Genomic DNA, 57,671 nt, shown 5'->3' with positions numbered 1-57,671 from the left:
TTCGCTATCCTTCTCGCTATCAACAGATTCCTCCGAATTTAAGCCAGAAGTTTTTAAAGTATTTGCGATAGTATCCATTAAAGTAAAAATATTTTTGTTATGCTCTGCAGAAACAGGGATTCCTTCACCAAAGCCAAGAGAGTAGATCTCTGGTTTCATCTCAAGCTCGTATTTTTCAAAATTCTCTGCCTTATTAATAACTAAGATAACTTTCGAATTGGTCTTTCTTAAGTAGTCAGCAATGTGATAGTCTTCTGAGGTAAGTCCAATCTTTCCATCGATTACAAATATTACCAAAGATACGTCTTTTAAACTTTCAAAAATTATTTTTTTCTGCCTTTCTTCTATGTTGTCTTCCGGTTGTTCGAATATTCCACAAGTATCTACCAATGTAAAAGATATATCGTCCCATTGGATTGTGGAGGAAACGTTATCCCGCGTTACACCAGGCATATCGTGAACTATTGATTTTCTTTCACCAATCATTCTGTTAAATAATGTTGATTTTCCCACATTGGGTTTTCCAATTATGAGAACCGTCGGTTTTTCCAAGTTATTCCACCTCTTGTTTTTTACTGAAGCATTTTACTCTTCATTCATTTCATTAATTACTTGTAGCGCCTCTTCTTTTTCTCTTTCTTCTTCTAGATGTGTTACACTTATAATCATGTTCCCTCTTTTAAATTCATTTTCAAGTCCAATCTCTAAAACTTTTGCTTCTATTTGATCACCGATACTATATGTTTCCTCGAGACTTTTTGAATTTGTGGAAGCCTTGCTTGCGGGTAGATAAGCCTCTACTTCGTAACCATCAATGAGGACTATTGCTCCTTTATCTAAAAAACGAATTATTTTTCCTTTAACAGTATCACCTGGTTTTATCTCTTTTGAAGCCTTTTTCCAAGGATTTTCTTTTGTTTCTCTAACTGATAGTCTCATCCTTTTGTTATCCTTGTCTATTTTTATTATTTTTACTTTAATCTTTTGTTTTTCATTAAGCACTGTTGAAATATCGTCGACAAAATCCCATGAAAGTTCTGAAACATGTAAAAATCCAGTGATTCCTTCATCTATTTTTATAATCGCCCCATTATCGAGAACCTTTTCGACGGTTCCTGTAACAATGTTTCCTTCATAGTATTTTTCTTCTATGTTTTCCCATGGATCTCCTGAAACTTGTTTGTAGCTTAGATTAATCTTTTTATTCTCTTTGTCTATATTCAATATTTTGACTTGAACATCGTCCCCAACATTTACTAAGTCACTTATCCTACCTTTCCTGCCCCAGAATATTTCTGTTTCATGGACCAAACCTTCTAAACCTTCGTCTATCTTGACAGTAAAACCAAAAGGTAATATCTTAGTTACAGTACCTTGAACAATACTTCCTATAGGATATTTTTCATCCACTGTTTTCCAGGGATTTTCTTTCAAGCGTTTAAGAGATAGTGAAATTCTTTTTTTCTCTCTGTCCAATTTTATTATCAGCGCTTTAACTTTTTGACCCACCTTTAGATAATCTTTTATAGAGATCTTTTCGTCCCAGCTAACCTCACTTGCTGGTATGAGACCATTCAAATGATCATTCAATCTTACAAAGGCACCAAAGTTTTTTATATCCTCTACCACACCGTCAATTACCATTCCTTCCTCGTATTCATTGAAAGTTTGACTAATTTTTTCTTCTGCGTAATCTTTTATCGATACGACTATGTTTTTTCCATTTTTAGAAATCACTTTAGCCATTTTTTCTCCTTGAGGTAAATCATCTTTAGGGCTTAATAAAGATAACGAACCAGGAAGAAAAGCACCGATAAGTCCTTCAATCAATACGCTGTAGCCTTTCTTGAGCCTGTTTTTAAAAATAATAGGATAATTTTCTCCTTCGTTTATTTTATTCATAGTTTCATTCCAAACGGCCCTTTTTTCGGAGGCAAAGTTTAAACCTTCTGCATCATTTGTTTTTGTTATTTCTACTAGTATCTTTTGATCTACTTGATATTCTTGGAGAGGTTTTATGAGTTCTACTTGACTTACAAACACATCTCCTGTGGCACCTTCTAAAGCAACCCATATACCATCGCTATTTATTTCAAATACCTTTCCTTCTATTATTTTTCCTTTTTTTACCTCGTTTATCTCTTGTTCGTTCAAAAGTTTTTCAAATGTTTTTTCCTCCATCATGAAAAATCCTCCTTCTCTTGGCTTAGATACTCCAACACTTTATTTAATTCTGATGTTGGTGTGGATGAACCAGTAACTATTCCTATTTTGTCTTGTGGAGAGATAGTTATTTCTTTAAGTTCTTCACCAGATTCAATATGGTATGTCCTTTTACAATATTTTTTTGAAATACGGTATAGTTTTTGAGTATTTGAACTGTTTTTTCCGCCTAGAACTAGCATCAATGTGCTTTTTTGAGAAAGTTCTAGTGTCTCTTTTTCCCTTAGGATAGTTTCAGAACATATAGTATCTCTTATCAACACCTCCGTAAAAGAATTAATAGTTAAAATACTGGTTATAAAATTTTTGTACTCTTCTTCGCCCATGGTTGTTTGAGATACTATCAATACTTTTTTTTGAGGTATTGTCACTGGAGAAAGTGTTATTAGCAATTTACTCTCATCTACATTCCCTTTTAGCCCAAGTATCTCAGGATGGTCAGGTTTTCCATACACGACTACAAAAAATCCTTCTTTTTGCTTGTTACCTACGTATTTTACTAAATTTGTAACTATTGGGCAAGTCATGTCTATAACTTTAGAGAATCGTTCTTCTAAAAGATCTTTCTCAGCCTTTGAAATACCATGGGCTCTGATGATTACCGTTTCGTTTATGGAATCCTCGGGTATCTCATCCAATCCTTTTATAGTTATTGCACCTGATTTGTTTAACTCTTCTATTACCTTTTTATTGTGTACTAACTCACCATAAATATAAATCTTATTTTTGTTAACTAAGGAATTTTTAACTTCATTGTACGCTTTTTGAACGCCTGAGCAAAAACCAGTTCTTTTTGCTACATTAATTTCCATAAATACCTCTCTCTTCGATAATTTTTAATATTTTTTGAAGGACTTCTTCTATGGACAGATTAGTAGTATCTATAATTATTGCATCTTGAGCTGGTTTTAATGGAGCTATAGAACGATTTGAATCGTTGTAATCCCTATTTTTTATTTCTTCCAATATTTCAGTAAAAGAAATATTGGGTTTTTTCCCCTTTTCTTCACTCCATCTTCTTTTAGCTCTTTCTTCTATAGAGGCGGTTAGATATATTTTAATATCACTATCGGGCAGAACTACGGTTCCTATATCTCTTCCATCAACCACTATACTGTCTTTTTCGGCAATCTTTTTAATTATCTCATTAACTTTTTCTCTAATAATATTATTACGAGAGTATAGAGAAGCTAAATCACCGATTTTTGAGTCTTTAATGGAGATAGTAACATCTTTTTCGTCTAAAAAATAACGGTTGTTTTTTATTTCAATGTTAAGTTTTTCTAAAATATTTTCTATATTTTTTGAATCTTGTGGGTCCACTTTTTGTTCGTTTAGGTAATAACCAATGATTCTGTACAAAGCCCCACTATTTAGATAATTTATTTTTAGTATTTCTGCTAGTTTTTGTGCAATTGTAGATTTGCCTGATCCTGCCGGCCCATCTATTGCAATCTTTATTTTTTTAGCTTTTTGAGTCATTTTTCATCTCACTCTCGTTTGATTTTTTCAAAGCGAGGTGTAATTCTTCCAATTGTTTCTCACTAACTTCTGATGGAGCATTGGTCATAGGATCTGTTCCAGAAGCTGTTTTTGGGAATGCAATGACCTCTTTTATTGAATCTTCTCCTACCAGTATGCTTACCAATCTATCCATTCCGATTGCTATGCCTCCGTGAGGTGGAGCACCGTATTTGAAAGCCTCTAATAAGAATCCAAATTTCTCTTGTGCCTCTTCTTTGCTCAAACCTAAAATATCGAATACCTTTTGTTGTATATCTTGTTTGTGTATCCTTATGCTGCCACTTGCAATCTCATAACCGTTTATTACAAGATCGTAAGATTGAGATTTGATTTTTAAAGGGTCTGTATTATCATATTTAGCTAAATCATCTAAATTGGGCATAGTAAAGGGGTGATGTTCGGCTACTATTCTCTGTTCTTCTTCATTCCAAGAAAACATTGGAAAATCAGTGACCCAAATTATGCTGAACCCGGATTCTTTTTCAAATTCTTCTTTGATCATTTTTATTCTCAATTGTCCTAAAATCTTATCTATTTTGTCTGCTTCTTCCAAAATAGCTAATAAAACGTCACCTTCTTTCATTATACCACGTTCTACTAAGATATTAATCTCTTTGGCTGCGGCTTTTTTTATATTTGATCTTATTTCTTTGTCATTAGCTATCCAAATTAAACCGGTACTGCCTTGTTCTTTAGCAAACTCTGTAAGATCATCGAATTTTTTTCTTGAAAAATTGTTAGACCTTTCAGGGACAATAAATCCTTTTAATATTAGGCCTTTATCTATCCCGTTTTTTATAAAATTAGTCTCTGTATTTTGAAAATATGCTGTTAGATCAATAAATTCCATACCATACCGTATATCAGGTTTATCTGAACCGTATTTTTTTATTACTTCATCATAGGCGTATTTTTGAAACGGAATCTCTAATTCTTTGTAATTTATAGATTTTTCGAATATTTCTTTAATTAATTTTTCCGTTAGTTCAAATATATCCTCTTTTTCAACGAAAGATTGCTCTATGTCAATTTGTGTGAATTCGGGTTGCCTATCCGCCCTAAAATCTTCATCTCTGAAACAGCGAGCTATTTGAAAATATTTATCAAAACCTGATACCATCAGTAGTTGTTTGAAAAGCTGTGGAGATTGAGGTAAGGCGTAAAAATTGCCTGGTTTTAATCTAGAAGGAACCAAAAAATCTCTTGCCCCTTCTGGTGTTGATTTTGTTAAGTAAGGGGTCTCAATTTCCAGAAAGCCTTCAGCACTTAGCGTATCTCTAGTGATTTTCATAACTTTGTGTCTAATTATTAAGTTCCTTTGCATTCGTTCTTTTCTAAGGTCTAAATATCTATATTTTAACCTTAAATTTTCCGAAATATCCTCTTCTATGTTGACGTATATTGGTGGTGTTTCAGATTCAGAAAGGATTTCTAAATTTGTTGCAAGTATTTCAATACCCCCAGTTGGCATATTTGGGTTTCTGTCTTTTTCAGGACGCGCCCTAACTTTTCCTTGGATAGAAACAACATATTCGTTTTTTAATTTTAAGGCTTTTTGATAAAGCGTATTGTTATCACTAGAATCGAAAACCGCTTGAGTTTTACCGTATCTATCTCTTATCAGAACAAAAATAATTCCACCTAAATCACGAATCCTATCTATCCATCCGTTTAAAATAACGATCTTATCTATATCGTCTTCGTTTAATTCTCCACAAGTGTGAGTTCTTTTTTGAAACAAAAATAACACCTCCAATATTTTTTCATCTTATTTTACCATTTTTTGTGGTAAAATAAAATCGATAACAGCAAAAAACTTAAAATTCCAAAATTCAGGAGGTGTGTGTAGTGAAAAAGGTAGGTATTGTGTTTCTGTTTTTATTTTTGGCTTTGGGATTATTTTCGCAGTCTTTTAAAGATGTTCCCATCAATCATTGGGCATATGATGCAGTTGAAAGGCTTTCTGGTATTGGCATTATTGAAGGATACCCCGATGGTACTTTTAAAGGATTAGAAAACATGAACAGGTATCAACTGACTGTTGCTTTGTCCAGAACGATTGATTACGTAGAACAAAGTATGATTGAGCCTTTAGCCCAAAATTTGGCGAATTTGGAAAGGACTGTAAGTAGTTTATCTGTTCCGCAAGGAGTTTCTTCAGCGGAATTACAGCAACTTCAAACAAAATTAAACTCTCTTACAAGTGATCTTTCTACTCTTCAGGGTTCCGTTTCGAGGTTGGATAGTTCTGTCAAGGAACTTCAGAATTCTTATGAGTTGCTTGGTTATGCCACCACGAAGATAGACGAATTAGAGAGAAAGGTCAACGCCATATCAGTGCCCGCGGTAAGCGAAACTGACATCAGAAACTTAAATACCAGAGTTACCAATCTGGAAAACACCGTTGGAAGTCTGAATAGTAATTATCAGAATCTTTCTCAAACAGTATCTAATTCCAATCAAGAAATACAGTCGTTAAAAAATTCAGTAGCTAGTATTCAAAACTCTTTTTCTAGTGTAAACCAAGATTTGGACAGATTGAATGCTTTAACGGCTAACTTGAATTCGAAGATAGATTCTAAAGTTGATAAAACTGAGTTTACTTCGTTAAAAAACACTACTGACGAATTAAGTGTTCAATTAAGTAATAATACCCAATCTGTTTCTGAATTGTCCCAAAACTTACAAGCCGTTCAAAGTAGTGTTGATCAGCTCTCTCAAGAGGTCACTGATGTAAAACAAATAGCTGAAGGTGCCGGTGGAGGAGTAAACTTCTTAGATATCATTATCTCAGTGGTAATTTCTGCAGGTTTATCCTTTGCTATAATGAACTTGCTATAAAAAAATATCGCTGGTTTTTTCGACCAGCGATATTTTTATTTAATGTTCCTTTTTAAGACTATAATTTCTAATTTATCAGAAGCATCTTCGGCCCTGTCTGCTATATCTCCTATCTGTAGAAAAAGATCTTTCAACTGCAATTTTTCCGATAATTCAAGGCTATCTATTTCAAACAATCTTCGTATTAAATCCTTCTCTAAGATATCTTCTTCATGTTCCTGTAATTCAACTTTTTGAATATACTCACTACTTTTTTCTATATTTTCGAATACGTTTTCTATAGACTTTTTCAAGGATTTATAAGTTTTCTTTACCAATCGACTTTGTTCTAAAAAATCTGGTTTAAAATTCTCGGGTATTTTTGGTTTTTGAAAAATTAAGATTTCTGAAACCGTTTGTGTTTTATTCATAACCTTATCAACCGCTTCTATTAATTCTAAAAGTTCTCCTCTAAAATTTGGCAAAAAAGCTCCTTGATACATTTCGCTTTCCGTTTTTCTTCTTAAAGAATCAGCTTCGCTTTCTATATTAGATATTTGTTTTGATAAATCAACAGATTTTTCCATATCGTTTGTTACATACAATTCTACTAATTCTGTGAGTAAGTTTACCCCTTCTTCTACTTTTTCTAAATGTTTAGAAAAAAGTTTTATTACTTTCTCTTCCTTTTTTCCAAAAAAAAGCTTCATTATGTACCCCCTCACATACCTTTAGAATTAATAAAACTGTTTTTTGTGTTCTTTTGCTATACAGCCCATCCTAGAGTTTACGCATTTATTTCCTCTTTTAATACTCTTGCACATCTTGGACAAACGCCCGGAAAGTCAGGGTCATTGTCCGTATTAGGATCTACTTTCCAACATCTTTCGCATTTTTCCCCTTCTGCTTTGGTAACTTTAATTGTTGCGTATCGACCTTCAAATCCTTCATCTACATTACCAAATTCAAATTGAGATACTATAAATAGATCAGCAATCCAGTTGTTATCGTATTGAGATAGAATTTGCTTTAATGTATCATCTTTTAGGTTGAGGATAATTTTAGCATCCAGAGAGTTTCCTAAAAATTTTTCTTTTCTTTTCTCTTCAAGGGCTTTTAAAACATCCTCTCTCAAAGCAAAAATTTTATTCCACTTTTCTTCTAATTCTTCGCTAAGGTAATTCTCTTTATATTCAGGCCATAGTTCAGCGAATATGGTTTCATATTTGTTTGAGTAATTGAGATGCTCGTAAACTTCTTCCGCAGTAAAAGGCAATATGGGTGAAATCATCTTATTTAAAGCTATAGCGGTTTCATATAAAACTGTTTGAGCGGATCTCCTGAGTTTAGATTTTTTTCCTTCTACGTATATTCTATCTTTTATTATATCCAAGTAAGTAGAACTCATATCTATTGTACAAAAATTGTTTATAAGATAGTGTACTTTGTAAAATTCGTAGTTGTCATAAGCTTTGGTGACATTTTTTATCAAATTATGTAACTTCATCAATGCCCATTGGTCTATTTCTAACATTTCTTCATAAGCCACAGAATCTTCATCAGGGTCAAAATCATTTATATTGCCCAGCAAAAATCTTATAGTATTTCTAAGTTTGCGGTAGGTTTCAACCTGTTGTTCCAAAATATTGTAAGATATTTTAATATCCATTCTGTAATCTGCTGATGCAACCCATAACCTTAATATGTCTGCTCCATATTTGTTGATAATGTCTTTTGGGTTGACTACATTTCCCAAGGATTTAGACATCTTCTTTCCTTCTTCGTCTTTTATAAAACCATGAGTCAAAACGGATTCATAAGGGGCAATTCCGTGTTTTGCAACAGATAAGAATATAGAACTTTGGAACCACCCTCGATGTTGATCGCTTCCTTCAAGATATAAATCTACAGGGAATTTTTTTAATTCTTCACGTGAATTTGCAACTGCTTCGAAAGATGATCCAGAATCGATCCAAACGTCTAAAATATCTTCTTCCTTTTTGAACTCTGAACCACCACATTTAGGGCACCTGTAATCATTTGGTAGAAGTTCTTTCGCTTCTTTTTCAAACCACGCATTACTCCCTTCTTTTTCTATAATTTCTATAACGTGGTCTATAATTTTGGTATCCAAAATTGTTTCTCCACAATTCTCACATTTAATAGCTGGTATTGGGATTCCCCAGGCACGCTGTCTTGAAATTACCCAGTCAGGTCTCTCTCTCACCATAGAGGATATTCTATTTTCTCCCCACTTGGTATCCAATTTACTTTTTTTATTTCTTCCAACACCTTTTCACGGTAGTTGTTTTTTTCAAGATCTATAAACCATTGAGGAGTGGCTCTAAAGATAACAGGATTTTTACAACGCCAACAATGTGGATAGGAATGAGTTATCTTTCCTGATTGAACGAGAAAACCGTTTTCTTTTAGATCTTTGATAATTTCTTTGTTCGCTTCCCAAATTTTCATCTCTTTATACTTTCCAGCTTCGTCGGTGAAATATCCCCGACTATCTACTGGAGATATTACTGGAAGGTTGTACTTTGTACCTGTTATATAATCTTCCATACCGTGTCCTGGAGCAGTGTGAACACATCCGGTACCTTCTTCCAAAGTTACATAATCTGCAAGTACTAAAAGGCTTTCTCTGTCAACAAAAGGATGTCTAGCTTTTTTCCCTTCTAATGTAGATCCTTTAAAGGTATCGATTATTTTGTAATTATCTATTCCTGATTCTTTCATAGTTTTATCAACTAATTCCTTAGCCATTATCCAATATTCGTTTCCAACTTGAACTTTTGCGTAATCAAAATTAGGGTGAACAGCAATAGCTACGTTCGCTGGTAAAGTCCACGGTGTTGTCGTCCAAATGATCACGTATGCATTGTTTTCTCCAACTAGAGGGAACTTTACATAAATTGAATCTGATGTATGATCATGGTATTCAACTTCAGCTTCTGCTAAAGCTGTTTGACATTCTGTACACCAATATATAGGTTTTGTTCCTCGATAAATATTGCCAGCTTCAACTATAGAACGAAGAATTTCTAGAACTTTGGCTTCATATTCGGGATTCAAAGTTAAATATGGTTTATCCCAAAAACCTATTACCCCCAACCTTTTAAAGCTTTCTCGTTGAATGTCTACGTATTTCATAGCGTAATCTTCACAAAGTTTTCTTATTTCTAACTTACTCAAGGTGTGTGCCTTTTCTCCAAGCTTGGTAGTAACATTATGTTCAATTGGAAGACCGTGCGTATCCCAGCCAGGGACATAAGGAGCATCAAAACCTCTCAATGTTTTGTATTTTAAAACTATGTCTTTTAAAACCTTATTAAGGGCAGTCCCCATATGAATGTCTCCATTCGCATACGGTGGACCATCATGTAAAACAAACTTTTTTTCCCCGATTCTTTTGTTTCTGAGATAGTAAGAAATATTTAAATCATCCCATTTTTGAAGAATTTGAGGCTCCTTTTCTTTTAGATTTGCCTTCATCTTGAATGATGTCTTTGGAAGATTGATTGTGTCTTTGTAATCCAAAACCCGCACCTCCGATAAAATATTATTGAATTTTTAAAAGAGTTTCGATTGTATCTTTTATTTCTGTTAAATCCATTGATTTTACAACATAAGCATCTGCAGCCCAGGATGCCATCTCGCTTTTATAATGTGAGTAGGCTGTGAGAAATATTATTTTTTTGTTTGGATACCTTTTTCTGATTTCACTTGCGAGTTCTAAGCCATTTACATCAGGCATTTCGATATCAGTGCATATGATATCTATATCTTGATCATTTTCTAAGGTTTCCAGTGCATCTTTTGCATTGCTTACCGCAATAACTTCATAACCAGATTCTTCCAATTCTTCTTTTATTAAAGTTCTTATGTTCTCTTCATCATCCACTATTAGTACTTTAGACAACTTAACCCCTCCTAGAAAGTTTTATCTTTTCCCTCACACCGCCCAGATGGGTGGGTGAGGGCTTCGCCCTGTAACCTTTTAAAAATTTAAATTTAATTTTTGAAAATTACCCTATTTTTAAAGTGTCCATGTAAGTAATATCGAATCCGATTTAGCACCCCTTTGCCCCGCCCCCACAATTGGCCCTTAGCGTCTAAATTATACAATAATTTAGTTGTTACCTGTTGGAATTTCAAATCTGAAAGAGGTTCCATTATTGTCAGATTTTACCAAATAAATTTTACCTTTGTGTTCTTCTTCTATTATTTTTTTACAAATAGCTAAACCCAATCCTGTCCCATTGCTTTTTGTAGTAAGAAAAGGTGTGAATAATTTTTCTTTAATTTCCTGGGGAATAGAGGGTCCATCGTTGGTTATTTCAAAAAAAACTTTATTTTCATCGGTAAATCCAACTTTTATTTCAATTTTCCCATTGTTGTATACATTTTCTAAGGCGTTTTTTATTAAATTCATCAATACCTGTTTTATTTTATCTTTGTCTGCTTTTATTACGATCTCTTCTTTTAACCAATCAGTATTCACCATAACGTGTTTTTGTTGTATAAAATCTTCGTACATCAATATTATTCCACGTATGATTTCTATCAAATCGACTTCTTCAATCTGGTTAATTTTACCTCCTCTAGAATATTCTAAGATCTCATTTACTATATGTTCGAGCCTTGAAAGTTCTTCTTTAATAATTTGGGTATATTTTTGAATATCATCCATTTCGTTCATTTTAGCTATTCTGTTTAAAAATCCGCCGATAACCGTAATAGGATTTCTCACTTCATGAGCTATTCTAGCGGTCATTTCTCCCATGGCAGCAAGTCTTTCTCGCTTTTCCATTTCTTTTTGAAGGTTGTACAGCTCGGTTACATCATCAAAAACAATTATAACGCCTTCTATCACTCCTAATTCTTCGTTTCTCAAAGGAGATAGCTGAATATCAAAAATTTTCTTGGTATCGGAAAGTTTTACTTCATAATTCTTTAATTTGATATTATTTCTGGTTTCATAAATGTCTTTAATTTTTTCGATTATTTCTTCCCCGATTAGTTCTGTTATATCTTGGATAGCAGTTCCTATCATGGTCTCTCTTGGTCTGGAGAAAAAATTTTCTGCCATTCTGTTCCATTCGTTTATTTTTCCATTTCTATCAACCACAACTACGGCAACAGCCAGGTTTTGTAATATATTATCTTTGAATCTTCTGTAGTAATCCATCAAATCTTTTTGTTCTTCTAATCTTAATGTTTTTTCCTTTAATTCTTGATAATTTTCTATCATTTCCAAAGCTAATCCCATATTATCTTTAAATAATTTTACAATTTCAGTTTCAATGTTGGTGATGGGTTTTTTGTTTATTTTGTTATCAACTATTACTACTCCTTTAGTTTCTGTCATTCCAGTAACTGGGAAAATAAGAAACTCATTAATTTTAACTATATCGTATATATCCTCTAAATCTTCCCATTTAATTTCCAACATTTGAGGAACGATATGTAAAACCTGTTTTTTTTCAACGACTCGTTCTAAAATAGGATGCCCTTTATATGCTAAAACTTTATTTTGTAAACTGAGGATTAGTTTATTATTGGTGGGTATTTTTATGGCCTCCTCTTTTAGGTACTGAACGACGTTTCCGTATTTTAAAGCCCTAATGTTTGCGTCTTTCCAGATTTCGGTAGCGTCTTCTTCTGTATCAGGACCAACCCATATTTTTGGAACAAGGAATCCCCGAACCTTGTCCTTTTCTAAATAAAGAGCTCTGTTGAACTTGAGACCTCTCCCAGAAGTTAAGCCTAAAAGCATTATTTTTATTGCCAAATTTTTATCGTAAACAGATCTCACAGCTTGGGATATCTTATCCAATGCATTTAGCATATCTAAGTGTTCTTTTTGTTTTTCAATAAGCTGTTCATAATTCATTTTCAATTCAGTCAATTTACTGACTTCATTTTGAAGTTTGTTGTATAAATTTATTCTATGAATAGAAAAAGCTAATCTTTTGGCGGTGTCCGAAAAAACGTGGAAATCTGCATCATCAAAATTTTTGTAAGTTCTAAATGAGTATTCTGCTTCTCTGTTATAAACACTTAAAACGCCATAAACTTCATCATTTTGTTCTATAACAGAATAAATAGAAGATTTGAGATCTATATTAAAAGGAATAAAATAATTTTGAAAGTTTTCTCGTCCCACTAGCATATAACTCGATCTTTCTTTTATTGCTTTACCTTCGAGGGTATTTTCTATAGGGATAGTTCTAGTTATGATTGTGCTTTCATCTATTCCTAAAAAGTATTTGATTTCGAGAGTATCACCTTGAAGTTTCCAGAATGCTATGCTTTCTGCATGTAGAGAATCTTTTAGGAGTTTTAATACATTATTGACTATTATATCTTTTTCGGTAATTTCTTCTATAATGTCGGTGAGCTTTTCCATTAAAATTACCTTGTCTTGCAAATCCCTAATTCTCAATTTTTCTATAATCAAATTAATCAATACGGAATAATAAAAAAAATGTTGGTCGAAAGTATTTTTATCAATTTGATTGTCAAATAATCCGACGGCGCCAATTAAGCCTTCTTCGGAAAATATCGGATACAAAAATAACTCTCTTATATCGTTTGCAGTAGAACTTACTTGTGAAATATCATCTTTTAGATTCACAGGTACGATCTCATTTGAAAAAATTTTGTTTTTTAGATCTTCGTCTCCGCGTAGGTATATTTTAATATTTTCAAACTTATCTATTGTAGAAGCTAAAGCTTTAAAAACCTCTCTGCTTGATTGATAAATAAACATAATGTTGTCTTTCTCCATTGATTCTTTCAATTGGGAAGATACTTCTTTAAAAGTTGATTTTAATACATTTTGAGGTTTATCATTGTATATAATATTTAAAATTTTGCTTACCATATGCTCCACACTCCGATATTTTGTCTTTTTCATTCTAATTATAACACTAAATTGCTTAAAAATGGGATAAAAAATACTGTAAATTCACCAATTGAATGAAATTTTCTAATGACAAGTTGGATATATTGGGCGGTTTTATAAAAGAAAATGAATTAAAACAGAAATTTAAAAATTTTTCTTGACATTTTACATTGAAAAGGATATAATGAAAATAGAATTAGCAAATAAAAGTAACGAGTGATAAAATACTTTATTACGTAGAAAAAAACTCCCTGAAAGGGATCTATGGATGGAGGTGACTTAATGAGATTCAATCCGAATGATTTTACTGAAAAATCTTTAAAAGCATTTCAAGAAGCTCAAAATGTTCTAGGTTATTCAGGAGGTAATATTCTCAAACCTGAGCATTTGTTGTTAGCAATTTTAAATGTTGAAGATGAAAATGTGGGGAAAATTTTTCAAGGTACCAATACTAATTCTATAAAAAGCAAACTTGAAGAAGCTTTATCCGAAGAAATGGGAGTTTATTACTCAATGTCCTATGGTAGTGCACAAGGTATTTACCTATCAACTAGTTTAGCAAATGCTTTACAAATAGCTAAATCAGAATCCGACAGGATGGGTTTTAAAAAAATTCCTTTACTAGCCTTATTGTTAGGGATTTTAAAGGAAGGTACATCTTACGCTTCCAAACTTCTGTCTGCTTATACTACGGAAGCTTTAATTAGAGAACGGCTACAAGAGATGTTAGAAAACGGAGACGAAGAAATAGAATCAGGTATGGGAGATCCTTTGAAAAAATTTACTGTTGATTTAACCAAAGAGGCAAAGAAAGGAAAGCTTACGCCTGTGATAGGAAGAGAAAAAGAAATAAATAGAATGATTGAAATATTATCAAGAAAGTCTAAAAATAATCCAGTATTAGTTGGCGACGCTGGAGTTGGGAAAACAGCCGTAGTAGAAGGTTTAGCGCAGTTGATAGTAGATGAAAATCCTCCTTCTTATTTGAAAAATAAGAAAATTTTACAATTAGACATGGCCGCCTTGTTGGCAGGTTCTAAATTTAGAGGTGAATTTGAAGAAAGGCTTAAATCAGTTATCGATACTGTAAAAGAAAAGAGCGACGAAATTATTCTTTTTATCGATGAACTTCACAATATAATAGGGGCTGGAGTGGCTGAAGGAAATGCAATGGATGCCGCAAATATTTTGAAGCCAGCTTTAGCTAGAGGTGAAATAAAGGTTATTGGAGCAACAACCTATGAAGAATATAAAAAATACATTGAAAAGGACAAAGCATTAGCGAGAAGGTTTCAACCGGTGTATGTACAAGAGCCTACCCCTGAGCAGGCTATTGAAATACTTAAGGGTATAAAAGAAACTTACGAAAAACATCATAAGGTCGAAATATTGAATGAAGCTTTAATCGCAGCAGTTAATCTTTCTCATAGATATATTAACGACAGATTCTTACCCGATAAAGCCATAGATTTGATAGATGAAGCTTGTGCCAGAGTGAAGTTGAGAAACTCAGCCAAACCAGAGAAAATTAGAGAATTGGAAAAGAAATTGTCAAAATTAGAAGAAGAGATTAATAAACTAACTTTAGAGGAAAAATATGAAGAAGCCTCCAAAAAAAAGGCAGAGTATTTTGACCTTCAAAAGGAATTAGAACAAGCACAAAAAGCTGCTAAACGAGTACAAAGCGAAATAAGCAATGTAGTAGATGAAGACATAATAGCCTCTTTGGTACAAGAATGGACTGGAATCCCTGTTACACGAATGGTTGAAGATGAAAAGAAAAAACTTGCCAACCTTGAAAACGAAATACACAAAAGACTCGTTGACCAAGATGAAGCGGTTAACACTGTTGCAGATCATATTAAAAAGGCCAGAGCGGGATTGAAAGATCCTAAGAAACCAGTTGGTTCATTCTTGTTCCTTGGTCCAACTGGAGTAGGAAAGACTGAACTAGCAAAAACATTAGCCGAGATATTATTTGGTACTGAAGACGCACTCGTGAGAATAGATATGAGTGAATACATGGAAAAATTCAACGTTTCTAGGTTAGTAGGTGCAGCACCAGGTTACGTAGGTTTCGAACAAGGTGGACAACTAACAGAAATGATCAGAAGGCGACCCTATTCCGTTGTATTATTCGATGAAGTTGAAAAAGCTCATCCCGATGTATTCAACATATTGTTACAGATCTTAGACGATGGTAGGTTAACAGATTCTCAAGGTAGGACCGTCAATTTCAGTAATACCATCATAATACTAACTTCCAACTTAGGTTCAGAGTTACTAAATAAAACCAAGAAAAGTGTTGGTTTTGTTGGAGAAACAGAAGAAGAATCTTATGAAAACACAAAAAATGAAATTATGAGCCAGGTAAAAATGGCCTTTAGACCCGAATTTATTAACAGGCTGGACGATATTATAGTATTCAAACCTTTGAGTATCTCTCAGATAAAGAGAATAGTCGATATAATGATTTCAAGGTTAGAAGGAAGGTTGAAAGAAAAGCATATCAGCATTCAAATAACTGAAGCAGCGAAGGACGTTATAGCAAAAGAAGGATTTGATCCAGTTTATGGGGCTAGACCGTTGAGAAGAGTCATAGAAAGAAAAATAGAGTCTCCTTTGGCAACTATGATCATTGAAGATACTATAAAAGAAGGAGATACGGTTATAGTTGACTCAAAAGATGGTGAAAATTTAGAAATAAGAAAATCTGGAGGAGAATTATTAAAAAAGCGGGATTAACATCCCGCTTTTTATTCTTCAAGTAATTCAAAGTCTTCTTTAGCTGCACCACAAACTGGGCAAGTCCAATCATCGGGCAAATCTTCAAAAGAGGTTCCTGGTTCTATATCGTTATCAGGATCTCCTGCTTCTGGATCGTAAATATATCCACAAATCATACACCTGTATTTTTTCATTTTTTATCAGCTCCTATTTAGTATTTTCAAAAATCATCCTACAGAAACTTTTTTAGTGTTTTCCCAAAGTCCATGAATATTGCAATGAGAGAGGGCGATCAACGTTCCTGATTTGGTTAACTTAATTTTTGCTTTTACGTGAGGTTCCCCCACCACAGGTCCAAAAATATATCTGCCAACATGTACGGTATTTGGATCATCATCATATTGTATAAAAAGATCTATCCATTCAATATGGTGTTCTACTGTGTTCGGATGTTTAATCTCTTTACCTATCTGTACATCAACTTCAAACTCTTCGTTAGGTTCAACTTTGTCTGGACAATCGATTGTAGGGACATGTTTTTCATTTTTGAAATCATTAATCTTAATTACATCACCTAACACAAAGAATCATCTCCTTTCTTAAAAAATCTAGTTAGAATTCTACAAATTTGCTTCTCGGAGCTCCGCAAACAGGACATTTTTCTGGTGCTTCTCCTTCTACAGTATAACCACAGACATCACATATGAAGATTTTACCAACTTCAACATCTTTACCCTGGTCTGCAACCTTTTTTGCGTTCTTGTACCACTCTGCGTGTATTTTCTCTGCTTCCAAAGCAAAATAGGTGGTTCTTACCGCTTCATTTTCTTCTTGAAAGTTAGCTGCATTGTTGTACACTGGATACATTTCTTCAATTTCAAAGGTTTCTCCATCTATACATTGTTGGAGGTTATCTTGAGTTGATCCAATATAACCCAAGGCTCTGTAATGATTCCTTGCATGAACAAACTCAGCATGTGCAATAGCTTTCCACATTCTTGCAAGGTTTTTTAACCCTTTTTCTTCCGCTTCAGTAGAGAAAATCAAATACTTCATATGTGCCTTGGATTCACCACAAAATGCATCCTCCAAAAACTGTCTTGTCATTTCTCTTTCTACCAAAGTTATCTACCCCCTTATTTAAACTTATTATCGTCTTTCAAAATTCTCAAATGTTTTAAAGGCACATTCTAAAGTAAAGTATAACATGAAAGTTTTAAAAAAAGATTAAAAAAATAACATAATTTTGAAATAAAAGATCAATTCTTATTGGATAAGCTTTCTTTAAGTGAAGAAATAAATCTATCCACCTCTTTTATGTTCTGTAGGATTTCTTTTATATTATTTACAAACGTTTTGACGGAGCTAGATATTTCTTCAGCGGTAGCCGAACCTTCTTCGGATATAGCTAGTAAGTTTTGGGTGTTTTTAGTTAAATCTTCTAGTTTGACCCCTTCACTGCTTAATTCGTTTAATATTTCGTGTATCTCTTTAGAGATATTTTTTATATTAGTAGCAGATTCTTTATTATTTAGAGAGCTAATTCTTAGATTGTTAGCTCCTTCTCTCATTGCCTTAAACTCTTTTTCCACAGTTTCTGTTAATAGCTGAATACCTGAAGATATTCTACTAAGTATATTATCAATCTGTGAAGCGGCTATTTTGCTTTCCTCTGCTAATTTTCTTATTTCATCAGCTACCACCGCAAATCCTCTGCCAGCTTCTCCTGCTCTTGAAGCTTCAATTGCCGCGTTTAAGGCTAACAAATTAGTTTGATCAGCAATACCCTTTACCGTGTCAACAACCTTAAGAATTTCTTTAGTATCCTCTTCTAACTTATCACTTTCTTTCACTAAATTATTGAATCTTTCGCTCATATTTTCTATTTCTTTTGAGGATGCTTCTACTTTTGAAGAGGAATCATTGATTCTTTTGACAGCATTTTCCAAAGAGTCTACCATCTGATCTTCTCTAGATATGATACTTTGTATTGTATTTACATTTACTTCAACTACATTTGATATTGATTCGGCATCTTGAGCGATCTGTTCCGAACTTATAGCCACCTGTTCAACTAGTTCTCCTATTGAGTCACTTATTTCCTTCATTTCTTCAGCTCTTTCGCCAACTTTTTCAGTAAAGGTTTCTATTTCTTCTATATCTCCAGTTAATTGAATAAAAATACCATTAAAATTGCTTCTCAAATTATCAATTTCTAAAGAATGCTTTTCAAGCATTTTTTCTCCCTTTAAAAGTACGGGTTTATCATATTCGAGGTTATTTAAATTTTGCAACCCTTCTGAAGAAGAAGAAAATAACCTTTTGAAATAATTACCCATCGAAAGAATAAACGCTCCAGATAAGATACCTGTAATTAAAAATGTATACCAATGGTTTCCTAAAATCCAAGTAAAAAGCCAAGATAATAAAAAGACAATGATTATTGTATAAAAAGTTAGAGAAGTGAAAAACATTTTCATTAATGATAAGCTCATAGCTGTGAAAAACCTTGCCTTCTTGATTTTTGCGTATGGTTTCTCGCTTTTTAATTTTATTTTTAGAAAACTTCCCTGATCAGTGTTTCCTTGATCAATAATCTCATATTCAATTTTTTCACCAAAAACCTCGGCGGAACCTTCCAACAATCCTAAGAAATAGTATCTCATATCTCTGAAAGAACGATAGGTAATGTAGGCTGAGTTGCTATCTATGATTTCAAATTCAATGGCGGGAGGTTTGGCTCCTTTTATTCTCCTTGTCAACGATTTATGAACGTCATTCATGGTTGATAAAAATGACAGAAGTCCCTTTTTTCTGAAAAAATTAGGGTAATATTTTTTGAACGTATAAATGTTTTTTTTCCCTAATTCTTTCATGAGCTCTTCTTTTGATTTATTAGTTGTTTTACTCATTAAATCAAGAAGTTTAAAAACTTTTGAATCTTCCAAATCTTCGAAAGGAGAGAAGTGTTTATCTTTTGGAATTCCTATTTCGGTTAAAAGCTGATTAACATAATCTTCTCCATATGTATTTTTCCAAGTTTCCATCCAAGTTTCTACGATCATTCCCTTCATCAAATTCCCTCCTAAGTGTAGTAGTTATAGCAACTTTAAGAATTCTAAACCAAGCTTTAGCAGCCCGAACAATAAAAAATCTTTATCTTTTTGTCCTTAAATTATACCATATTTTTTCTGGTTATTTAATTATTAAAAATACAGGGCAAATAATTTGTATATTTAGAAAATGCCTAAATAGACTAATTGATTGGTTAATAAGTTTGAGAAAGCTTATTTATTGCACGAAAGGCCTTTGAAATCTGCAAAATTGTGATATAATAATTAAAATGATATAAAAATCTCTTTTTCCAAAGGAGGTACGCAAAAAGGATGGCTAAGAATAATGTTGAAGATTTAGAGAATAGAATAAAACTATTAGAAGAACAAAATAAAGAAAATAGGGAAACTTTGGACGACCTGCTTTTTCAAAATTCAAAGATGAAAGAAAAATTAAATAAAATATGGCGTAATCTGAAGATCATGTTTTGGTTATTTTTTGGTTTAGTTGCATGTTTAATATTAATTTTTACCACTACCCCACCCGTGGTAATCGGTTTATGGATCATCTTTGGAGCTATTTTATTTACTGTATTAATTTTTTATTATTACTTTAAATTTGCTTATAATAAATTTGAATAAGGAGTGATTTTTTTGACTAAAGAAGAAGCCCTTGAGTTACTAAAGCAAAACTTAAAAACGGATAATTTGTTCACTCATTCCCTTGCCGTTGGAGCTATTATGAAAGAGTTAGCAATACATCTAAACAAAGATGAGCAAAAATGGGAAATCACCGGTTTACTACACGACTTGGATTACGAAGAAACCAAAGATGATCCAGCTAATCATGCGTTAAAAACTGTTGAAATGCTTGGAGACAAGGTCGATCAAGATGTAAAAGACGCTATATTGGCGCATAACGAAAAAAAAGCGTTGGAAAAAGATATTGAGATAGCCTTATATGCTGCAGATCAACTTTCTGGGCTTATTGTTGCCTCTGTCTTAGTAAGGCCAAGCAAAGATATAGCTGAATTATCAGTTAAATCATTAAAAAAAAAAGTTCAAAGACAATGCTTTTGCTAGAGGAGCGGACAGAGAAAAAATAAAAGAAATAACCAAACTGAACATCGAATTAGACGATTTCTTCAAAATAGCCATAGATGGTATGGTTCGAATAAAAGACGAATTGAACTTAGTTTGATAAACACTTTAATCATTTTCATTATTTTTATTCTTTACATCTTTTGACTCATTTTGAAGTTCAGCGATTCTTAGGTTCATCAAAGTGAAAAAAGAAATTGAAACAACACCAAATGTGGCAAAAATCCAAGTTACTAGAGAAAACCAAAAAAGTTTTGTGAACCAAAAATAGAATATTAAAAGAACTCCAACAGAAATAGAGAAATAATAGATAAGAAACTTTATGATTCGTTTTTTGTTGTAGCTCATTTTTAAACCTCCCACTAAAAAAGGTGATAATCGTGCAAGCTCTTTTGACTATTCTACCTCAACCTTTTTACAATAAAATAACAAAACTTTGGAATGAATTAGAAAAGAATTTTGGCGTTAATTGGGTAAAAAACAACGTACCTTTTCCCCATATAACTTGGAGTGTTGCTGAGAATTATAAAGTTAACGATTTAAATAAGTTACTCAAAAAGGCAACCAAAGAATTGGATTCATTAACCATAAAAACGGAAGGTGTAGCCTTATTTACCGGCAAAAAATTAACCTTGTACATCCCTGTAAAACCGACAAAAGAAATTTTGAACTTTCACGAATACCTTTGGAATTTGGTCAATGTAAATGACTCAAAGCTTAATGAATATTACTCTCCTGATAATTGGTTTCCACATATAACTTTAGCGGTAGAAGATATTAATAAAGAGAACATTGGACAGATTACCAGTTATTTGTCTGATAAAAAGTTAAAGTATCAAATAAAGTTGGAATCTCTTTCCCTTGTTCATAGAGAGTTGGGGAAAGAGGTTGAAATTGATCAAACTTTTGGAATACCAAAAAAGAGAAAAAGGAAACAGTGAAATTATTTATTGTTTCTACCGAACCTCTCGATAATTACAATTACTATGGCTCCAATTAAACCAAATATTAAAAAACTAACAAAGTTATCTATTCTTGAAATGGGAGCCCTCAATCCTCCAACCATTAGTCCCATCAAAAAAAACATTGTCGTGAGGTAAAAATTATCCAACACCCATTTCAATAGTCTGCTCATAGAAGCCAATCCCAGTACAACACCCAAAACAAAGGTTATCAGTACAGGGAAATTAAAATCATTAACTGCTTTTACAATGAATGAATATTGATTCAAAAGTAATAGAACGTATGCACCGGAAATGCCCGGTAGGATCATAGCAGAGATAGCCAAAAATCCAGAAGAAAAGATTATTAAAAAATCGTGTTGTTCTAATAAAAACTGTGCCCCTGAAATATAGAAGGCAACTAAAAAACCAATAGCCGTTGAAATAAAAAAAGAAACGTATTTAGATTTTTGCGTATTTTTGAAATCAGAATTTTTAAATATATCTGAGCCTAAAAAAAAGATACTCCCGATAATTAAACCTGAAAAGAATGAAAAGACACTTGTTTGGTAGTTAGTTATTAAAAAGTCTATAAGTCCCAAGGTTGAGAACATTCCAAGAAAAACACCTATGTACAACAATATCAAAAATCTAAGTTCCCGACTTTTCGTTAAAGTTTTGAAATTGAATAAATTAGAAAAAACAAAAGACCATGCAGATATGAAACTCTCATAAATGCCTAGTATCAAAGCTATCGTAGCGCCTGAAACTCCCGGGATAGAATCAGAAATACCCATGAAAATACCATACAACGGAATTAACAGATTTTTTTTCTTCATAAAAACCTCCATTAAATATATTTCTTTTATAAAAAAACCCCGCATAAAGCGGGATAAGTTGGGGATTTTATTGGGGGTTATTGTTTTCTAAATCTATTATATGCAAAGAATCTTAAAGCATCCTTAAAATATTTAAAAATGCTTCTAATTCTTCTTTGCTGATGTTAATCCCCATTTCTATCCCTGCTTTGTTTGTTCCATGATAATCCGAACCAGCGGTTATAAACAAATCATACTTTTTGGCAAGTGCTTTATACCTTTCGATCATTTCTTTGGTGTGCAAGGAGTAATAAGCTTCTATGCCATCTAACCCATAATCTACTAACTCTCTGATCAGATTATCTAGATTTTGTTCATCGAGTTTTGTTTGATAAGGATGTGCCAAAACAACTACACCACCCGCTTCCTTAATTAACAATATTGCATCTTTTGGTTCTAACCTTTTTTTATCTAAGTAAAGAGGAGCTCCTTTCTTTAAATACTTATCGAAAGCCTCTTGTTTGTTGCTTACATAATTTTTCTTCACCATTAAAGAAGCAAAATGGGGCCTACCAATCAATTCTCCACCTGCTTCTTTTTTTAGTTCTTCAAGGGTAATTTGAAAACCAAGTTTTTGCATGTTTTTGATCATTAAAACGTTTCTTTTTTTTCTAAACTCTTGAAGCTCTTCTAAAACCTTATTTAGTCTTTCGTTATTGCTATCAAAACCGTATCCTAATAGGTGTAGAGTGGTTGGGAATTCTGCACTTATCTCTACTCCAGGAACAAATTTTAATTTTTTTAAATCTTTAAAATTTTCTAAAGATTTTACTCCATCAAGGGTATCGTGATCGGTGATAGATAGATATTCTATATTTTTTTCTAAAGCCAGATTCAATAATTCATTAGGAGTGTTACTTCCGTCTGATCCTGTAGAATGAGTATGAAAATCTACTTTCACATTTTCCCTCCAGTTTTAATTAGTATTACAACGCTCCTTTTACTTATTTTTTCCAAAGAACTTTATTTTTTTCATCGTCGTATATCTCTTCAACGTCTTCGGGTATATCGATTTCTTCTATATATTTGGATATAGTTTCTTTGATCAAATCTTCCGGTAAAGAAGTGATGAGCCATAAGTCGCTTAACCAAACTTTGTTGTTTTCTCTAAGCGGTGCTTTATAAATAGCACTTTCTACTGCTTTTGCAAAGGTAGATAAAGGAACTTCCTTTATAAAACCTTTACCTGAATTTTCTCCGTAAATGTTGTTCATAAAATAAATTTAGACCTCCTTTATATTCGCTTCAGCTGAAACCCACTGTCCCTTACGGGTAGTTAGCTGCACCCATTTAAGGAAGGGAACTTACAAGTTATTTAAAGCAATTTTTGTCCAACCTTCAAAATTCACATCTTTTAAATTTACGATTTCTTCTTTTTTCATCCAAGTGCTCTCAAAGTTATCTTCTTCTTTAATCTTAGCAGAATCGATGAATCCGACGAAAAGAACACCTAAATGAACCTTGGATACATCTTCATCGTTATCATTGATTATTCCTTTGTAAACATATTTATATGAATTGGTAATCCATAATTCTTCGTTAATTTCTCTATCCATCCCGTTGAAAAAAGTTTGTTCCATAGTAATACCCTTATCTCCTTTGTTTATGTGACCCCCTATCCCTATCGATATTTTGTTGTGAAGTCTTTTTTCTCCTTGATTTTGTGTCCTTTTTAAAACTAAAATCTCGTCTTGGAAGTTTCTGAACACTACATAAGGTATGATTTGTTTGTAATTATAATCGTTTTCGAGTGCATTTCTTTCATAGAAATTACCACTTTCTAATATTTCCACAAAATCGCTGAATTTTATTTTAAAAAAATTGTCATTGTTCGAAGATATTTTTTCGTCCATTTTTTTTGTGGGAATAGCTAAAATTTGTTCACTCATTCTATAATCTCCATGGTGATATTATCGTTCGTATAAATACAAATTTCACCGGCAATTTTTATTGCTTTTTGAGCGATTTCTTCAGCATCTAAGTCTGTGTTTCTCAATAGAGCCATTGCTGCAGCATAAGCATAAGGTCCACCGGAACCAATTGCGATTGCATCTTCTTGTGGTTCCATTACTTCGCCATTGCCTGAAATTAGAAAGATATTTTCTTTGTCGGCGACTAATAATAATGCTTCAAGTCTTCTAAGTGCTTTGTCCATACGCCATTCTTTGGTCAGTTCCACAGCTGCTTTCATAAGATTGCCATGTGAAGACTTATACTTTCCTTCAAATCTTTCATACAAAGCCAAGGCATCGGCTACGGATCCAGCGAAACCTGATATTACTTTTCCTTCGCCTAATCTTCGCACTTTTTTGGCGTTACCTTTAAAGATTGTTTCTCCCATTGTTACCTGTCCATCACCACATATTACAGTTTTTCCGTTTCTTTTTACTCCTAATATTGTTGTCCCATGAAAATCCATAAATTATTTTTCCTCCTTGCAGTCACATTTTTGTGTTTTTTATAGCGCCCCTTCTCCCCGCTCCCCACCCATAAGGAAAAGAGCTTTTTACTCTTTCACCCTGCAACCCGCGCAACATGGTTTTTAATTATTATATTTATTAACTCATCAAAGCTAATTCCAGCAGCTAGTGCGGATGTAGGAAGATCACTTAATTCTGTTAAACCAGGCACAGTATTTATTTCCAAAACGTAAACTTCATCGTCTTTTAAGATGGCGTCGATCCGAAACATGTCTTTAAAAGTGAGTGTTTGCATAACGTGATTCCCTATTTCATTTATTTTTTGTATGATTTTTTCGGGTGAATTAAGCTGTGGCTTGAGTTCCGTTAACCCGTTAGTATATTTTGCTTCATAATCATAGAATTCTTTTTTTGGAATAATTTCAAGAATTGGTAGTAATATGAACTCTTCATTTTTCTGAATATAAGATATCGTTATTTCCCGGCCTTTTATATATTCTTGAACCAGAACTTCCTGAAATTCTTTCAAATCTTTTTCTAAATAGAATTTGTATTCATTTTCGTTGTGAATGATGTATACTCCTTTACTCGATCCACTTTTTCTAGGTTTGATGATGAAAGGGTATTCAAAGGGCGGTAATATAAATTTGTTGGTTAGGGTTGTCTGAGGCATTTGTATATAATTTTTAAATAGATTATAAAAAATAAATTTATCATATGTAGCTACACATGTTTCAGGGTTTGAACATGTGTAGTCTATTCCTAAGATTTCTAATAAGGAAGGTAATCTTCCGTCTTCTCCGTAATCTCCATGTACCACGTTGAAGGCGAATTTATAATTTTGAATTTTATTTATAAAATCATCATCTATTAAATCTAAGATTACTGGTTTATAACCTAAATTATTTATAGAATTAAAAACATTTTTTGCGCTTGTTAAGGCAATTTCTCTCTCTTTAGATTTCCCACCTGTAATGATTGGGATGTACATCGTTTTTTCTCCTTTTTTACTTTGTCTGTTTATTTTGTTAGTTGTTTGATTTCTTCAATTTCAAAGTATGTTTTGTCTTTTTCACAGTATAACTTTTCCTTTCCTTTTGAGGTTTTGTAGAATAATGTTTCACCACAGTTTGGGCAACTATACTCTGAAGGTTCGTTCCAATACATGGTTCCGCAAGAATCACATTTGAAATAAGTTTTTCCTTTTTTGCTTTTTAATTTTACGATGTCACCTTCACAGTTGGGACATTTCCCTCGCGCTTTCACATTCCGAGTGTATTTACATTCTGGGTAATTACTGCATGCAATAAATTCTCCGAATTTCCCATGTTTCAATATGAGATCTCCACCGCAAATAGGGCATTTTTCATCTATTTTATTCTCTTCTTTGTCTATTTTTAAAGTTTCTTGTAGATATTCTTTTATGTATAATTTCTCCTTAATTGTTACTCCAAATGATTCCGCCGGGATTTTCTGAGTTTCCTTGCATTCTTCACAGGATAAATATAGACCGTATCTTCCAAAATTTAATTTCATATTTTTCCCACATTCTTCACAAGGTACATCACTTTCGTAGTGTAAAATTTCTTTTTTATTTTTGATGTTGTTAGATGCAGTCGAAAGGAACTTCTCAAACTCTTTGTAAAACTGCTCTAGAACGACTTTACTTTTGTTTTTTCCGTCTTCTATCTTATCAAGGTCTTCTTCCATGTTCGCGGTGAATTTTACGTCGACTATTTCTGGGAAATATGCTTCCAAAAAGTCAGTTACTACAAAACCAGTTGTTGTAGGCCTCAAGGTACTTTTTGCTATTTTGGATACGTATTTACGCTGCAAAAGTGTGGATATTATGGTTGCGTATGTTGATGGCCTTCCAATACCTTTAGATTCTAATTCTTTTATCAATGTTGCCTCCGTATATCTATTTGGAGGATTAGTCTCTTTTTCTTCGGATTTTAATTGGTCGTATGTGATCTTATCATTTTTACCTATTTCAAATTCCACTTCTTTATTGTTAGGGTTCCAGAATTTTTCAAATCCATCAAAGATACATTTTTTGGACGTTATTTCAAATGCGTATTTGTTGGTGTTGTCTTCAATAGTGTATGTTTTTTCTAAATATCTTGATGGAGCTGATTGAGAGGCCATGAATCTATTCCAAATAAGGGTATACAACTTCAAATGGTCTGAAGAAATTAACCTTTTTGCATTGTTAACATCCATGTTGATGTCTGTAGGCCTTATAGCCTCGTGAGCATCTTGAACATTGGATTTTTTGTTTTTTGATAAGTAATGTCCAACGTAATCTTTTCCATAATTTTTTTCCAAATAGTTAATAGCTGCCTGTTGAGCTTCATTTGAAACTCTTGTAGAATCAGTTCTCATATAAGTAATAAACGCAATACTTCCTTCAGAGGTTTCCACACCTTCATACAACTCTTGAGCGATTTTCATTACTTTAGATGAAGCCCAGTTAAAAGTCGAAACCGCTGCTTGTTGTAGCGTACTTGTAATGAATGGTAATGGGGGTTTTCTTATTGTTTCTTTTTCTTCTACGTTCACCAGTTTAAAATCCTTGTCTTTCAAATATTCGAAGATCTGGTCTTTCTTTATTTTTGTTATGCTTTCGGGTTTAATTTTTTTACCGTCTTCTTTTGTTAAAGGTATATTTTGACCTTTGTACTCAAGATAGATATTGAAGTATTTTTTTGGTTTGAAGATAAAAATTTTTCTTTCTTTATCCACTATCAATTTCAATGCTGCAGATTGAACCCTTCCCGCGCTTGTTTTGTAATCTTTTAATACTTTCCAAACCAAAGGTGAAATTTTATATCCTACCAATCGGTCCAAGATTCTCCTAGCTATTTGAGCATCCACTTTTTTTAAGTCTAAACTTTGAGGATTACTTATTGAATTTTTTATTGCATTTTTTGTTATTTCTGAGAATATAATTCGATTTTTCTCTTTTGGATCAAGATCTAAAATCTGAGAAAGATGCCATGCTATAGCTTCTCCCTCTCTGTCCATATCCGATGCTAGTAATACTTTTCTCCCTTTTGTTTCTTTCTTGATTTCTTGTATAACCTTTTCTTTACCGGGAATCACTTGAAAGATAGGTTCAAAGTCGTGTTCGATATCAACTCCAAACTCTTTTTTAGGTAAGTCGCGGATATGACCTTTTGAAGCTATTACTTTGTATTCCTTTCCTAAATATCTTTCTATTGTTTTTGCTTTTGACGGGGATTCTACTATTACTACGTATTTACTTTCCCCACTATTGCCGTTGGATTTAGTGCTTTTTTTGGGCATTAATTGAATTACCTCCCGCTAGTATTTTTCTATTTTTATCTTACGTGCCAGCCTTTTATCGTATTCACTCCAACTTTGATCTTTGTTTATTTGTAAGGTATTTCTAATATTGTCTTTAACTTGAGCGATTTTGGAGTCGACATTATCACTTAAACCAATTATGAATGATTCGATGGTTTTTGGGACTACAGGACTTCCATATTCTAGTTCTCCATGATGGGAGAGGATGATGTGTATTATATGGTTAAGATCTGATTCTTTTATTTTTGGATTTATTTTTTTTGACTCTTCGTACACTATTTTTGTTCCCAGATGTATGTGTCCAATTAATTCACCTAGTTCAGTTTTTTCTATTCCACTGGGTTTTATAACGTATTCTTCTATTTTCCCTATATCGTGCAACAGTGATCCAGCTATTATAATATCTTTATTGATCCATATCTCATTATCTTCGTTATAAAGATCATACAATCTTAAAGATAGTTCAGTAACCATTACAGTATGTTCCAATAAACCTCCAGGATAGGCATGATGTACTTCCACTGCAGCTGGAGAAAAAAGAAAGGATTCTCTTAATTTTGAATTAACCAAAAAGATCTGTTTCAATAAAGATCTGATACCTTCATTTTCAACGGCTTGTATGTATTGTTCGAGTTTAGTTGTTAACTTTGATAGATCATTATTAGAAAATAGCAAGTACTTTTCGGGGTTGATATTCGTTATGTTGATCTTTTGCACTGAATTGGTCTCGTTACTAATATTGATTTGAAGCCTATTTTCAAAGTAAACTATTTTCCCCTTTACTTTTATAACGTCTCCAATTTGAATCTTGTTATTGTTTGCTTCTGCGTTATACCAATCGATAGCTCTAATGGACTGACTTTTATCGGCAATTGTAAACAATAAAAACGTTTTGTCATTTTTTGTTTTTTGAAGCTTTTTGCTCACAACTTTACCTTCTACTTCTGCGTCTTCAGTGGGTTTTAAATCAGATATTAAAGTAATATTTTCTACAGCTGCCTTTGGTTGAAACGGATTATCTTTTATTATATCTCCCAAAGAATATTCTTCATTCAAAATATTTTCCTCCCTTAATGTAAATCCGCCGAACCCTTTGAGCTATTCTTGAGGTTACTTCATAGTTTATAGTAGAAGCGTTTTCAGCTACTTCTTCTGCGGTTATTTGATCGTATTTTTGCCTCCCAATGATTACAACTTCATCACCTAGTGATACATTATTATCAGTAACGTCCACAACTATTTGATCCATAGATACCCTTCCTAATATTTTAGATCGCTTTCCGTTAATTAAAACTTCTCCTTTGTTGGAAAGGGCTCTAAAATAACCATCTGCATACCCTATAGGAACAATAGCGGTTTTCATCCTTTTTTGCACTTCGTAAGTTCGTCCATAACCGATAGTATCATTCGGTTGAAGGTTTTGAATGTTCGCGACAATGCTTTTTAGTTCCAAAATAGGTTTTAATTGATCTATTTTATAAGTTGTAGATGGTTGTAAGCCATAAGTGGCAATGCCTGGCCTCACATAATCTAAAGCGAATTCTGGGAAAAAAAGGGCAGCAGCACTATTAGAAATATGTTTTTTTTCAACATCTATGCCTGAACCAATTATATAATCCAATAACCCCTTATATTTTTCAAATTGAACTCTGGTAAAATCATCTTTTTCATCTGCATTGGCAAAATGAGAATAAACGCCTTCTATTTGAATGTTTCTATCTTTGATCAACTTTATTAATTGAGGTAATTTTTCCTCTTTTATGCCAATTCTGTTGATTCCAGTATCCACGTTGATATGGAACTTAAATTTATCAACATCTTTTCCTAGTATATCACATACTTTTTCTAAAAATGTAGAAGAAGTAATTGTTGGCCTTAAAAAATGAGCGAATTCCAATAATTCTTTAAAATCATCTGGGCTAAAGTAATTAAAGATTAAAATTGGGAGGTGTATCCCCCGGTTTAAGATTTCTAAAGCTTCTTCCAAATAAGCAACAGCCAACATACTATAACCTTCTTTAAATACTTGCATTGCCAAAGGCAACATACCATGTCCATAAGCGTTTGCTTTTAAAACTGGTATGATATGCGCTTTTGTTTGATTTTGTATATAATTTAAATTTTCTAAGTATTTATCAATATTTATATATGCTGCCGTTTCTCTACCCTTCAAGTTTATCCCCTTTTAAAATAGAAATGAGTTTATCTCGTTCTTTTATATACTTAGGCAAAATAATTGTTTTATCTTTTAAAATTATTATTATTTTTCTGGAAGTTATAACCGTTTCTTTTATGGAGGATTTACTGAAATGTTCATATTTTTCTGAAAATACGGAGGTGATAACGTAAAAGGTTTTGTTATTTTGATCATAAATAATAGGATATCGCATGAATTTTCTAATGGAATAAAATAAAAGTGTAACTATTATTCCAAGAAATATATAAGCAATAATACCTTTCGGATAAAGACTGTACACATAATTACCCAATATGAATAAAAATAAAACAAAAATTAGAGGTAGCAGGTAGAGAATTTTTGAATATCTAAATTTATAAAGAATTTTTAAACCCCTCTTTTGTCTAATTGGTTTTTTAGAATCGACAATTAACATTATACAATAATTTTAAATAGTTGGCAAAAGTTTTCTTCTTTTTATTATATAATGTGCATTGGAGTAGAGTAAATGGGTGAGTGAAGAGGAGGTTGAAAAATGTTTAAAGTTAGCGTAGTTCAATTCAAACCAGAACTATTTGAGATCGAGAAAAATGTAAATAAGGTAATGAAGATTATCGAAGGAGTCGATAGCAATTTTATAGTCTTTCCAGAATTAGCTTTTACCGGTTATGCTTTTTCCTCTAAAAAAGAAGTAGAAGAAACTTACGAGTCGCCTTTAGATGGGATCGGATACGCCTTTAAAACTTTTAAGGAATTTTCTAAAGATACTGGTGTAAGTGTAGTATATGGTTTTAACGAGAAGTATGAAGGTAAGTATTATAATTCATCAATTTTGATCAAAAGTGATGGGACATATAAAATATATAGAAAGACTCACTTGTTTTTCAGAGAGAAACTGTTTTTTACCCCGGGGGACACGGGTTTTTGGGTGGATAATATTAACGGAATAAATGTTGGAGTTGCCATCTGTTTTGATTGGTACTTTCCGGAATCCTTTAGAACATTGGCTTTATTAGGTGCAGATTTAATTTTGCATCCAGCCAATTTAGTCTTACCATATTGTCAAGAAGCCAATAAAATTAGATCTTTAGAAAACAAGATTTATATTGCCACATCAAATATTTGGGGAACCCAGATCAACGGTGAAATAGAGTATTCTTTCACGGGTAAAAGTCAAGTGACTTCACCTGATGGAGAGGTGCTTTTTAGATTACCAGAGCAAGGTGATTTTATTCAAACAGCAGAAATAGATGAAAGGAAATCTCAAAATAAACGTATTAATGAATACAACGATCTCTTCCAAGATCGAAAACCAAAATATTATTTTCACTCTTAGATTAAGAGTGATATAATTTTTGATTGCGTTTAAATTTAGCTAGCTTATAAGCACTTTATCATAGATATTATATGTATTCTCTTAACTTAATAAATCACTTGAAAAAAACGATTGTTTGAATTATAATAGTACTAGAGTCAAATAACAAATACACATTTAGAAATAAAAAAGTTTTAGTGAGGGGGTATTTTCATGAGTACAAAAGAATATGTTGTAGGTATAGACTTAGGTACCACTTATTCAGCTATCGCTTGGGTAAAACCCGATGGTAACCCTGAAGTAATACCCAATGCGGAAGGTAAAAGGACCACACCTTCTATTGTTTCTTTTACTAAAGATGGTCAGATATTAGTAGGTGAACCAGCTAAAAGGCAAGTTATTTTAAATTCCGATAGAACTGTTCGCTCCATAAAAAGGTACATGGGAAGTGACTACACAGTAAGAATCGATGATAAGGTGTATACACCTCAACAGATTAGTGCGTTCATACTTAAAAAGCTGGTTAAAGATGCAGAAGAATATTTAGGAGGAAAGATCAAAAAGGCCGTTATTACTGTTCCTGCTTATTTCAACGATGCTCAAAGGCAAGCTACCAAAGAAGCAGGGGAAATTGCAGGATTAGAGGTTCTAAGAATAATAAACGAACCAACAGCGGCTTCAATAGCTTTTGGTCTCGATCGATCAAAAGAAGAGAGAAAAATAGTTGTATATGATCTTGGTGGTGGAACATTTGATGTTTCCATTTTAGATATAGGAGAAGATATCATAGAGGTTATCGCTACTTCGGGGAACAATCATCTAGGTGGAGACGATTTTGATCAAAGAATAATCGACTGGTTAGCTGATGAATTTATGAAAGAGTATAAGGTTGATTTAAGAAAAGATAAGCAAGCACTTCAAAGATTGAAAGAAGCAGCTGAATCTGCTAAGATAGAATTATCAAGTAAATTGGAAACGGATATAAATTTACCTTTCATTACGGTTGTGGATGGTCAACCTGTTCACTTAGAAAAGAAACTAACACGAACTAAATTAGAAGAACTCATTGGAGACTTAATAGAATCAACAAGAGTGCCCATTGAGAACGCAATGCGGGATGCTAAACTTTCCCCACAAGACATAAGCGACGTTTTACTTGTAGGTGGTTCAACGAGGATACCAGCAGTTCAAAAATTGGTTAAAGATTATTTTGGAAAAGATCCTTCTAAGAATGTTAACCCAGACGAAGCAGTAGCAGTTGGAGCAAGTGTTCAAGCTTCTATAATGGTAGGAGAAACAGAAAGAGATTTAGTTTTAGTAGATGTTACTCCTTTATCCTTAGGTGTTGAAGTTAAAGGAGGTTTAATGGAAGTTATTATACCAAGAAACAACAAAATCCCTGTGAAAAAATCTAAAGTTTTTACGACCTCTGTTGATGGACAAACGGAAGTTGAAGTAAGAGTTTACCAGGGAGAAAGACCTTTGGCACGAGATAATTTTTTCTTAGGGAGTTTTACATTAACAGGTATTCCCCCTGCACCAAGAGGAGTTCCTCAAATAGAAGTTACTTTTGACATTGATTCTAATGGAATAGTAAGTGTATCCGCAAAGGATCTAGGAACTCAAAGGCAGCAATCTATGGTTGTAACTGGAAGACACAAGCTCGACAAAGACCAAATAGATAGGATGATGAAAGAAGCAAGAGAGTATGAGGAACAAGACAAAAAGGTAAAAGAAAAGGTTGAGTTGAGAAACCAAGCAGATGATTTAATCTATCAAACAGAAAAATTATTACGTGAAAATGGAGATAAAATACCCGATAATTTAAAAATCAACATTGAAGAAAAAACAAAAGAATTAAAGCAAGCTTTAGAGGAAGATAACGTCGGTAAAATTAAGATAGTTAAAGACGAATTACAACAAGAGATTATGAAGGTAGGTCAATATATTTATCAAAATCAAAACCCAGGAGCAACTGCAGGAGCAACAACTCCAGTAGACGATCCAGAAAATTAAAAATTCAGGAGGCTTTTAAGCCTCCTGAATTTTTTTGAACTTACCTTTGGATAACCCCACATCTATTAGTCGTATAAAGTAAAGTCCTATTCATCCACATTTTGTATATAAGCTTAACTGTGGTATAATGTATTTTGGAGGTGGATACAAAATGCAAAAGACTTTTAATTTCGATTCATTCAACTTATCATTGAAAGAACTGGACTCAAAGGAAGATCTATTAGATGACGATTTTGAGTTCACCAAATTAGAAATAGCAGAGTTCTTAATAGAGAATTTGGGAAGGTATGGTGATCCTCTAGAAGATATTATTAATTCCATCGATTACGCCTTTTCTAAAGATAAAGGAAAAGGTGGGTTTGTTTTGGTACTCTATAATGCCGAGCGCATCACGGGTTCTGTTGTTGTTAACGACACGGGTATGGAAGGATATATCCCTGAGCATGTCCTTGTCTACATAGCTGTTGATAAAGATTGTAGAGGTAAGGGGATTGGTAGTAACCTTTTAAAAGAAACAATTAGTCGATGTAACGGGGATATATCTTTGCATGTGGAGTACGATAACCCGGCAAGAAAATTGTACGAAAAGCTTGGTTTCAAATCAAAATATGCAGAGATGAGATATAAGTCATAATCTCCAGTACCAAACAAAAAAAGGCAACCAAAACGGCTGCCTTTTCAATATATGTAACATGCTACTAAAAAAATATTATGGTGGGCAGGGGCAGAATCGAACTGCCGACACACGGATTTTCAGTCCGTTGCTCTACCGACTGAGCTACCTGCCCATCCATAAACATGGTGGGCGCTGCAGGATTTGAACCTGCGACCTTCTGCTTGTAAGGCAGACGCTCTCCCGCTGAGCTAAACACCCTTCTTAATATGATGGCGCCCCCAACCAGATTCGAACTGGTGCCTTTGGCGTGAAAGGCCAATGTCCTGGGCCGCTAGACGATGGGGGCATTATCTCAAACCTGAAATATATTATCATAAAAATTATGAGATGTCAAGGTTTTTTTTTGTTTTTTGATAATTTTTTTGCTATGTCTGTTATGTCTCCTGCACCAACAAAGAGTAATACAGCATTTTTTTCTTGTAAAAGATCTGATATGATTTCGTCTTCCGAATTATAATATTTGGAAAAAGTAGCTTGTGAATTAAGAGCTTCTACAACCTTTTTTTCATCTACACCATTTATGGGTTCTTCAAAGGCCGAATAAATTCTGTAAACTAATACCTCATCCGAATATTTTAGGACATCAATAAAGTCGTTTATGTGGAAGTAAAGGCGGGTGTACCTGTGCGGTTGAAATATGGTTATTATTTTTCTTTTTGGGAAATACTCTTTTGTTGCTTTTATAGTTTCTAAGATTTCGTCAGGTGTATGGGCATAATCGTCTATTATTGATAGATTATCTTTATCGTAAAGTATATTGAATCTTCGTCCAACCGAATTATATCTATGAAAGGTTTCTTTTATTGTGCTAAACTCAATCCCTAATTCTAAAGAAAGTGCGGTTGAAGCCAGTGCATCATAAGCGTAGTGTAATCCTGGAAGATTTAAAGTGATATCTCCGATGTATGTGTTTTTGTGATAGATCTCAAACACTTGATATCCGTTATATTGATGTCTGTTTTTTATAATATAATCAGCCTTTTCAGATTGCCCAAAGTATAATACTTTCTTTTCGTTCAAATGCCATTTGTTGAGATGAACGTCATCTCCATTTAATATAACCAGCTCTTTCGTGTTTTTTGCAAATTTATATAAAGAACTTTCCAACTTTTCAAATTCGTTGTTGTAGTGCTCAAGATGATCTGGTCTCAAATTATTTATGATAGAAAAATTAGTTTCTGTTTTTTCGATAAAACCATCACTTTCGTCGACTTCTGCTATTACTATTCCATTTCCAAATCTAAAATTGCCATCTTCTAGTGAATCATGTATTCCACCTAAAAAAACTGTCGGATCTTTACCAGCGTTTTTGAATATTTGAGAGACCATAGCGGTAGTGGTGGTTTTTCCATCTGTTCCTGTTATACCTATTGAGGTATGCTCTTGTAATATTGAATTCAGTAGTTGCATTCTACTAATAATAGCTATCTTTCTATTTTTTGCTTCTATCAGCTCTGGATTGGTATCTTTTATTGCGGTTGTTTTTATTAAAAAATCGATATCAGGAAGATTTGAGTCCTGATTTAATTTAACTTTTATTCCTTTTTTTATTAAGTATTCCACTCTTTCGTTCATTTCGTTGTTTGATCCAAGCACACTCGTTATACCATGTTTATAAGCAAGGTACAAGGCTAAGGAACTCATGCCTATTCCACCAATTCCTGAAAAGTAGTACTTCATAGATACCTCCTTACCAAAATACAAAGATTTTAGATCTCTACACATTATAAAATCTCATCGATATTATTAATTATATTTTCTGTTGCTTTATTTATCTTAGGTGTGTAGATAAATTCTGTATTTTTTGGTTGAATATGATTTAAAAAGTTGATAAATTCATCAGTTTCCACTTTTTCTTCATCGATAACAGCAATTTTTCCTTCCTTCTTAAGAGAAAGAGCATTTTTTAATTGATGATTTTCTGCTGCACCTTTCCATGGGATCAAGATACCAGAAAGATCATAAAACTGAATTTCGGCGAGTGTTGTTGCTCCAGCCCTTGATACTACCCCATCTGATACAGCCATCAATTCATATAAATTTTCTATATATTCAAAAGTAAAAACGTTGGGAAATTGTTTGAACTTTTCTTGGTTTTTCGTTATATGTATGTAATTGTTAATTTTTTCTTTTTCGTATACTTTGTACATTAATTCATCTATTTCGTTTGAACCCAGACTTCCGCCAAAGACTAATATACATCTTTTGTTTAGATCCTTTATCCCAAAATTACGTAAGTAAGTTCTGGGGATTTCTTTTTCAGGCGTTCTTACAGGATTGCCTGTAAAAATAAATTTATCATTCAATTTGGTTTCTTCGTAACTTACAAAAACCTTTTTTGCCCATCTAGATAGTACTTTATTGGATATTCCAAGTGTTGAATTTTGTTCATGAAGATAAAATGGAATATTTTGTTTTTTTAAAGCTAAACCGACGGGAACAGTTACGTATCCACCAGTGAGAAATCCAAAAACAGGTTTGAATTCTTTTATTATTTTTTCAACTTTACGCATATCACTTAAAACTTCAAAGGCTTTGTTTATATTTTTAACGCTGTATAATGGCCTTTCTAGACCTTTGGTATTTAGAGAAATTAACTTTGCTTTTGGAAAGTCGGTAGGCAACTTTTTTTCTTCAATTCTTCCTTTTGTAGTAAAATATATTATCTCCAACTTATTATAATATTTATTTAAATATTTTAAAACAGAGAGAGCAGGGTAGTAATGCCCTCCTGTACCGCCACCGGAAAAAACAACTTTTAACTCTTTATTATTCTTCATCTGAACTTGCCAACTCCGAATTATGATATATTAATCCTAGTCCCCACCCTATAGATGTTAATGTAACTATCATAGAAGAATTTCCATAACTTACCATTGGAAGCGTTACCCCTGTAACTGGCATCCATGGTACTCCCAATCCGACCAAGGTGTTTATGACAACTTGAATGAAGATCCAAGAAGCTGTAGCTCCACAGAATATAAAAGTACCGTGATCTTTAGTAAGATAAGCTAAATACACAAGCTCATGAGACAGAAAAAAGAAAAGAGTTAGAACCATTACTATCCCTAATTTTCCCCATTCTTCTCCTATAACGGATATGATAAAATCACTGTAAGATTCAGGTACATAGTATTTAAATTCACCGGCAAAAGGTCCTGTACCAATCAGCCCACCATTTGTAATGGCATCTCTCGAACGTTGACTCTGAAAATCGTCGGAACTTGTCAATCTTGAAATTTGATAGGTCTGGAGAAAATTATCCTTAAAGATAAAAAGAAGAGAGATGATAATCAAGGTAAAAATAAAGAAGAACAACATAACCTTTTTATCTCTTATTCCTAAAAAAATCGTTATTAAGGTTAACATTGTAATTATAAGGGAAGAGCTGAGATCTGGTTCCAAAAAGATTAAGAATATGCTAAATCCACATACTAAAATGGGGAAAATTACATTTATTAGTAGATTCTTTTTATTTTGTATTTGAGTGTAATAAAAAGCTAAGAAAGCAGGAATAATGAGTTTTGCAAGCTCTGATGGTTGAAATTGGAAAGGACCAATATTCAGCCACCTTTTCACACCTGCGATAGGTTGAGTGAATAAAACTATAATTAAAATGAGATTTAAAAATACAAAAAGAGCTATCATGATATGCTTGTTTTTTGTAAAAGTATCACTGAACATAAAAGCAATTACGGCACCTAAAAAGCCGAGAATTAAGGCGATTATATATGTTTGAAATTTTTGATCGGGGTTTATCTCTTTGATGTCACTGATTGCAAAGAGAGAACTGTAGATGAATAGAACACCTACGAATAGAGTGATACCTAATATTATTAAGTAAAAGATGAAATTGTGTTTTATCACCATACGTTGGGGGAGCACCCCCAAACCCCCCTTTCAAATTCTAATTTCGAGATTTTGTCTTTCACATGCTTTCAGGAGCATTTACACCCAAAATAGACAAACCTCTTGCTATGACTATTTTTGTTGCGTGACAAAGATTTAACCTACCTTGAATAAGCTCATAATTTTCTGCATTGAGAACAGATAAGTTATTGTAAAAATGATGGAATCTTGATGCTACTCTTTCCAAATATTGGGTGAGTAAGTTAGGTTTGTTTTGAATTACAGCTTTGGTTAATACATTTGTAAATAAGGATAACTCTCTCATCAATAATTTTTCTTCGTCTTCTTTTAGATTTTCTAAACCTAAAAATAATTCGTAATTTATCCCTCTTTTTTGAGCTTCTTTAAATATGCTGCATATTCTTGCATGAGCATATTGAACGTAGTAAACGGGATTTTCATTGGATTTTTTTATAGCCAGATCGATATCAAAGTTCAATGTTGTATCAGGATCAACCATAGCAAAGAAGTACCTAACAGCATCTTTTCCAACATTTTGTATAAGATCGTCAAGAGTGAAGAATTCCCCACTTCTTGTTGACATCTTTATAATTTCTTCGCCTTTTTTTACATTTACAAATTGGTGCAAAATTATTTTTAAAAAATTTTCTGGTAATCCTAATGCTTTTGCTGAAGCCATCATTCTAGGTATGTGACCATGATGGTCAGAACCCATTATATCAATCACAGTGTCGAAACCCCTTAGGTACTTGTAATAATGGTAAGCAATGTCATCACAAAAGTATGTTGGCATCGAATCTTTAGATCTTATCAATACCTTGTCGTTTTCATCTATCAAATCAGATACTTTAAACCATAACGCATCATCTTTTTCATACACGTAGCCTTTAGATTTTAAATCGTTCAAGGTTTTTTCTACCATTTTATTTTTAAATAATAATTGTTCACTGAAGATTACATCGAAGTTTACGTTTATTTTTTCAAGCGTTTCCAACATGTTTTTTAGCATATCTTCAAGAACTTCTTTTCTGAATATATCCTCGGTTTCTTCATCCCATTTGTCTTTCAACTTTTCTCCATATTTGTTCAATACTTTTTTTGCAGTATCTACTAGATACTCTCCTCTGTAACCATCTTCGGGTATTTCATATTTTGAACCAAGAATTTCGTTGTATCTTACCCATAGGGAGTAGGAGAGAAGTTTTATTTGTCTACCTGCATCGTTTAGATACATCTCTCTTTGAACTACGTATCCAGCTTGTTCATAGATATTTGCCAAAACATCTCCCATAACAGCTTGTCGACCGTGAGCAACAGTGATGGGACCGGTGGGATTAATGCTTGCAAATTCAAACTGTATATTCGCACCTTTCCCTATGTCAAATTTCCCGTAGGTTTTTGGATTGCTCAAAATTTTAGAACATATCCTTTGATATATTTGGGGAGAAACAAAAAAATTTAAAAAACCATTTGCATTATCAACTTTTTCGAAAAAAGAAGATTTAACTAGTTCTTCTTTTAAAATTTGAGCAATTTCTTGAGGTGATTTTCTTAACCTTTTTGTTAATAAGAATGCTACGTTGGAAGAAAAATCTCCCATATCGTCTTTAGGAGGTGTTTCGATGGTAAAATTGAGTTCCATCTCAGAAACACCTATATCTGACAAGGCTATATTGATCTGTTTTTTTATAAGATCTATTATTTCCATTTATTTGTTTCCTCCTGTCTTTTCGTTTATTACCGGCTTTAATAACTCTAAAAAGGCTTTAACGGCCATTCACTTTACAATCACTCAGCTTTTATTACATTTCTAAATTCGATTCCTAGCATAAGTGAGGGTCCCAGGAATCTTGATTTTCTTTTCAATAAATCTGAATATTTCTCCAAAAATTGTGACCAACACAAAATATATGATAGCAGCAAATAGGTAAACTTGAAAGAATTCAAAGTTACGACTCGCTACAAACTTAGCTTGAGCCATTATTTCTGGCGCTCCAACGATATAAGAGAGAGAGGAATACTTCAATAGGTATATAAATTCATTTGTCCAAGAAGGGATAAACCTTCTTAACGCTTGGGGTAATATGATCAATCTGATAGCTTGCCATTTTTTCATTCCTATTGATAAAGCTGCTTGCATTTGACCCGAACTTATCGATTGAATGGCACCTCTTAGATATTCGGCCTGATAAGCGGCAGAATTTAAAGAAAAAGCCATTATTGAGGCTAATATTGGAGAAAGCCTAATTCCAATAACAGGTAAACTATAATATAGAATGAAAAGTTGAACAAGTAATGGTGTCCCCCTTATTATCTCGATAAAAACATAGCTTATATAATAGAATAATTTATTTCCATACGTTTTAGAAACTGCAAGTAAAACGCCCAAAAAGAATCCTATGACTATAGAAATTAAAGTTAAAAAAAGTGTAACCCATATACCTTCCACCATATAAACCCAGGAACTTCCAACGATTTCAAAAAAGCTCATGTATTTTCATCCTTTCCGTACAACTGCGATAATTTATTCAAAAACTCCTTAGTTCTATCTTTTTGAGGATTTTTGAACATCAATTCTGGGGGACCTTTTTCAACAATCACGCCTTTTTCCATAAATATGATCTCATCTGCAACAGCCCTTGCAAATCCCATTTCATGTGTAACACACACCATAGTCATGCCACTTTTTGCAAGATCAATCATGACGTTCAGAACCTCTCCTATTAGCTCTGGATCCAAAGCAGAAGTTGGCTCATCAAACAGAATTAATTTGGGATTCATAGCTAGAGATCTAGCGATAGCGACTCTTTGCTTTTGCCCACCGGAAAGCTGAGCAGGATAAAGGTCTGATTTATCCTTCAATCCAACTCGTTCTAATTCTTTTAATGCAATTTCCGTTGCTTGAGATTTTTCAATCTTTTTCACTTTAGTCAAACCAATTCTAACGTTTTCAAGCACAGTTAAGTGATCAAATAAGTTAAAGTGCTGAAATACAAAACCTATTTCCTGCCTAATTTTGTGAATATTCTTTGAAGATAATACTTCATCTCCTTCGAGATATATTCTTCCTGAATCAGGTTCTACCAGTCTATTTATACACATTAAAAGGGTACTCTTTCCTGTTCCACTCGGACCTATTATTACCTTTGTTTCTCCTCTTTTAACTTCAAATGTTATTCCTTTGAGTATTTCTGCTCCATTATAACTCTTATGAAGATCTTCCACTTTTAATATTATATCTTTCTCTTCTTTCATTTATTAAACGCTCCTTGTTTCGTATCCTGGGATAGTAAGCTTTTTTTCGATCATGCCAAATCCCCTACTTAAACTAAAAGTTAGGACAAAGTAGATAGCTCCACAAATTAGATAAACTATCAAAGGTCTATTAGTTACAGATATAATATAAGTGCCTTGCCTAAGTAATTCAACCACACCTAAGGCATAAGCAACTGATGTATCTTTTAGGACTACTGATGCCTCATTGATCCAACCTGATAAGGCGATTCTTATTGCCTGGGGGAAGATAATGTAGATGAAAGTCTGGATTTTGTTCATTCCAATTGAATAAGCAGCATCTAGTTGCCCCTTTGATATGGATGAAATTGCACCTCTAAAAATTTGTGATTGATAAGCTGAGCTTATCAAACCTAATCCAATTATTGATGCAATCAAGGGATCTAATCTTATTCCGATGGCTGGTAAACCGTAAAAAATTAAAAAAAGAACAACTATCAAAGGGATACTTCTAAAAACTCGTTCGTAGATTAAAAAAATTAACTGTAAGAATTTGTTACCATACAATTGACCAAAAGAAATTATAACTCCAACAACAAATCCTAAGATCAAACTAAAAAAGGTTAATTCAAGTGTCACAAGTGTTCCTTTTAATAAATAGGGTAATGAATTTATAATCACTTGAATGTCTTCCAAGTATCATCCTTCCTTTTTAATTTAAATATAAAAGGGGGTGAAGCCCCCTTATGTTTTTCTTTTAGAAAATTAGAACATCACTTAAAATACTTTTCTATTAGATCATCCATTTTTCCAGACTCTTGTAACTTTGTTATACCTTCGTTCAACATATTCAATAAATCCTCATTGCCTGGTGCAACAGCCATACCATAATTTTCGTTAGTCTTAATGATTCCTACAATCTCCACGGGATCTGTCTTTGTGAATCTTTCAGCCACAGGATTATCGAGCACTATCACATCGATATTTTTGTTAACTAAGTCACGAACAGCAAAGTTGAATGTGTCGTACCTGATTAGATTAGTTTTTGGCAAGAAACCAGCGTCTATTAAATTTTCTGTTACCCAAAGATCGCCCGTAGTACCCGTTTGAACTCCGATTTTTGGCTTCCTAAGAAGAATGGTTAGATTGGTATCTTCACCTTTTCTTACCATAATACTTTGATCAGCACTATAATATGGGATTGTAAAATCGACTACTTTCTCTCTTTCTTCAGTTATAGTCATTCCAGCGACAATAATATCTATATTTCCGGTCATTAAAGAAGGTATGAGAGAGTCAAAGCTAATATCTCTTATTTCAACGTCAAATCCATACATTTTTCCGATTTCCCTTATTAAATCCATATCAAATCCGACAAACTCTCCACCTTCAACGTACTCAAAAGGTGGGAAAGATGCTTCTGTACCGACAACATAAGTAACTGAGAAAGCTGAAAACACAAAAGAAATCAAGATCGCAGAAACTAAAAAGGCTTTTTTCAACATGTTCATACACCTCCTATCGGATTATCTACTTTTTTACTTACTTACAAAACATTAAAACCTTTGATTCCACGTTTTAACTGTTAAACAGATTTTCTCAATATCAATCTATTTAAAGAATGATTGTTTGAACATATTATAACATAATATATGTTTGAATGAAAGAGGTCATTTTTAATTTGACAAATATTTTTTTTTATAGTATAATTAACTAAATTTGAAAATCTATTAAGATATTAATTAAATTTGTTTAGGAGAAAATGGCTATGAAAATATTAAAATTATTATCAAGTTCTAATAAAGTAAATAATAATAATAACAATATACAGCGTCGGTGATTACGCTGGACATTGTTATTTTGAAAATTACCGACGCAGAAAAAATAGCGTCGGTTTTTTTATTTGTATTTTAAAAGACGATATACCGTCTTTAAAAAACACTACAGGAGGGAAAATTATGGCAGAAGTAGAGAAGCAGGATAGAAGAGTGGATTCTGTGGAGCTAGTAAAAACTTATTTGGAGGACGAGACTTACAGTGACGCGCTTTTAGTTCAATCAGAGATACTGAGATTATCGAGGGAATTTCTTGCAGAGAAGGGTTTTGTTGAAATTCTACCAGTGATTGTCTCTACGATCACCGATCCTTTAAATCACGACGTTTTTGAAGCACAAATTGATTATTACGGTAACAAATATTACGTTACTAAATCTATGATTCTGCAAAAACAAGTTAGTGTTTTGATTCATGATAAGATATTTTCCTTTTCGCCAAATTTAAGGTTGGAAACAGCAGAAAAATATTCTTCTGGTAGACACTTGATTGATTTTGTTCAACTAGATATAGAAGCTAAAGAAACTAAAAGAGAAGAGATTATGGATTTGATGGAAGATTTAATAATTTATGTACTAAAAGGTATCTTGACGAAATATTCTGGTATAATAGAAAAGTATCACCCAAATTTGACTGTTCCTAAAAAGCCTTTTCAAAAGATAAGCGTAAAAAAGGCAAAAGAGCTTTACGGTGATGATTATGAAAAGATTTTATCTGAACGAGCTGAAGGGCCTGTGTGGTTAATTGATATTCCGCTCTTGAACAGGGAGTTTTATGATAAACAAGATATGGATAATCCTGATGTATTGTTGGATTTTGACCTGATATATCCTGAGGGTCATGGGGAAGGCATATCTGGTGGCGAAAGAGAACACGAGTATGAGCAAATAGTGAAAAGAATCAAATTGAAAGGTAACGGGCTGGAAAGCTATGAAGATTATTTAAAATTGGCAAAAGAAGGGTTATTAAAACACTCAGCAGGATGTGGTATAGGTATAGAAAGATTCACTAAATACATATTAGATTTGGATCATGTTGAAAAAAGTAGATTGTTTGCTAAAGCACCTGGAAAGTATACCATTTAGTTGTGTTGATTAAAAAACCTAGAAAATGTAACTCAAAGCAAGAGACGTAAATGTTGAACGTCTCTGCTTTTCCTTTCATAAAAATTAACTTATTTTTCACTGGAGGTATCTCATGAATATTAAAAGGGCAATTATTTCAGTTTATGACAAAACTAATTTAGAGGATTTAGCTAGTTTCTTATATCGCAATGGTGTCGAAATTATATGTACAGAAGGAACAAATAAATATTTACAAGAAAAGGGAATCCCTACTGTAAAAATGGCTGATTATATTGGATTTCCTGAAATTTTAGGAGGTCGTGTTAAAAGCATAGATCCAAAATTAGCCGGTGGCATTTTAGCCAAGTCTAACGATAAAAAGCATGAAGAAGATATGATTAATTACAATATAAAAAGGATAGATATGGTTGTGGGTAATTTTCCTACTTTTGAGGAAATTGCCAAAAAAACAAAGAATGAGGAAACACTTTTAGAAAATATCGATATTGGAGGCTATTCTCTTCTTAGAGCAGCAGCAAAAAACTATAAGGATGTTGTAGCATTGGCAGATCCAAAAGATTATCAAACAGTTATTGATAATTTAGAGGATTGTGGCGATGTCCCCTTACAGTTAAGAAGAAAGTTGGCATTGAAAGTTTTCTTTTCTACTTCTAAGTACGATGCAAGTATTCATAAAATTTTTTCAGAACTATTTGCAGCTGAAAAGTTTGACCATGAATTTTTTGAAATATTGGGGAACTTAAGATATGGTTCTAATCCAATGCAAGAAGCGATTCTAATGAAATTTTTAGAAAAAGATACTTTTATCAACTATTTAGAAAATTTGACCTTTCACAAAAAACCTACTTTAAGGATGTTAAAAGACATAAAATTACTTTTTCATTTGGCGAGTTTGACAAACAATGAATTTTTGGGTTTTGCGAAAAAAGGAATTTTCGTATTTGGTTATTGTGCTCCTACTCAAGAAGAGAAAAAACAATTCATTAGAATTATTAAAGAACTTAAAGGTGGGATAGTTTATAGTGACGATCCAAATATAATTTTTGAACTGAAAGATTCAAAACATGACGGAATGATGACTTCTTATAATCTTGAACAAAAAGAAGAGATAATTTCTTTTAAACCCATGGTTTTTAAGGTTAATAAGAAAGTTCTGAAACAAGAAGAAGAATATATTGTGGATAGTGATCTGGTCGTAAAGCAAAATTTCCAAGAGATTTCCTTGGATTTGTCTCCTTCAGAACAATTAGGATTTGAGGTCGCTAAAATTCATAAATCTGATACCGCTGTGTATGTTAAAAATAATCTCATTTGTTCTGGTAATCAATCTTGTTTGAACAGAGAAATCGCACTAAATGCACTCGAAAACACTTTGGAAAAGTTTGAAGTTCTTCCGAAGGAAGGGACAATTATATTTGATTCTCCTATAAATTCAGAGAAGATAACCGATATAATATTAAATTGGCAGGTTGAAAAGGTAATTGTTCCTCCAACCTTACCGGGATACGAAAAATATTTAAACGATTTAGAAGAAAAAGGAGTTACTTTGTTGGTAACACAGGGAAGGTATCATAGATATTAATGTTCATTAAGGGGCAAGCCCCTTAAGAACCCCAAAATCGCGTAACATCATTTGCAAAGCAAATGAGATTAGGAAAGTTATTCAAAAACATTACAAAAGAGACCATTTTGCACAGTTCAGCAAAAAGGGAGTGATAATAAATTTCTTTACCTTTAGTCTCGGTAATATTAGTTTGCAGAAATGAAGAAAAAACGATCAAAAAAGTGTTAAATTCTTTAAGCAATCAGACAAGAAAGCCGGATGAAATAATTGTCGTTGATGGTCAGTCGACAGATAACACCGTTAGTATAATAGAGAAACTCGCTGAAAAAAGTAATAATATAAAAATCATTACGAATGAAAAAAAATTTACCCCCCACGGTTTAAATTTAGGGATCAAAAATAGTAAGGGGGATTTTGTTTTTATAGCTGGTTCTCATACAGAATTTGATGAAAAATATGTGGAATATAGTGTTGAATTTTTGATGAAACACCCAGAAGCGAGTGCTGTAGGAGGAGTGTCTTTGGCCACCCCTGCTAACGATAAAAGTTGTTTACAAAAATCGATGGCTTTTTCGTATTCTTCCCCCTTCGGTACTGCATCCCGCCATAGACATCAAGTGAAAGAACCACAAGAAGTTGATACCGTAGCATATGCATGTTATAGAAGAGAAGTTTTTGATAAAGTAGGGTATTTTAATGAAAAACTTTTAAGGAATCAAGATATCGAGTTTAATTATAGGATGAGAAAAAAGGGTTTAAAAATTTTTTTATTACCAATTACAAATAATTATTATGTTCCAAATGGGTTGTGGGATTTTATGAAAAAGAATTTTTCAAATGGTTTTTGGAATTATATAACTCTAAAAATATCTCCTTATGGTATTTCCCTTAGACATTTCATTCCTTTTATTTTTATAATGTATCTTCTTCTCTTATTCATATTTTTAGTCCTCTCAAAAAATGCCGTTTTTAATATTATTTTAGCTATTCCGTTTTTCATATATTTGTTTATAGACACATTATTTTCATTAAAGTATGCTATAAAAGAGAAAAATATTTTATTGTTTTTTTGTAGTTTTTTTGTGTTTTTACTTTTGCATATTTCATATGGTTCAGGAACATTTTGGAGTATACTTAAATCAATCCTTTTTACTAGGAGAAAGAAATCCTAAATTTTTTAAAAATGCGGGTGAATATAATTTGTTAGCTATAAAATTAATAAGTTCTTTTGTTTTATCTGTTATTCTAGTTCCCATTATGATAAGAATCGCAAACAAATATAATATCGTTGATAAACCCGACAATAAGTTGAAAGTTCATAAGTCTCCCATTCCTTATTTGGGTGGTGTAGCTGTTTTTCTTTCAATATTACCTTTTTATTACAATGACATAGGTTTTATAATTCCTGCTAGTATATTGACTTTTATTGGTCTTTACGATGATATTAAGAGTGTTTCTCCTTATATTAGATTATTTGCAGAGTTTATTGTCGTCTCAATGGCAATATATTTTGTAGGAGGAATTATTGAACCTTTTCAGTTTTTTATTTTGGTATTAACCGGTATAGCTTTAGTTAACGGAGTAAATATGGTTGATGGGATGGATGGAGTCTGCGCTGGAACGGCAATAGTGAGTTTGTTATTTTTTTCCTTGATATCCAAAAATTATGAACTTTTGATCTTTGCCTTCGCAATTTTGGGGTTTCTATTATACAATTTGCCACCAGCGAAAATATTTCTTGGTGATGCGGGTTCTTATCTTTTAGGTTTTACTTTATTTTATTCCTTTTCTTTCCTATCTGGAAGATCTGGTAGAGGAGGTTATTTCATCTCACTAATTATCACAGGGTTTTATTTTACTGATCTAGTTTATGCTGTGATAAGACGTTTACTCAGCAAAAGATCTCCTTTTTTAGGGGATAAAGAGCATATATATGATAAAATTAGAAAAAAATATAAAATAAAACCATTGTTTGTTGCATTAGTTACATATAGTATTTCTGTTTTTTTTGGGTTGATAGGATTAATTACTTGGGATTTTCAAATAATTGGTGTTATAATTGTATTGATATTATTTATTTTTCTAGGTTATCATTTTAAATTGTACAAATATGAGTAATTGAAGGATTAATTTTATTAAAAAATTTTTAAAGTTTTATGTAAAAGAGGTGTTGTGATGATAATTTTAAAAGGTAATTATGGTGATTATATGAAACTTCGGCCTGTATCAGTTAAAAAAATTTTCTTAGACGAGTCAATGTTGAAAAACAACAAAGATCCTGATATTTACGAGAAGTATATCTATGAAGTAGAAGGAAGGTTTGGAAATTACAAATGGTTTAATAACGAATTTAATTTGGATGAAAAAGGGAATGGTAAATTGGAAAAACTTACCTTTGATATAGAATATATCCCTTTGATATTGACGATCTTAAGAATTAATGCTTTTTTTAAGTCAAAAAAGAAAAATATGATCTCTGTGCTTGCTTCTGATCATGAAAACCAAACTTCAGAGATAATTGCAGAAGAATCATTTATTTATTCTTTGAATGAAAGTAGTAGTTTGTATTTTTTGTTTTTAAGAAAAATAGGTAAAGGTTTAGTCGAGCATCACTTAATTTTTACTAACAACTATGGAGATCATTACGATATGTATATTGAAAGTGATCGCAAGAGCATAGAAAGTTTTTATAGAAATCTGCTGAACGAAACAAATAATTTTCGAGTGGCGATACTTCCAAATATTGCTCAGAAAATCTCTCCATTTTACGAAAAAATAATCGAGAAAATATCGATTGTTAATTACGAAAATATTTACAATACCACCGATGACTTTTTTACAATGTATAATCTAAATCCAAAAGAATTTCTGAAAAATTCTGAACCACGCCTTGAATTAGAGAGGTATACCAATTATTTGTTTAATACGAAAAATGGGGAAGAAGAGGATTATTCTTTCGATGACGATATAGACGACGTCGATATTGATTTTACCATAAAGAATATGGAAGATATAGAAGACGAGCTAAAAGATATGGCAGATTTGCATCACAATGATCAATTTTTAGGAAACTCTTATTACTATAATGAATCGTATGATTTGTTCATTGAAATGGAAGAAGAGTTTATGGATTTTATGGATCATATAATTTTTGATGAAAATTTAAAAAAGCAAGATAAAGAATACTATTTAGAAAAAATAAAAAAAATGATCAACGAAGTTTCCTTAATATTCCAAGATTTAAAAGAAAAGAAAGAGTTTGAAAGAGAGCTTTTATTAGATATGGTAAACGCTTATGGAATTGAAAATATAACCAATAAGAAAGATCTAATTTCAGAAATTTTTGAAGAAATAGATATGACTACCGATCTGAATGAAATATATGAAATCTCAGAAGATAAGATTCTGAACGATTATAAAAATTGGTATAAAGATCTAATATTTAAGAAAGGTAAAAGCATGAAAGAAGTCACTAACTAATATCTAAAGCAAGTATAATTCCCCTTTGGAGAGTCACCAAAGGGGAATTATACTAAAGCTTCGAAATCCCAAAGAAAGTTGAATTATCGATCTCTGGAAAGATAGTTTTAGTATATTTCTCCCTTTCCAAGCTTGTAGTCTACCAATTTCAATTTTCTTATTATGGGTATATCGTAAGGACATCTTTCTTCACATATCCCGCATTCTGTACAATCTTTGAAGGTCTTATTGAGTTTGGAATAAGCCATTTTAGCTTCGTTTTGGTTTCCAAACCAGAATGCCAATCTTTCTCTCAGTGCATAATCTGGAGCCTCGTGGGGTTGATAATCCCTTATTTGTCTATCGTACCATCCCTCGTATTCAAACACTTTCATGATTTCTATATCTTCTGGACAAGGTAAACATTTTCCACATTGTCTACAGACATAATTTCCAAGTTCTGGGGCACGATAATATAAGTTTTCTACAGATTTTTTAGGTAATGGTTTAAAGTTTTCGGCTATCTGAATATCTCTTCTTAGCATGTCTTCGGAGTTCGCTCCTACAACCATTACATCTAAATCTTGAGTCAAAGCATAGTTTAATGCATCGTAAGTAGACCTGTAGAGATAACCATCTGCAAAAGCTTTCATTCCGACAATTCCCATGTTTTTAGACCTTGCAAAAGGAATGACTTCTTGATAAGTGCTCGGGAAATTAAATATATCCAAGTAGTTAAAACCTGTCATCACAACATCCAAGTCTATTGTTTTTATAAGTTTAAGCGCATAGTCCCCCAAACCATGGAAAGATACCCCTAACGCTCTTATAATCCCATCTTTTTTAGCTTGAAATAGATAATCTAAGGCCGACTCTTTTTTCAATAAAGCATCAACATCATCCTGAGTGGTAACATGGTGAAGAAACAAAATATCTAAATAATCTGTATTCAAGTTCTTTAAGGTTCTTTCTACAAAATGTTGAGCAGTTCTCTTATCTCGAGCGTGGCATTTGCTAGCAAGAATTATTTGATCTCTTCTATCTTTCAAAGCGTATGAAATTTTCTTTTCCGATTCACCATCTCCGTATTCGGCAGCGGTCTCAATGTAATTACCACCTGAAATTAGGTAAATATCCATTAGCTTTGAAACATCATCCTTTGAAATTTCTAACATATGAAACCCACCTAATCCTAAAAGTGAAACCTCAAACCCAGTTTTACCAAGGATTTTTTTATCCATAAAGATCACCTCTATAATTTTGGATCATGCTAATTCATTTTTGACTTGTTTTAACAACGATCTTATAGGTAAATGTTGTGGACATTCTGCTTCACAATCCCCGCATTCCTCACAAATAGAGGCATCTATGCCTTGTTTGATCAAAGTTTGATATCTTTCTTTTGCCTCTATTAAGTTATCAAAAATGTAGCCTTCATTATAAATACTAAAAATTGTAGGAATAGGTATACCGTTTTTACAAGGTACACAATAATTACATCCCGTACAATCTATCTTAGATTTACTCTTGTAAATATTTCTGACTTGTTCAATTGCTTTTAATTCTTTTTCACTTAAGGAATTTTGATCTGAGTCATCTGCTGTTTTAATATTTTCTATCACCTGTTCCATTGTGGACATTCCGCTCAGAACGGTAGTTACCTCAGGATGGTTCCATACCCATCTTAACGCCCAATAAGCTGGTGACTTGGTATTATCTAAATTACTAAAGATATCGAGAGCTTCTTTAGGTAATTTGTTAGCCAATTTACCCCCTCTAATTGGCTCCATAATAATCACCGCTAGACCTTTTCTGTTTGCATACTTTAATCCTGCGATTCCTGCTTGAAAATGTGTATCAAGATAATTGTATTGAATTTGACAAAAATCCCAGTTGTAAGAATCAACGATCGTTTTAAAGGTTTTGAAGTCATCGTGAAAAGAAAATCCGGCAAACTTTATCTTGCCTTTACTTTTTGCTTCATCCAGAAAATTCAAAACTTCTAGATTATAAATTTTATTCCATCTTTCTTTATCCAAAGAGTGTAACAGATACATATCTATATATTCTGTATCAAGTTTTTTTAGTTGTTCATCTAAATATTTTTCAAAATCTTGGTATTTATTTGCCAACCAAACAGGATTTTTGGTGGCTAAGTAGACTTTTTCCCTGTAACCATTTTTTAAGGCCCTACCTACAAATAATTCACTATTTCCTTGGTGGTAAGGATACGCTGTATCAACATAATTCACTCCGTTATCAATAGCGTATCTCAGCATATTCGTTGCCTTTTCTTCATCAATTTTAGAAGGATCTTTATTCAAAACAGGCAATCTCATACACCCAAAACCCAAGGCCGAAAGTTCTACATCGTACTTACCAAATTTTCTATATTTCAAAAGAGCACCCCCAGTATATTATTATGATAAGTTGACTTTTAGATTAGTTCGATAAATAAACTTATTCTACTTTTATTATACCAAAAAAATAATAAAAACTCTTTTTATATAAAGTAGAAACAGTAAATTTTTTTATGTTATAATAAAATACTGTAGAAGTGATTGAAAAAAATTTCACACTTATCTCCTAGGAGGTTTTTAAATGCTAGCGGAAGGCATACTCGACTTTTTTTCAAGTACTGGATTTATCAATCTTTCTTGGCCTCAAGTTTTCATGATACTTCTTGGATTGATTATTATCTATTTTGCTATATCTAAACATGCAGAACCACTACTTTTAATTCCATTGGGTTTTGGTATGGTTATAGCTAACATTCCCCCGGAATTAACAGGTATTCTTATGCCTCCTCAGAATGGTCAACCGGGCGGATTGTTGTGGTATATAAAATTGGGACTGGATACGGGGATCTATCCGCCATTGATTTTTTTGGGTATTGGAGCACTAACTGATTTTTCTTATTTGATTGCAAACCCAAAATTGATACTTCTCGGTGGAGCAGCACAAGTAGGGATATTTATTAGTTTTTTACTGGCAAGTTTTTTGGGATTTGATCTTCATTCTGCGGCGGCAATAGGTATTATTGGAGGTGCCGATGGTCCAACTTCTATATACATAGCTTCCAAATTTTCTCCTGATATATTGCCTGTCATAGCTGTTGCAGCCTATTCTTATATTTCACTTATTCCAGTACTACAGCCCTTTGTTTCAAAGTTATTTACCTCTAAGAGGGAAAGAAAAATAAGAATGAGAAGGTTAAGGGAAGTTTCTAAAAGAGAAAGAATCATTTTTCCTATAATAACAACTGTTGTAGTTTCTTTAATGGTTCCCCAATCTCTACCTTTAGTAGGAATGCTTATGTTGGGAAACTTGTTGAAAGAATCCGGGGTAACGGGTAGATTGGCCGAAGCAGCCTCTCGATATATTTTAGACACTGTAACAATACTTTTAATGTTATCGGTAGGGGTGTCGGCGACGGCTGATATATTTTTGTCATTGGTAACCTTAAAAATCATATTGTTAGGAGCAGTTGCGTTTATAGTTGCAATAACAAGTGGAATAGGATTCGCAAAATTAATGAATTTGTTCGTTAAAGATAAAATTAATCCATTAATCGGTGCTGCAGGTGTTTCAGCGGTTCCTGATTCAGCTCGTGTAGCCCAACATATTGCTCAAGAGACCGATCCGGGTAACTTCATTTTAATGCATGCAATGGGACCAAACGTTTCAGGGGTAATAGGTTCAGCTATAGCTGCAGGTTTATTTTTAAGTATACTTTAATTTAGAGGAGGCATAATCAAATGCAAACTACTAAAAAACATTTTAAAGTGATAATAAATTATAACTATTGTAAAAAATGTGGTATCTGTTCTTGGATTTGCCCAGTAGATGCTATAATAGAACAAGAGTTTGGTAAGCCAGTTGTTCCAGATTCAGAAAAATGTACTGGATGTTTGCAATGTGAACGAATGTGCCCGGATTTTGCGATAAGTATTAAACAAATAGATCAATAAAAATGAATGCTCTTTTTAGAAGAGGTGAAATTAATGGGGAAAATGCTCTTTTTACAAGGAAACGAAGCGGTTGGAATGGCTGCTATAAAAGCAGGATGTCGTTTTTTTGCAGGTTATCCGATTACACCATCAACCGAAATAGCCGAATACATGTCTAGAGAATTGCCAAAAGTTGGAGGAACTTTTATACAGATGGAGGACGAGCTCGGAAGTGCAGCTGCTATAATAGGTGCTTCCCTTGCAGGTGTAAAATCCATGACTGCTACTAGTGGTCCCGGATTTTCACTTATGCAAGAGGCTTTAGGATACGCCATTATGACAGAAGTGCCCTGTGTGTTTGTTGATGTTATGAGAGGTGGTCCAAGCACAGGACTTCCTACCAAGCCTTCTCAAGGAGATATAATGCAGATACGGTGGGGAACTCATGGAGATCACCAAATTATTGCGATATATCCTTCTACAGTGGAAGAAGTTTATACATATACTGTCACAGCGTTCAATTATGCAGAAAAATACAGAACACCGGTTATTTTGGTGTTAGATGAAACTTTAGCACATATGAGAGAAAACGTGTATTTCGATTACGAGAAAGAGAATCCACAGATTGTCGAAAGATTAAAGGAAATTGATCTAGGAGAAGAAGAATTATTTTTACCTTTTGATTTAGAGGAACAATTTGCGGTAAATCCATTGGTTGAAATGGGGAAAACAAGATTTCATGTTTCTGGCCTAGTTCATGATGAAAGTGGCTTTCCCATAAGAGATCCAAACACCATATCAAAAGTGATAGAACATTTGGATTCAAAAATTAGATTATCTGCCGAGGAAATTTCTATTTATAACGAATATATGCTACAAGATGCCGATATAGTAGTAGTTGCATATGGGAGCGTTGCTAGGAGTGCCTTGAAGGCGGTTAAACAAGCGAGATCAGATAAAATTCCTGTAGGGTTCTTTAAGCCTATCACTATTTGGCCCATGCCTACCTCAAGACTTAAATTAATATTTAAAAATGCTCAAAGTATAATCGTTCCAGAGATGAATACAGGCCAGTACGTTAAAGAGATGTCACGATTGAATAAATTGAACAAACATGTGGAATCTTTAACGAAAACTAGCGGTGAGTTGATTACACCCGATGAAATATTAGAAATAATTATGAAAATGTGGGTTCAGATTACGGAGATGTAAATAAAATGAATGTAAAATTGCCAGAAAAGTATCAACCAAAAATCAAGTCTGCTTATGTAAATCCAGGTATTACGCTTTTACTTGAAAACTTCACAAAAGAAGTTCTTTTTGATTTTGAAGTTATGATTAAAATTCATTTTGATCCATTCAAAGTACCAGATAATTTGTATAAATTCATAAAGATATGTAATTCATTCTCAATCTTCACGATAAAAAACATAGAAGAGACTAATTGCATAGAAGAACAAAAAGTAGAACTAAAAAGATTTCAAATGGAGATCGTAGTTGAAATTAATTACGAAACATTTCAAAAAGAGGAAAGCATAGTAGTATATGAGATAATTAAAAATTCTTCCACATTAGTAGGATCAATGCTTACAGATATCCTACTCAATTCCTCAAAAATAGCCAATGTCTTCAGGGCTTCCAAAATCATATTGGAAAAAAGTTATAAACCTGAAACGTCTATAGATGAAATGTTATATATAACTATGACAGCGATAACAGGCGGCTTTGCAGGAGGTTTTAATAGGGCTATCTTATTTGTTGAAGATAGTGGTGATTTCAAGGTCCATAGAGTTATTGGACCTGAAAGTGATAGAGAAGCTGACAAAACTTATGAAAAGTTTGAGACACTTGAGAGAAATATAGAATTATATTTGTCTCAGTATGAAGTTGGAATGAGTTATTTTTCAAATTTAGAAAAAAGGATAAAAGGTATTACTGTTAAAAAAGAATTGTTAATAGATAATGATCTTTTTAAATACGCAATTGAATCGCATAGTACTATTAAATTACCTGTAAGTCGATTGGAGGAAAAGATAGTAAATTTACTTGATTTAAGGGGAGAAATAGCTATTTCACCAATAGAAATAGACAATGGAAGACTTGCTTTTTATCTTTGCGATAATAGATATAACGGGAAACCAATTACAGATGATCAACTGGAAATTTTAGATTATTATGCTAAAGAAAGTTGGATGATGTGGCAAAATAAAATTTATCAAAGTATCTTAAAAAAAGATGCTCAGATTGATCCGCTAACCAATATTGGAAACAGAAGAAGTTACGAAAATTACATTTCTTCTATAAAATATTTAAAAAATCAGAAAATAGCCTTAGTAATGGTGGATTTAGACGACTTCAAAGAGGTAAACGATTCCTACGGTCACGAAGAAGGAGACACACTCTTAAAAAAATTTGCGCAACTATGTGTTGATAATTTGAGAAAAAAAGATAGTATATTCAGATATGGTGGCGATGAGTTCGTAATAATTTTAGAAGGGGTTAAAAAAGAAGAGGTTTATTCTATTTTGAAAAGAATAAACCGTAAACTAAAACAAGAGATGAATGTCACTTTTTCTGCGGGAGTAGCGTATGGTAACAGCCATGAAATAGATTTACTTTTCAAAATTGCCGACCAAAATCTATACATGGCAAAAGGGCAAGGAAAAAATAAAATTATCATCAATTAAGATATTATACCGTCTGTAATTGTCATTGCCCCTAAAAGGATAAATGCTACTCCAGCAATTTTGCTAAGTTTTTCTTCCGAAACGTTATTAGCGAATGTTGCAGCCATTTTTGAACCTACAGCACCACCTACAACCGCGAAAGCTAACAAATCCCAAGGGATTGGGGCATACAACGCATGAGAAACAGCACCAGATAATGCTGTAAAAGCCATTATCAGAACAGAAGTTCCTACTGCAACGTGAATTTTATATCTTAAAACCAGGGTAAGTATAAGAAGTATCATCACTCCGCCGCCTGCACCGACAAAACCAGCTATAAATCCGATTAACAAACCCCAAAGTATTGAGCTAGTAATTCTTTTGACATTATTTATATTTGGATCATTTTTATGTTTTTCTTGAATAGTTTGTATTCTTTGATGTAAAGGCTTCCTTATGAAATTTATACCGATTAATAAGATTGCAACTCCAGTAAATCCTCCTAATCCGGCTGAAGGAACATATGAAGAAATCCAAGTTCCAATTATAGCCCCCACAATTGCACTTATTGCCATCTGTAATCCAGATTTTAAATCAATATTACCGTTTCTTCTATAAGTATTTGCTGCTACCAACGATGCCACCACATCCGTCGCTAAACTTATTCCTATAGCTTCAAAAGTTGGAATATCTAAAAAAGTTATTAAAACAGGTACAATTACCGCTGCAGCACTTGCTCCAATTATTCCTGTAACAGCTCCAGCGCCCCAACCGGCTAGAACTGAGATTATGTATTGACTTATCATATTTTTTTGACCTCCAAAAAAGTTTTTATAATGTCTTTAAAAACACTAAAACATGCATTTTGAAAATTAGTTTATTTCTAAAACGTCTATTTATTTAGCCTAATGCTACATCGAGGACCAGCATCAGCAAAAATCCAAAAATCAGTGAGAAAGTAGCCGTTCTTTCGTATCCGTGAGAATGTGTTTCTGGGATTATCTCATCGCTGATAACGTACAGCATAGCCCCTCCCGCAAATGAAAGAAAAAAAGGTAAGGCTGGTTTCATTAAGACCACTAGAGATGCCCCAAGTAAACCTCCTATAGGTTCGACTAATCCTGTCAAAAAACTCCAAAAGAAACTTTGTTTTCTTGAATAATTTGCTTTAATTAAAGAGAAAGCTGTCGCTGTCCCTTCTGGAATATTTTGTAGTCCTATAGCAACTGCTACAGTAATACCATTAGCAATCATTCCACCACCAAAACTCACCCCTACAGCCATTCCTTCCGGAAAGTTATGGAGTGCTATTGCGATAACGAACAACCATATCTTCTTTAAACGGGCTAACTCAGGTCCTTCATGTCCCTTTAAAAAATGTTCATGAGGGGAGAAGGTATCCATTAATTCAATAGTAAGTGCGCCAAGAAATATCCCTAAAATAGTTATTAATATTCCACCCGTGTCTAAAGATGGAATTATAAGTGAAAAAACAGTAGCTGCGAGCATAACACCGGCAGCAAATCCTAAAAACATATCTAAATTTTTTTCGCTTAACTCTTTTTTGAAAAACAATACTGGAATAGCTCCAATTGAAGTAGCAAGACCAGCGATCAGACTTGCTAGGGTTCCAAATATCCATATTTGAGAACTGGTTAATTCGTTCATCTTAGCCCTCCTTGTAGGTTGTTTTTTTAGTTTTGTGAATTTAGTGAAGAATATTAATTTCAAAAGCCGATTAATATTCTTTCAGGAAGAAGCTTTTTATCCCACAACAATTCTTAATTATAATATCTCTGTTTTGCGCAGATATTACAACCGATATAACTTTAAGTTAGAATTACGATTGCAACTTCTTGTTATATTTGATATAATTTAATGATTCTTCGGAGTA

The 57,671-nt window shown here is 32.9% G+C and carries 53 protein-coding genes, 3 tRNA genes and 1 pseudogene (1 of these 57 running past the window's edge); 17 read left to right on the top strand and 40 right to left on the bottom strand.

Going from position 1 to position 57,671, the window contains the following annotated elements:
- The 5 genes in view from der to aspS are tightly spaced (at most 33 nt apart) and all read right to left on the bottom strand, a layout consistent with a single transcriptional unit that may run on beyond the window.
- On the bottom strand, positions 1-552 hold the 5' end (the start) of the coding sequence (der, locus tag NAAC61_RS06100; RefSeq protein ID WP_012209408.1) for a ribosome biogenesis GTPase Der. Its footprint begins 831 nt before the window's first position; 552 of the gene's 1,383 nt are visible here — the first part of the coding sequence; the start codon lies at positions 550-552; its stop codon lies beyond the left edge, outside the window.
- Between the two features lie 33 nt (positions 553-585).
- Positions 586-2,184: a S1 RNA-binding domain-containing protein gene (locus NAAC61_RS06095; protein WP_012209409.1), complete on the bottom strand. Its 1,599-nt coding sequence runs from the start codon at positions 2,182-2,184 to the stop codon at positions 586-588.
- On the bottom strand, positions 2,181-3,035 hold the full coding sequence (gene ispH / locus NAAC61_RS06090) for a 4-hydroxy-3-methylbut-2-enyl diphosphate reductase (RefSeq protein ID WP_103064699.1): 855 nt from the start codon (positions 3,033-3,035) through the stop codon (positions 2,181-2,183). The genes NAAC61_RS06095 and ispH overlap by 4 nt, the downstream gene beginning before the upstream one ends.
- Entirely contained in the window at positions 3,025-3,705 is a 681-nt protein-coding gene (gene cmk / locus NAAC61_RS06085; RefSeq protein ID WP_202695503.1) for a (d)CMP kinase, read from the bottom strand. Before cmk ends, ispH begins: the two co-directional genes overlap by 11 nt.
- Positions 3,689-5,488 (bottom strand): aspartate--tRNA ligase, encoded by a 1,800-nt coding sequence (gene aspS / locus NAAC61_RS06080; protein ID WP_202695502.1) that lies wholly within the window; start codon positions 5,486-5,488, stop codon positions 3,689-3,691. Before aspS ends, cmk begins: the two co-directional genes overlap by 17 nt.
- Positions 5,489-5,595: 107 nt before the next feature.
- Here aspS and NAAC61_RS06075 point away from each other — a divergent pair, with 107 nt between their 5' ends.
- Complete coding sequence (locus NAAC61_RS06075; RefSeq protein ID WP_202695501.1) at positions 5,596-6,588, top strand: S-layer homology domain-containing protein; 993 nt, start codon at positions 5,596-5,598, stop codon at positions 6,586-6,588.
- A gap of 35 nt (positions 6,589-6,623) precedes the next feature.
- Here NAAC61_RS06075 and NAAC61_RS06070 read toward each other — a convergent pair whose 3' ends face one another.
- The 5 genes and pseudogenes from NAAC61_RS06070 to NAAC61_RS06055 all read right to left on the bottom strand — a co-directional run bounded on the left by NAAC61_RS06070 (position 6,624) and on the right by NAAC61_RS06055 (position 13,462).
- Positions 6,624-7,277 (bottom strand): TIGR00153 family protein, encoded by a 654-nt coding sequence (locus NAAC61_RS06070; protein WP_012209416.1) that lies wholly within the window; start codon positions 7,275-7,277, stop codon positions 6,624-6,626.
- A gap of 77 nt (positions 7,278-7,354) precedes the next feature.
- Complete coding sequence (locus NAAC61_RS10700; protein ID WP_337919836.1) at positions 7,355-8,236, bottom strand: class I tRNA ligase family protein; 882 nt, start codon at positions 8,234-8,236, stop codon at positions 7,355-7,357.
- Positions 8,225-10,068: pseudogene (gene ileS / locus NAAC61_RS06065) on the bottom strand (isoleucine--tRNA ligase); the annotation flags it as partial. The pseudogene ileS and the gene NAAC61_RS10700, both read right to left, overlap by 12 nt.
- 67 nt (positions 10,069-10,135) lie before the next feature.
- The gene (locus NAAC61_RS06060) at positions 10,136-10,495 is read right to left on the bottom strand and encodes a response regulator (protein ID WP_202695500.1); all 360 of its coding nucleotides are present in this window, start codon (positions 10,493-10,495) and stop codon (positions 10,136-10,138) included.
- Positions 10,496-10,705: 210 nt separating this feature from the next.
- Positions 10,706-13,462, bottom strand: coding sequence for an ATP-binding protein (locus NAAC61_RS06055; protein WP_202695499.1), 2,757 nt, complete (start codon positions 13,460-13,462; stop codon positions 10,706-10,708).
- Between the two features lie 303 nt (positions 13,463-13,765).
- Between NAAC61_RS06055 and NAAC61_RS06050 the strand changes: the two genes are divergently transcribed.
- On the top strand, positions 13,766-16,228 hold the full coding sequence (locus NAAC61_RS06050) for an ATP-dependent Clp protease ATP-binding subunit (protein WP_237729794.1): 2,463 nt from the start codon (positions 13,766-13,768) through the stop codon (positions 16,226-16,228).
- Between the two features lie 11 nt (positions 16,229-16,239).
- Here the strand turns inward: NAAC61_RS06050 and rd are convergent, their stop codons facing one another.
- The 4 genes from rd to NAAC61_RS06030 form a co-directional block, all read right to left on the bottom strand.
- The gene (gene rd / locus NAAC61_RS06045; RefSeq protein WP_012209421.1) at positions 16,240-16,404 is read right to left on the bottom strand and encodes a rubredoxin; all 165 of its coding nucleotides are present in this window, start codon (positions 16,402-16,404) and stop codon (positions 16,240-16,242) included.
- A 33-nt stretch (positions 16,405-16,437) separates the two neighbouring features.
- Entirely contained in the window at positions 16,438-16,791 is a 354-nt protein-coding gene (locus tag NAAC61_RS06040) for a class II SORL domain-containing protein (RefSeq protein ID WP_012209422.1), read from the bottom strand.
- A gap of 31 nt (positions 16,792-16,822) precedes the next feature.
- A complete protein-coding gene (locus NAAC61_RS11025) occupies positions 16,823-17,332 on the bottom strand; it encodes a rubrerythrin family protein (RefSeq protein ID WP_012209423.1) in 510 nt (169 codons plus the stop codon).
- 137 nt (positions 17,333-17,469) lie between these two features.
- Positions 17,470-19,284: a heme NO-binding domain-containing protein gene (locus NAAC61_RS06030; protein ID WP_012209424.1), complete on the bottom strand. Its 1,815-nt coding sequence runs from the start codon at positions 19,282-19,284 to the stop codon at positions 17,470-17,472.
- Between the two features lie 312 nt (positions 19,285-19,596).
- Between NAAC61_RS06030 and NAAC61_RS06025 the strand changes: the two genes are divergently transcribed.
- Both NAAC61_RS06025 and NAAC61_RS06020 read left to right on the top strand, forming a co-directional pair.
- Positions 19,597-19,905 (top strand): hypothetical protein, encoded by a 309-nt coding sequence (locus tag NAAC61_RS06025; protein ID WP_012209425.1) that lies wholly within the window; start codon positions 19,597-19,599, stop codon positions 19,903-19,905.
- A 12-nt stretch (positions 19,906-19,917) separates the two neighbouring features.
- Positions 19,918-20,346, top strand: a complete 429-nt coding sequence (locus NAAC61_RS06020; protein ID WP_237729793.1) for an HD domain-containing protein — start codon at positions 19,918-19,920, stop codon at positions 20,344-20,346.
- 126 nt (positions 20,347-20,472) lie between these two features.
- On the opposite strand, the gene NAAC61_RS06015 is transcribed toward NAAC61_RS06020, so the two are convergent.
- Positions 20,473-20,712 (bottom strand): hypothetical protein, encoded by a 240-nt coding sequence (locus NAAC61_RS06015; RefSeq protein ID WP_012209427.1) that lies wholly within the window; start codon positions 20,710-20,712, stop codon positions 20,473-20,475.
- A 32-nt stretch (positions 20,713-20,744) separates the two neighbouring features.
- On the opposite strand from NAAC61_RS06015, the gene NAAC61_RS06010 reads away from it, so the two are divergent.
- Positions 20,745-21,305 carry a 2'-5' RNA ligase family protein gene (locus NAAC61_RS06010; RefSeq protein WP_012209428.1) on the top strand — a complete coding sequence of 187 codons (561 nt, stop codon included), beginning with the start codon at positions 20,745-20,747 and terminating at the stop codon, positions 21,303-21,305.
- 2 nt (positions 21,306-21,307) lie between these two features.
- Here the strand turns inward: NAAC61_RS06010 and NAAC61_RS06005 are convergent, their stop codons facing one another.
- The 10 genes from NAAC61_RS06005 to NAAC61_RS05960 form a co-directional block, all read right to left on the bottom strand.
- Positions 21,308-22,144: a DUF368 domain-containing protein gene (locus NAAC61_RS06005; protein WP_158584809.1), complete on the bottom strand. Its 837-nt coding sequence runs from the start codon at positions 22,142-22,144 to the stop codon at positions 21,308-21,310.
- 112 nt (positions 22,145-22,256) lie between these two features.
- Positions 22,257-23,084 (bottom strand): PHP domain-containing protein, encoded by an 828-nt coding sequence (locus tag NAAC61_RS06000; protein WP_202695497.1) that lies wholly within the window; start codon positions 23,082-23,084, stop codon positions 22,257-22,259.
- Positions 23,085-23,127: 43 nt separating this feature from the next.
- Entirely contained in the window at positions 23,128-23,397 is a 270-nt protein-coding gene (locus NAAC61_RS05995) for a hypothetical protein (RefSeq protein WP_012209431.1), read from the bottom strand.
- A 90-nt stretch (positions 23,398-23,487) separates the two neighbouring features.
- Positions 23,488-24,072 (bottom strand): NUDIX domain-containing protein, encoded by a 585-nt coding sequence (locus NAAC61_RS05990; protein ID WP_202695496.1) that lies wholly within the window; start codon positions 24,070-24,072, stop codon positions 23,488-23,490.
- A complete protein-coding gene (hslV, locus tag NAAC61_RS05985; RefSeq protein ID WP_012209433.1) occupies positions 24,069-24,602 on the bottom strand; it encodes an ATP-dependent protease subunit HslV in 534 nt (177 codons plus the stop codon). The genes NAAC61_RS05990 and hslV overlap by 4 nt, the downstream gene beginning before the upstream one ends.
- A gap of 95 nt (positions 24,603-24,697) precedes the next feature.
- Positions 24,698-25,594, bottom strand: coding sequence for a D-alanine--D-alanine ligase family protein (locus tag NAAC61_RS05980; protein WP_202695495.1), 897 nt, complete (start codon positions 25,592-25,594; stop codon positions 24,698-24,700).
- 29 nt (positions 25,595-25,623) lie between these two features.
- Complete coding sequence (gene topA / locus NAAC61_RS05975) at positions 25,624-27,912, bottom strand: type I DNA topoisomerase (protein ID WP_202695494.1); 2,289 nt, start codon at positions 27,910-27,912, stop codon at positions 25,624-25,626.
- An 18-nt stretch (positions 27,913-27,930) separates the two neighbouring features.
- Positions 27,931-28,989: a 3'-5' exoribonuclease YhaM family protein gene (locus NAAC61_RS05970; RefSeq protein WP_202695493.1), complete on the bottom strand. Its 1,059-nt coding sequence runs from the start codon at positions 28,987-28,989 to the stop codon at positions 27,931-27,933.
- A complete protein-coding gene (gene alr / locus NAAC61_RS05965) occupies positions 28,982-30,106 on the bottom strand; it encodes an alanine racemase (RefSeq protein WP_012209437.1) in 1,125 nt (374 codons plus the stop codon). The genes NAAC61_RS05970 and alr overlap by 8 nt, the downstream gene beginning before the upstream one ends.
- Positions 30,096-30,410 (bottom strand): hypothetical protein, encoded by a 315-nt coding sequence (locus NAAC61_RS05960; RefSeq protein WP_123821421.1) that lies wholly within the window; start codon positions 30,408-30,410, stop codon positions 30,096-30,098. The genes alr and NAAC61_RS05960 overlap by 11 nt, the downstream gene beginning before the upstream one ends.
- 234 nt (positions 30,411-30,644) lie before the next feature.
- On the opposite strand from NAAC61_RS05960, the gene NAAC61_RS05955 reads away from it, so the two are divergent.
- From NAAC61_RS05955 to NAAC61_RS05945, 3 genes are all read left to right on the top strand, one after another.
- Positions 30,645-31,445 (top strand): nitrilase-related carbon-nitrogen hydrolase, encoded by an 801-nt coding sequence (locus NAAC61_RS05955; RefSeq protein WP_012209439.1) that lies wholly within the window; start codon positions 30,645-30,647, stop codon positions 31,443-31,445.
- A 192-nt stretch (positions 31,446-31,637) separates the two neighbouring features.
- On the top strand, positions 31,638-33,440 hold the full coding sequence (dnaK, locus tag NAAC61_RS05950) for a molecular chaperone DnaK (RefSeq protein ID WP_012209440.1): 1,803 nt from the start codon (positions 31,638-31,640) through the stop codon (positions 33,438-33,440).
- A gap of 151 nt (positions 33,441-33,591) precedes the next feature.
- The gene (locus NAAC61_RS05945) at positions 33,592-34,074 is read left to right on the top strand and encodes a GNAT family N-acetyltransferase (RefSeq protein WP_103064707.1); all 483 of its coding nucleotides are present in this window, start codon (positions 33,592-33,594) and stop codon (positions 34,072-34,074) included.
- A gap of 78 nt (positions 34,075-34,152) precedes the next feature.
- Here the strand turns inward: NAAC61_RS05945 and NAAC61_RS05940 are convergent.
- The 11 genes from NAAC61_RS05940 to NAAC61_RS05890 all read right to left on the bottom strand — a co-directional run bounded on the left by NAAC61_RS05940 (position 34,153) and on the right by NAAC61_RS05890 (position 42,725).
- Positions 34,153-34,228 (bottom strand) — tRNA-Phe (locus NAAC61_RS05940).
- Positions 34,229-34,239: 11 nt separating this feature from the next.
- Positions 34,240-34,314, bottom strand: a tRNA-Val gene (locus tag NAAC61_RS05935).
- Positions 34,315-34,326: 12 nt separating this feature from the next.
- Positions 34,327-34,402, bottom strand: a tRNA-Glu gene (locus NAAC61_RS05930).
- Between the two features lie 44 nt (positions 34,403-34,446).
- A complete protein-coding gene (gene murC, locus NAAC61_RS05925; protein WP_202695492.1) occupies positions 34,447-35,796 on the bottom strand; it encodes a UDP-N-acetylmuramate--L-alanine ligase in 1,350 nt (449 codons plus the stop codon).
- A gap of 44 nt (positions 35,797-35,840) precedes the next feature.
- Positions 35,841-36,896: a UDP-N-acetylglucosamine--N-acetylmuramyl-(pentapeptide) pyrophosphoryl-undecaprenol N-acetylglucosamine transferase gene (locus tag NAAC61_RS05920; protein WP_202695491.1), complete on the bottom strand. Its 1,056-nt coding sequence runs from the start codon at positions 36,894-36,896 to the stop codon at positions 35,841-35,843.
- Positions 36,886-37,986: an FtsW/RodA/SpoVE family cell cycle protein gene (locus tag NAAC61_RS05915; RefSeq protein WP_202695490.1), complete on the bottom strand. Its 1,101-nt coding sequence runs from the start codon at positions 37,984-37,986 to the stop codon at positions 36,886-36,888. Before NAAC61_RS05915 ends, NAAC61_RS05920 begins: the two co-directional genes overlap by 11 nt.
- A gap of 58 nt (positions 37,987-38,044) precedes the next feature.
- A complete protein-coding gene (gene argS / locus NAAC61_RS05910; protein WP_202695489.1) occupies positions 38,045-39,694 on the bottom strand; it encodes an arginine--tRNA ligase in 1,650 nt (549 codons plus the stop codon).
- Between the two features lie 102 nt (positions 39,695-39,796).
- On the bottom strand, positions 39,797-40,477 hold the full coding sequence (locus NAAC61_RS05905) for an amino acid ABC transporter permease (RefSeq protein ID WP_103065445.1): 681 nt from the start codon (positions 40,475-40,477) through the stop codon (positions 39,797-39,799).
- A complete protein-coding gene (locus NAAC61_RS05900; RefSeq protein ID WP_012209447.1) occupies positions 40,474-41,241 on the bottom strand; it encodes an amino acid ABC transporter ATP-binding protein in 768 nt (255 codons plus the stop codon). The genes NAAC61_RS05905 and NAAC61_RS05900 overlap by 4 nt, the downstream gene beginning before the upstream one ends.
- 3 nt (positions 41,242-41,244) lie before the next feature.
- The gene (locus NAAC61_RS05895) at positions 41,245-41,916 is read right to left on the bottom strand and encodes an amino acid ABC transporter permease (RefSeq protein WP_012209448.1); all 672 of its coding nucleotides are present in this window, start codon (positions 41,914-41,916) and stop codon (positions 41,245-41,247) included.
- A gap of 77 nt (positions 41,917-41,993) precedes the next feature.
- Positions 41,994-42,725 carry a basic amino acid ABC transporter substrate-binding protein gene (locus NAAC61_RS05890; protein ID WP_012209449.1) on the bottom strand — a complete coding sequence of 244 codons (732 nt, stop codon included), beginning with the start codon at positions 42,723-42,725 and terminating at the stop codon, positions 41,994-41,996.
- A gap of 453 nt (positions 42,726-43,178) precedes the next feature.
- Between NAAC61_RS05890 and NAAC61_RS05885 the strand changes: the two genes are divergently transcribed.
- The 5 genes from NAAC61_RS05885 (at position 43,179) to NAAC61_RS05865 (ending at position 49,182) form a co-directional block, all read left to right on the top strand.
- On the top strand, positions 43,179-44,138 hold the full coding sequence (locus tag NAAC61_RS05885) for an asparagine synthetase A (RefSeq protein WP_012209450.1): 960 nt from the start codon (positions 43,179-43,181) through the stop codon (positions 44,136-44,138).
- A 112-nt stretch (positions 44,139-44,250) separates the two neighbouring features.
- Positions 44,251-45,720 carry a phosphoribosylaminoimidazolecarboxamide formyltransferase gene (locus tag NAAC61_RS05880; protein WP_012209451.1) on the top strand — a complete coding sequence of 490 codons (1,470 nt, stop codon included), beginning with the start codon at positions 44,251-44,253 and terminating at the stop codon, positions 45,718-45,720.
- Between the two features lie 140 nt (positions 45,721-45,860).
- The gene (locus NAAC61_RS05875) at positions 45,861-46,874 is read left to right on the top strand and encodes a glycosyltransferase family 2 protein (protein ID WP_041534140.1); all 1,014 of its coding nucleotides are present in this window, start codon (positions 45,861-45,863) and stop codon (positions 46,872-46,874) included.
- Positions 46,875-46,902: 28 nt separating this feature from the next.
- On the top strand, positions 46,903-47,820 hold the full coding sequence (locus NAAC61_RS05870) for a glycosyltransferase family 4 protein (protein WP_121515357.1): 918 nt from the start codon (positions 46,903-46,905) through the stop codon (positions 47,818-47,820).
- A gap of 57 nt (positions 47,821-47,877) precedes the next feature.
- The gene (locus NAAC61_RS05865) at positions 47,878-49,182 is read left to right on the top strand and encodes a hypothetical protein (protein ID WP_012209454.1); all 1,305 of its coding nucleotides are present in this window, start codon (positions 47,878-47,880) and stop codon (positions 49,180-49,182) included.
- A 107-nt stretch (positions 49,183-49,289) separates the two neighbouring features.
- On the opposite strand, the gene NAAC61_RS05860 is transcribed toward NAAC61_RS05865, so the two are convergent.
- Both NAAC61_RS05860 and NAAC61_RS05855 read right to left on the bottom strand, forming a co-directional pair.
- On the bottom strand, positions 49,290-50,402 hold the full coding sequence (locus NAAC61_RS05860) for an aldo/keto reductase (protein WP_012209455.1): 1,113 nt from the start codon (positions 50,400-50,402) through the stop codon (positions 49,290-49,292).
- Positions 50,403-50,426: 24 nt separating this feature from the next.
- Positions 50,427-51,560: an aldo/keto reductase gene (locus NAAC61_RS05855; protein ID WP_012209456.1), complete on the bottom strand. Its 1,134-nt coding sequence runs from the start codon at positions 51,558-51,560 to the stop codon at positions 50,427-50,429.
- Positions 51,561-51,762: 202 nt separating this feature from the next.
- On the opposite strand from NAAC61_RS05855, the gene NAAC61_RS05850 reads away from it, so the two are divergent.
- The 4 genes from NAAC61_RS05850 to NAAC61_RS05835 are packed head-to-tail and all read left to right on the top strand — an operon-like array spanning position 51,763 to position 55,798.
- The gene (locus NAAC61_RS05850; protein ID WP_202695488.1) at positions 51,763-52,899 is read left to right on the top strand and encodes a sodium ion-translocating decarboxylase subunit beta; all 1,137 of its coding nucleotides are present in this window, start codon (positions 51,763-51,765) and stop codon (positions 52,897-52,899) included.
- 20 nt (positions 52,900-52,919) lie between these two features.
- Complete coding sequence (locus NAAC61_RS05845; protein ID WP_103077839.1) at positions 52,920-53,132, top strand: 4Fe-4S dicluster domain-containing protein; 213 nt, start codon at positions 52,920-52,922, stop codon at positions 53,130-53,132.
- A 33-nt stretch (positions 53,133-53,165) separates the two neighbouring features.
- Positions 53,166-54,323 carry a 2-oxoacid:acceptor oxidoreductase subunit alpha gene (locus NAAC61_RS05840; RefSeq protein WP_103898949.1) on the top strand — a complete coding sequence of 386 codons (1,158 nt, stop codon included), beginning with the start codon at positions 53,166-53,168 and terminating at the stop codon, positions 54,321-54,323.
- Between the two features lie 5 nt (positions 54,324-54,328).
- Entirely contained in the window at positions 54,329-55,798 is a 1,470-nt protein-coding gene (locus NAAC61_RS05835) for a GGDEF domain-containing protein (protein ID WP_202695487.1), read from the top strand.
- On the opposite strand, the gene NAAC61_RS05830 is transcribed toward NAAC61_RS05835, so the two are convergent.
- Positions 55,795-56,583, bottom strand: a complete 789-nt coding sequence (locus NAAC61_RS05830; protein ID WP_103065461.1) for a sulfite exporter TauE/SafE family protein — start codon at positions 56,581-56,583, stop codon at positions 55,795-55,797. The genes NAAC61_RS05835 and NAAC61_RS05830 overlap by 4 nt on opposite strands.
- Positions 56,584-56,677: 94 nt before the next feature.
- The gene (locus tag NAAC61_RS05825) at positions 56,678-57,445 is read right to left on the bottom strand and encodes a ZIP family metal transporter (protein WP_103065462.1); all 768 of its coding nucleotides are present in this window, start codon (positions 57,443-57,445) and stop codon (positions 56,678-56,680) included.
- Positions 57,446-57,671 lie beyond the last annotated feature (226 nt).

This window comes from Petrotoga sp. 8T1HF07.NaAc.6.1 (assembly GCF_016772115.1).
GTDB lineage: Bacteria > Thermotogota > Thermotogae > Petrotogales > Petrotogaceae > Petrotoga > Petrotoga mobilis.
Note: the sequence above shows the minus strand (reverse complement) of the source record. Positions and strands in the feature narration are given on the sequence as shown.

What these genes read in the sequence shown, in the direction of transcription:
- NAAC61_RS05880 (WP_012209451.1), top strand. Translation starts at nt 44,251, where the DNA reads ATGAATATTAAAAGGGCAATTATTTCAGTTTATGACAAAACTAATTTA.
- NAAC61_RS05845 (WP_103077839.1), top strand. Translation starts at nt 52,920, where the DNA reads ATGCAAACTACTAAAAAACATTTTAAAGTGATAATAAATTATAACTAT.
- NAAC61_RS05850 (WP_202695488.1), top strand. Translation starts at nt 51,763, where the DNA reads ATGCTAGCGGAAGGCATACTCGACTTTTTTTCAAGTACTGGATTTATC.
- NAAC61_RS05980 (WP_202695495.1), bottom strand. Translation starts at nt 25,594, where the DNA reads ATGTACATCCCAATCATTACAGGTGGGAAATCTAAAGAGAGAGAAATT.
- topA (WP_202695494.1), bottom strand. Translation starts at nt 27,912, where the DNA reads ATGCCCAAAAAAAGCACTAAATCCAACGGCAATAGTGGGGAAAGTAAA.
- NAAC61_RS06030 (WP_012209424.1), bottom strand. Translation starts at nt 19,284, where the DNA reads ATGAAGGGAATGATCGTAGAAACTTGGATGGAAACTTGGAAAAATACA.
- NAAC61_RS05860 (WP_012209455.1), bottom strand. Translation starts at nt 50,402, where the DNA reads ATGGATAAAAAAATCCTTGGTAAAACTGGGTTTGAGGTTTCACTTTTA.
- rd (WP_012209421.1), bottom strand. Translation starts at nt 16,404, where the DNA reads ATGAAAAAATACAGGTGTATGATTTGTGGATATATTTACGATCCAGAA.
- NAAC61_RS05920 (WP_202695491.1), bottom strand. Translation starts at nt 36,896, where the DNA reads ATGAAGAATAATAAAGAGTTAAAAGTTGTTTTTTCCGGTGGCGGTACA.
- NAAC61_RS06015 (WP_012209427.1), bottom strand. Translation starts at nt 20,712, where the DNA reads ATGAGCTACAACAAAAAACGAATCATAAAGTTTCTTATCTATTATTTC.
- NAAC61_RS06050 (WP_237729794.1), top strand. Translation starts at nt 13,766, where the DNA reads ATGAGATTCAATCCGAATGATTTTACTGAAAAATCTTTAAAAGCATTT.
- NAAC61_RS05885 (WP_012209450.1), top strand. Translation starts at nt 43,179, where the DNA reads ATGGCAGAAGTAGAGAAGCAGGATAGAAGAGTGGATTCTGTGGAGCTA.
- NAAC61_RS06095 (WP_012209409.1), bottom strand. Translation starts at nt 2,184, where the DNA reads ATGATGGAGGAAAAAACATTTGAAAAACTTTTGAACGAACAAGAGATA.
- NAAC61_RS05835 (WP_202695487.1), top strand. Translation starts at nt 54,329, where the DNA reads ATGAATGTAAAATTGCCAGAAAAGTATCAACCAAAAATCAAGTCTGCT.
- NAAC61_RS06005 (WP_158584809.1), bottom strand. Translation starts at nt 22,144, where the DNA reads ATGAAGAAAAAAAATCTGTTAATTCCGTTGTATGGTATTTTCATGGGT.
- NAAC61_RS05825 (WP_103065462.1), bottom strand. Translation starts at nt 57,445, where the DNA reads ATGAACGAATTAACCAGTTCTCAAATATGGATATTTGGAACCCTAGCA.
- murC (WP_202695492.1), bottom strand. Translation starts at nt 35,796, where the DNA reads ATGAAGTACTACTTTTCAGGAATTGGTGGAATAGGCATGAGTTCCTTA.
- NAAC61_RS05865 (WP_012209454.1), top strand. Translation starts at nt 47,878, where the DNA reads ATGATAATTTTAAAAGGTAATTATGGTGATTATATGAAACTTCGGCCT.
- NAAC61_RS06025 (WP_012209425.1), top strand. Translation starts at nt 19,597, where the DNA reads ATGGCTAAGAATAATGTTGAAGATTTAGAGAATAGAATAAAACTATTA.
- NAAC61_RS05905 (WP_103065445.1), bottom strand. Translation starts at nt 40,477, where the DNA reads ATGAGCTTTTTTGAAATCGTTGGAAGTTCCTGGGTTTATATGGTGGAA.
- NAAC61_RS05830 (WP_103065461.1), bottom strand. Translation starts at nt 56,583, where the DNA reads ATGATAAGTCAATACATAATCTCAGTTCTAGCCGGTTGGGGCGCTGGA.
- NAAC61_RS06070 (WP_012209416.1), bottom strand. Translation starts at nt 7,277, where the DNA reads ATGAAGCTTTTTTTTGGAAAAAAGGAAGAGAAAGTAATAAAACTTTTT.
- NAAC61_RS10700 (WP_337919836.1), bottom strand. Translation starts at nt 8,236, where the DNA reads ATGGATATTAAAATATCTTACAATATTTTGGAACAACAGGTTGAAACC.
- dnaK (WP_012209440.1), top strand. Translation starts at nt 31,638, where the DNA reads ATGAGTACAAAAGAATATGTTGTAGGTATAGACTTAGGTACCACTTAT.
- cmk (WP_202695503.1), bottom strand. Translation starts at nt 3,705, where the DNA reads ATGACTCAAAAAGCTAAAAAAATAAAGATTGCAATAGATGGGCCGGCA.
- NAAC61_RS06055 (WP_202695499.1), bottom strand. Translation starts at nt 13,462, where the DNA reads ATGGTAAGCAAAATTTTAAATATTATATACAATGATAAACCTCAAAAT.
- NAAC61_RS05990 (WP_202695496.1), bottom strand. Translation starts at nt 24,072, where the DNA reads ATGAGTGAACAAATTTTAGCTATTCCCACAAAAAAAATGGACGAAAAA.
- NAAC61_RS05915 (WP_202695490.1), bottom strand. Translation starts at nt 37,986, where the DNA reads ATGGTGATAAAACACAATTTCATCTTTTACTTAATAATATTAGGTATC.
- NAAC61_RS05945 (WP_103064707.1), top strand. Translation starts at nt 33,592, where the DNA reads ATGCAAAAGACTTTTAATTTCGATTCATTCAACTTATCATTGAAAGAA.
- NAAC61_RS05955 (WP_012209439.1), top strand. Translation starts at nt 30,645, where the DNA reads ATGTTTAAAGTTAGCGTAGTTCAATTCAAACCAGAACTATTTGAGATC.
- NAAC61_RS05995 (WP_012209431.1), bottom strand. Translation starts at nt 23,397, where the DNA reads ATGAACAACATTTACGGAGAAAATTCAGGTAAAGGTTTTATAAAGGAA.
- NAAC61_RS05890 (WP_012209449.1), bottom strand. Translation starts at nt 42,725, where the DNA reads ATGTTGAAAAAAGCCTTTTTAGTTTCTGCGATCTTGATTTCTTTTGTG.
- hslV (WP_012209433.1), bottom strand. Translation starts at nt 24,602, where the DNA reads ATGGATTTTCATGGGACAACAATATTAGGAGTAAAAAGAAACGGAAAA.
- argS (WP_202695489.1), bottom strand. Translation starts at nt 39,694, where the DNA reads ATGGAAATAATAGATCTTATAAAAAAACAGATCAATATAGCCTTGTCA.
- NAAC61_RS05840 (WP_103898949.1), top strand. Translation starts at nt 53,166, where the DNA reads ATGGGGAAAATGCTCTTTTTACAAGGAAACGAAGCGGTTGGAATGGCT.
- NAAC61_RS05900 (WP_012209447.1), bottom strand. Translation starts at nt 41,241, where the DNA reads ATGAAAGAAGAGAAAGATATAATATTAAAAGTGGAAGATCTTCATAAG.
- ispH (WP_103064699.1), bottom strand. Translation starts at nt 3,035, where the DNA reads ATGGAAATTAATGTAGCAAAAAGAACTGGTTTTTGCTCAGGCGTTCAA.